Source organism: Mycolicibacterium iranicum (assembly GCF_014190915.1).
GTDB classification, from domain to species: Bacteria; Actinomycetota; Actinomycetes; order Mycobacteriales; family Mycobacteriaceae; genus Mycobacterium; species Mycobacterium iranicum_B.
The window spans coordinates 1-57,671 of record NZ_JACHVU010000006.1 but is presented as its reverse complement, the minus strand read 5'-3'; the positions used below and the strand labels follow the sequence as shown (position 1 = coordinate 57,671).

Annotated in this window: 53 protein-coding genes and 2 tRNA genes (1 of these 55 running past the window's edge); 38 read left to right on the top strand and 17 right to left on the bottom strand. The window is 69.3% G+C overall.

Annotated elements, in window-relative coordinates; translation table 11 throughout:
- Positions 1-900 carry the 3' portion of a ketol-acid reductoisomerase gene (gene ilvC / locus FHR72_RS14760; RefSeq protein WP_183469657.1) on the top strand. The gene continues 102 nt to the left of window position 1, outside the view, so 900 of the gene's 1,002 nt are visible here — the last part of the coding sequence; the start codon falls outside the window, past its left edge; the stop codon is at positions 898-900.
- Positions 901-1,000: 100 nt separating this feature from the next.
- Positions 1,001-1,624 carry a DUF3159 domain-containing protein gene (locus FHR72_RS14755; RefSeq protein WP_183469255.1) on the top strand — a complete coding sequence of 208 codons (624 nt, stop codon included), beginning with the start codon at positions 1,001-1,003 and terminating at the stop codon, positions 1,622-1,624.
- Between the two features lie 45 nt (positions 1,625-1,669).
- Here FHR72_RS14755 and FHR72_RS14750 read toward each other — a convergent pair whose 3' ends face one another.
- A complete protein-coding gene (locus FHR72_RS14750; RefSeq protein ID WP_183469253.1) occupies positions 1,670-3,100 on the bottom strand; it encodes a phytoene desaturase family protein in 1,431 nt (476 codons plus the stop codon).
- Between the two features lie 32 nt (positions 3,101-3,132).
- Here FHR72_RS14750 and serA point away from each other — a divergent pair, with 32 nt between their 5' ends.
- Genes serA through FHR72_RS14735 form a run of 3 tightly spaced genes read left to right on the top strand, consistent with a single transcriptional unit; the run spans position 3,133 to position 6,337 of the window.
- The gene (gene serA, locus FHR72_RS14745; protein ID WP_183469251.1) at positions 3,133-4,719 is read left to right on the top strand and encodes a phosphoglycerate dehydrogenase; all 1,587 of its coding nucleotides are present in this window, start codon (positions 3,133-3,135) and stop codon (positions 4,717-4,719) included.
- On the top strand, positions 4,716-5,726 hold the full coding sequence (locus tag FHR72_RS14740) for a 3-isopropylmalate dehydrogenase (protein WP_183469249.1): 1,011 nt from the start codon (positions 4,716-4,718) through the stop codon (positions 5,724-5,726). Before serA ends, FHR72_RS14740 begins: the two co-directional genes overlap by 4 nt.
- Before the next feature lie 56 nt (positions 5,727-5,782).
- Positions 5,783-6,337: a YrhK family protein gene (locus tag FHR72_RS14735; protein WP_311736144.1), complete on the top strand. Its 555-nt coding sequence runs from the start codon at positions 5,783-5,785 to the stop codon at positions 6,335-6,337.
- A gap of 30 nt (positions 6,338-6,367) precedes the next feature.
- On the opposite strand, the gene FHR72_RS14730 is transcribed toward FHR72_RS14735, so the two are convergent.
- Positions 6,368-7,591 (bottom strand): MFS transporter, encoded by a 1,224-nt coding sequence (locus FHR72_RS14730; RefSeq protein ID WP_183469247.1) that lies wholly within the window; start codon positions 7,589-7,591, stop codon positions 6,368-6,370.
- A 116-nt stretch (positions 7,592-7,707) separates the two neighbouring features.
- Between FHR72_RS14730 and FHR72_RS14725 the strand changes: the two genes are divergently transcribed.
- The 4 genes from FHR72_RS14725 to FHR72_RS14710 all read left to right on the top strand — a co-directional run bounded on the left by FHR72_RS14725 (position 7,708) and on the right by FHR72_RS14710 (position 10,303).
- Entirely contained in the window at positions 7,708-8,496 is a 789-nt protein-coding gene (locus FHR72_RS14725) for a fumarylacetoacetate hydrolase family protein (protein WP_183469245.1), read from the top strand.
- On the top strand, positions 8,493-9,977 hold the full coding sequence (gltX, locus tag FHR72_RS14720; protein WP_183469243.1) for a glutamate--tRNA ligase: 1,485 nt from the start codon (positions 8,493-8,495) through the stop codon (positions 9,975-9,977). The genes FHR72_RS14725 and gltX overlap by 4 nt, the downstream gene beginning before the upstream one ends.
- Before the next feature lie 117 nt (positions 9,978-10,094).
- A tRNA-Gln gene (locus tag FHR72_RS14715) sits at positions 10,095-10,169 on the top strand.
- A 61-nt stretch (positions 10,170-10,230) separates the two neighbouring features.
- A tRNA-Glu gene (locus tag FHR72_RS14710) sits at positions 10,231-10,303 on the top strand.
- Positions 10,304-10,398: 95 nt separating this feature from the next.
- Here FHR72_RS14710 and FHR72_RS14705 read toward each other — a convergent pair.
- The gene (locus tag FHR72_RS14705) at positions 10,399-11,100 is read right to left on the bottom strand and encodes an IclR family transcriptional regulator (protein ID WP_183469241.1); all 702 of its coding nucleotides are present in this window, start codon (positions 11,098-11,100) and stop codon (positions 10,399-10,401) included.
- Positions 11,101-11,138: 38 nt separating this feature from the next.
- Between FHR72_RS14705 and leuC the strand changes: the two genes are divergently transcribed.
- The 3 genes from leuC (at position 11,139) to FHR72_RS14690 (ending at position 14,058) form a co-directional block, all read left to right on the top strand.
- Positions 11,139-12,584: a 3-isopropylmalate dehydratase large subunit gene (gene leuC, locus FHR72_RS14700; protein ID WP_183469239.1), complete on the top strand. Its 1,446-nt coding sequence runs from the start codon at positions 11,139-11,141 to the stop codon at positions 12,582-12,584.
- Positions 12,585-12,603: 19 nt separating this feature from the next.
- A complete protein-coding gene (gene leuD / locus FHR72_RS14695; protein WP_183469237.1) occupies positions 12,604-13,197 on the top strand; it encodes a 3-isopropylmalate dehydratase small subunit in 594 nt (197 codons plus the stop codon).
- A 201-nt stretch (positions 13,198-13,398) separates the two neighbouring features.
- Positions 13,399-14,058: an HU family DNA-binding protein gene (locus FHR72_RS14690; protein ID WP_183469235.1), complete on the top strand. Its 660-nt coding sequence runs from the start codon at positions 13,399-13,401 to the stop codon at positions 14,056-14,058.
- Between the two features lie 113 nt (positions 14,059-14,171).
- On the opposite strand, the gene mutT1 is transcribed toward FHR72_RS14690, so the two are convergent.
- The 3 genes from mutT1 to cofC all read right to left on the bottom strand — a co-directional run bounded on the left by mutT1 (position 14,172) and on the right by cofC (position 18,073).
- Positions 14,172-15,074 carry an 8-oxo-(d)GTP phosphatase MutT1 gene (gene mutT1 / locus FHR72_RS14685; protein ID WP_183469233.1) on the bottom strand — a complete coding sequence of 301 codons (903 nt, stop codon included), beginning with the start codon at positions 15,072-15,074 and terminating at the stop codon, positions 14,172-14,174.
- Between the two features lie 106 nt (positions 15,075-15,180).
- A complete protein-coding gene (locus FHR72_RS14680) occupies positions 15,181-17,364 on the bottom strand; it encodes an RNA degradosome polyphosphate kinase (RefSeq protein WP_183469231.1) in 2,184 nt (727 codons plus the stop codon).
- A gap of 61 nt (positions 17,365-17,425) precedes the next feature.
- Positions 17,426-18,073, bottom strand: a complete 648-nt coding sequence (cofC, locus tag FHR72_RS14675) for a 2-phospho-L-lactate guanylyltransferase (RefSeq protein WP_183469229.1) — start codon at positions 18,071-18,073, stop codon at positions 17,426-17,428.
- A 53-nt stretch (positions 18,074-18,126) separates the two neighbouring features.
- Here cofC and FHR72_RS14670 point away from each other — a divergent pair, with 53 nt between their 5' ends.
- Genes FHR72_RS14670 through FHR72_RS14660 form a run of 3 tightly spaced genes read left to right on the top strand, consistent with a single transcriptional unit; the run spans position 18,127 to position 21,366 of the window.
- Positions 18,127-19,122, top strand: coding sequence for an NAD(P)H-dependent glycerol-3-phosphate dehydrogenase (locus FHR72_RS14670; protein ID WP_183469227.1), 996 nt, complete (start codon positions 18,127-18,129; stop codon positions 19,120-19,122).
- Positions 19,123-19,124: 2 nt separating this feature from the next.
- Positions 19,125-20,234: a cystathionine gamma-lyase gene (locus tag FHR72_RS14665; protein ID WP_183469225.1), complete on the top strand. Its 1,110-nt coding sequence runs from the start codon at positions 19,125-19,127 to the stop codon at positions 20,232-20,234.
- A gap of 28 nt (positions 20,235-20,262) precedes the next feature.
- Positions 20,263-21,366 carry a D-alanine--D-alanine ligase family protein gene (locus tag FHR72_RS14660; RefSeq protein ID WP_183469223.1) on the top strand — a complete coding sequence of 368 codons (1,104 nt, stop codon included), beginning with the start codon at positions 20,263-20,265 and terminating at the stop codon, positions 21,364-21,366.
- A gap of 6 nt (positions 21,367-21,372) precedes the next feature.
- Here the strand turns inward: FHR72_RS14660 and FHR72_RS14655 are convergent, their stop codons facing one another.
- A complete protein-coding gene (locus FHR72_RS14655) occupies positions 21,373-21,921 on the bottom strand; it encodes a DUF3515 domain-containing protein (protein WP_183469221.1) in 549 nt (182 codons plus the stop codon).
- Between the two features lie 10 nt (positions 21,922-21,931).
- Positions 21,932-22,174, bottom strand: coding sequence for an Lrp/AsnC ligand binding domain-containing protein (locus FHR72_RS14650; protein WP_183469219.1), 243 nt, complete (start codon positions 22,172-22,174; stop codon positions 21,932-21,934).
- Positions 22,175-22,278: 104 nt separating this feature from the next.
- On the opposite strand from FHR72_RS14650, the gene FHR72_RS14645 reads away from it, so the two are divergent.
- A complete protein-coding gene (locus tag FHR72_RS14645; RefSeq protein ID WP_183469217.1) occupies positions 22,279-23,244 on the top strand; it encodes a thiamine-phosphate kinase in 966 nt (321 codons plus the stop codon).
- A gap of 26 nt (positions 23,245-23,270) precedes the next feature.
- The gene (locus FHR72_RS14640) at positions 23,271-23,948 is read left to right on the top strand and encodes a uracil-DNA glycosylase (protein WP_183469215.1); all 678 of its coding nucleotides are present in this window, start codon (positions 23,271-23,273) and stop codon (positions 23,946-23,948) included.
- 20 nt (positions 23,949-23,968) lie between these two features.
- Here FHR72_RS14640 and rpmB read toward each other — a convergent pair whose 3' ends face one another.
- Positions 23,969-24,163 (bottom strand): 50S ribosomal protein L28, encoded by a 195-nt coding sequence (gene rpmB / locus FHR72_RS14635; RefSeq protein WP_183469213.1) that lies wholly within the window; start codon positions 24,161-24,163, stop codon positions 23,969-23,971.
- Between the two features lie 247 nt (positions 24,164-24,410).
- Here rpmB and FHR72_RS14630 point away from each other — a divergent pair, with 247 nt between their 5' ends.
- Genes FHR72_RS14630 through FHR72_RS14620 form a run of 3 tightly spaced genes read left to right on the top strand, consistent with a single transcriptional unit; the run spans position 24,411 to position 29,027 of the window.
- Positions 24,411-26,066: a fatty acid kinase ATP-binding subunit FakA gene (locus FHR72_RS14630; RefSeq protein WP_183469211.1), complete on the top strand. Its 1,656-nt coding sequence runs from the start codon at positions 24,411-24,413 to the stop codon at positions 26,064-26,066.
- A 1-nt stretch (position 26,067) separates the two neighbouring features.
- Complete coding sequence (gene recG, locus FHR72_RS14625) at positions 26,068-28,323, top strand: ATP-dependent DNA helicase RecG (protein ID WP_183469209.1); 2,256 nt, start codon at positions 26,068-26,070, stop codon at positions 28,321-28,323.
- Positions 28,320-29,027, top strand: coding sequence for an HNH endonuclease family protein (locus FHR72_RS14620; protein WP_183469207.1), 708 nt, complete (start codon positions 28,320-28,322; stop codon positions 29,025-29,027). The genes recG and FHR72_RS14620 overlap by 4 nt, the downstream gene beginning before the upstream one ends.
- Before the next feature lie 470 nt (positions 29,028-29,497).
- Here the strand turns inward: FHR72_RS14620 and FHR72_RS14615 are convergent, their stop codons facing one another.
- The 6 genes from FHR72_RS14615 to FHR72_RS14590 all read right to left on the bottom strand — a co-directional run bounded on the left by FHR72_RS14615 (position 29,498) and on the right by FHR72_RS14590 (position 34,471).
- Entirely contained in the window at positions 29,498-29,758 is a 261-nt protein-coding gene (locus FHR72_RS14615; protein ID WP_183469205.1) for a hypothetical protein, read from the bottom strand.
- Positions 29,759-29,788: 30 nt separating this feature from the next.
- On the bottom strand, positions 29,789-30,988 hold the full coding sequence (locus tag FHR72_RS14610) for a Dyp-type peroxidase (RefSeq protein ID WP_183469203.1): 1,200 nt from the start codon (positions 30,986-30,988) through the stop codon (positions 29,789-29,791).
- Positions 30,981-31,481 carry a copper chaperone PCu(A)C gene (locus FHR72_RS14605; RefSeq protein ID WP_396888449.1) on the bottom strand — a complete coding sequence of 167 codons (501 nt, stop codon included), beginning with the start codon at positions 31,479-31,481 and terminating at the stop codon, positions 30,981-30,983. Before FHR72_RS14605 ends, FHR72_RS14610 begins: the two co-directional genes overlap by 8 nt.
- On the bottom strand, positions 31,474-32,901 hold the full coding sequence (locus FHR72_RS14600; RefSeq protein WP_183469199.1) for a PepSY-associated TM helix domain-containing protein: 1,428 nt from the start codon (positions 32,899-32,901) through the stop codon (positions 31,474-31,476). The genes FHR72_RS14605 and FHR72_RS14600 overlap by 8 nt, the downstream gene beginning before the upstream one ends.
- A gap of 126 nt (positions 32,902-33,027) precedes the next feature.
- A complete protein-coding gene (locus FHR72_RS14595) occupies positions 33,028-33,567 on the bottom strand; it encodes a hypothetical protein (protein WP_183469197.1) in 540 nt (179 codons plus the stop codon).
- A 64-nt stretch (positions 33,568-33,631) separates the two neighbouring features.
- Positions 33,632-34,471 (bottom strand): aldo/keto reductase, encoded by an 840-nt coding sequence (locus tag FHR72_RS14590; protein WP_183469195.1) that lies wholly within the window; start codon positions 34,469-34,471, stop codon positions 33,632-33,634.
- 147 nt (positions 34,472-34,618) lie between these two features.
- Here FHR72_RS14590 and FHR72_RS14585 point away from each other — a divergent pair, with 147 nt between their 5' ends.
- The 14 genes from FHR72_RS14585 (at position 34,619) to smc (ending at position 50,241) form a co-directional block, all read left to right on the top strand.
- Positions 34,619-35,740 (top strand): alpha/beta hydrolase, encoded by a 1,122-nt coding sequence (locus tag FHR72_RS14585; protein WP_396888448.1) that lies wholly within the window; start codon positions 34,619-34,621, stop codon positions 35,738-35,740.
- A 32-nt stretch (positions 35,741-35,772) separates the two neighbouring features.
- On the top strand, positions 35,773-36,546 hold the full coding sequence (locus tag FHR72_RS14580; protein ID WP_183469193.1) for a DsbA family protein: 774 nt from the start codon (positions 35,773-35,775) through the stop codon (positions 36,544-36,546).
- The gene (locus tag FHR72_RS14575) at positions 36,543-37,178 is read left to right on the top strand and encodes a vitamin K epoxide reductase family protein (RefSeq protein WP_183469191.1); all 636 of its coding nucleotides are present in this window, start codon (positions 36,543-36,545) and stop codon (positions 37,176-37,178) included. Before FHR72_RS14580 ends, FHR72_RS14575 begins: the two co-directional genes overlap by 4 nt.
- Positions 37,179-37,266: 88 nt before the next feature.
- The gene (locus tag FHR72_RS14570) at positions 37,267-40,704 is read left to right on the top strand and encodes a pyruvate carboxylase (protein WP_183469189.1); all 3,438 of its coding nucleotides are present in this window, start codon (positions 37,267-37,269) and stop codon (positions 40,702-40,704) included.
- A complete protein-coding gene (rsmD, locus tag FHR72_RS14565; RefSeq protein ID WP_183469651.1) occupies positions 40,701-41,270 on the top strand; it encodes a 16S rRNA (guanine(966)-N(2))-methyltransferase RsmD in 570 nt (189 codons plus the stop codon). Before FHR72_RS14570 ends, rsmD begins: the two co-directional genes overlap by 4 nt.
- A gap of 154 nt (positions 41,271-41,424) precedes the next feature.
- Positions 41,425-41,907, top strand: a complete 483-nt coding sequence (coaD, locus tag FHR72_RS14560; RefSeq protein WP_183469187.1) for a pantetheine-phosphate adenylyltransferase — start codon at positions 41,425-41,427, stop codon at positions 41,905-41,907.
- 86 nt (positions 41,908-41,993) lie between these two features.
- Complete coding sequence (locus FHR72_RS14555; RefSeq protein WP_183469185.1) at positions 41,994-42,560, top strand: hemerythrin domain-containing protein; 567 nt, start codon at positions 41,994-41,996, stop codon at positions 42,558-42,560.
- Positions 42,561-42,672: 112 nt separating this feature from the next.
- Entirely contained in the window at positions 42,673-43,410 is a 738-nt protein-coding gene (gene sepIVA / locus FHR72_RS14550; protein ID WP_183469183.1) for a cell division protein SepIVA, read from the top strand.
- Between the two features lie 63 nt (positions 43,411-43,473).
- Positions 43,474-44,088: a YceD family protein gene (locus tag FHR72_RS14545; RefSeq protein WP_183469181.1), complete on the top strand. Its 615-nt coding sequence runs from the start codon at positions 43,474-43,476 to the stop codon at positions 44,086-44,088.
- Positions 44,085-44,777: a ribonuclease III gene (gene rnc / locus FHR72_RS14540; RefSeq protein ID WP_183469179.1), complete on the top strand. Its 693-nt coding sequence runs from the start codon at positions 44,085-44,087 to the stop codon at positions 44,775-44,777. The genes FHR72_RS14545 and rnc overlap by 4 nt, the downstream gene beginning before the upstream one ends.
- 5 nt (positions 44,778-44,782) lie before the next feature.
- Positions 44,783-45,631: a bifunctional DNA-formamidopyrimidine glycosylase/DNA-(apurinic or apyrimidinic site) lyase gene (gene mutM, locus FHR72_RS14535; RefSeq protein ID WP_183469177.1), complete on the top strand. Its 849-nt coding sequence runs from the start codon at positions 44,783-44,785 to the stop codon at positions 45,629-45,631.
- Between the two features lie 317 nt (positions 45,632-45,948).
- Positions 45,949-46,365, top strand: a complete 417-nt coding sequence (locus tag FHR72_RS14530; RefSeq protein WP_183469175.1) for an OsmC family protein — start codon at positions 45,949-45,951, stop codon at positions 46,363-46,365.
- The gene (locus FHR72_RS14525; protein WP_183469173.1) at positions 46,349-46,633 is read left to right on the top strand and encodes an acylphosphatase; all 285 of its coding nucleotides are present in this window, start codon (positions 46,349-46,351) and stop codon (positions 46,631-46,633) included. Before FHR72_RS14530 ends, FHR72_RS14525 begins: the two co-directional genes overlap by 17 nt.
- Before the next feature lie 26 nt (positions 46,634-46,659).
- On the top strand, positions 46,660-50,241 hold the full coding sequence (gene smc / locus FHR72_RS14520) for a chromosome segregation protein SMC (RefSeq protein WP_183469171.1): 3,582 nt from the start codon (positions 46,660-46,662) through the stop codon (positions 50,239-50,241).
- Between the two features lie 5 nt (positions 50,242-50,246).
- On the opposite strand, the gene fni is transcribed toward smc, so the two are convergent.
- Positions 50,247-51,275: a type 2 isopentenyl-diphosphate Delta-isomerase gene (gene fni, locus FHR72_RS14515; RefSeq protein WP_183469169.1), complete on the bottom strand. Its 1,029-nt coding sequence runs from the start codon at positions 51,273-51,275 to the stop codon at positions 50,247-50,249.
- A gap of 28 nt (positions 51,276-51,303) precedes the next feature.
- Between fni and ftsY the strand changes: the two genes are divergently transcribed.
- From ftsY to FHR72_RS14495, 4 genes are all read left to right on the top strand, one after another.
- Positions 51,304-52,776, top strand: coding sequence for a signal recognition particle-docking protein FtsY (ftsY, locus tag FHR72_RS14510; protein ID WP_183469167.1), 1,473 nt, complete (start codon positions 51,304-51,306; stop codon positions 52,774-52,776).
- Between the two features lie 198 nt (positions 52,777-52,974).
- Positions 52,975-54,327 carry an ammonium transporter gene (locus tag FHR72_RS14505; protein ID WP_183469165.1) on the top strand — a complete coding sequence of 451 codons (1,353 nt, stop codon included), beginning with the start codon at positions 52,975-52,977 and terminating at the stop codon, positions 54,325-54,327.
- 35 nt (positions 54,328-54,362) lie between these two features.
- Entirely contained in the window at positions 54,363-54,701 is a 339-nt protein-coding gene (locus FHR72_RS14500) for a P-II family nitrogen regulator (RefSeq protein WP_011779408.1), read from the top strand.
- 81 nt (positions 54,702-54,782) lie between these two features.
- The gene (locus FHR72_RS14495; RefSeq protein ID WP_183469163.1) at positions 54,783-57,254 is read left to right on the top strand and encodes a [protein-PII] uridylyltransferase; all 2,472 of its coding nucleotides are present in this window, start codon (positions 54,783-54,785) and stop codon (positions 57,252-57,254) included.
- Here FHR72_RS14495 and FHR72_RS14490 read toward each other — a convergent pair.
- A partial coding sequence (locus tag FHR72_RS14490) for an integrase core domain-containing protein (RefSeq protein WP_183469161.1) occupies positions 57,251-57,671 on the bottom strand: 421 nt, incomplete at its 5' end. The genes FHR72_RS14495 and FHR72_RS14490 overlap by 4 nt on opposite strands.

Sequence of the window (57,671 nt, the reverse complement as noted above, 5' to 3'; positions counted from 1 at the left end):
GATTCCGGCGTGCAGGTGAAGGTCGGCCTCAAGGAGGGCTCGAAGTCCCGCGAGAAGGTCACCGAGCAGGGCCTGGAGGTCGACACTCCCGCCGAGGTCGCCAAGTGGGCGGACGTGATCATGGTGCTCGCCCCCGACACCGCGCAGGCCGACATCTTCACCAACGACATCGAGCCCAACCTCAATGACGGGGACGCGCTGTTCTTCGGCCACGGTCTGAACATCCACTTCGGTCTGGTCAAGCCGCCGGCGAACGTCACCGTCGGCATGGTCGCCCCGAAGGGGCCGGGTCACCTGGTTCGCCGGCAGTTCGTCGACGGCAAGGGTGTGCCGTGCCTCGTCGCCGTCGAGCAGGACCCCAAGGGTGAGGGCCTGGCGCTGGTGCTGTCCTACGCCAAGGGCATCGGCGGCGCGCGCGCCGGCGTCATCAAGACCACCTTCAAGGACGAGACCGAGACCGACCTGTTCGGTGAGCAGGCCGTCCTGTGCGGTGGCACCGAGGAACTGGTCAAGACCGGTTTCGACGTGATGGTCGAGGCGGGCTACGCCCCCGAACTGGCCTACTTCGAGGTGCTGCACGAGCTCAAGCTGATCGTCGACCTGATGTACGAGGGCGGCATCGCGCGGATGAACTACTCGGTGTCCGACACCGCGGAGTTCGGCGGATACCTGTCCGGACCGCGGGTGATCGACGCCGACACAAAGAAGCGGATGCAGGACATCCTCAAGGACATCCAGGACGGCACCTTCGTCAAGCGCCTCGTTGCCAACGTCGAGGGTGGCAACAAGGAGCTCGAAGGCCTGCGCAAGCAGAATGCCGAGCACCCGATCGAGGTCACCGGCAAGAAGCTGCGCGACCTGATGAGCTGGGTCGACCGCCCCATCACCGAAACCGCGTAACACTTTCTACCCTTTGCGCCGAACTGGGATTCCCGGTCGTTGATCTGTTCCAGATCACGACCGGGAATCCCAGTTCGGCGTTTCGGTACCCTCGGTGCTCATGACGGGCACATCGACGCCGGCCGCCGCTCTGCTGGCCCGCGCAGGCGGAGTTCGCGGGCTCGTCTACACAGGCTTGCCGGTGACGCTGTTCGCCGCCCTCAACGCCGTCGCGGGGCTGACCCCGGCGCTGATCGCCGCGGTGTCGGCCGGTGCGGTCGTGCTGGCGTGGCAGCTGGTGCGCCGGGAGTCGACGCGGCCTGCGCTGTTCGGGTTCGCCGGGATCGCGGTCGGCGCCGGCTTCGCGCTCGTCACCGGTCAGGCCAAGGATTTCTACCTGCCCGGCATCTGGATGTATCTGGCCATGGCGGTGCTGTTCACCGGCAGCGTCGTGGTGGGCCGCCCCCTCATCGGCGTGGTGTGGGCCTGGATGACCGGCCGCGACGACACGTGGCGCCGGACCCGCAGGGTGCGGATGGCCTTTGACCTCGTGACGCTGATGATGGCGGTGGTTTCGGCCACCCGCTTCGCGGTGCAGTTCTACCTGTACGACACCGACCAGGAGGGCATGCTGGCGATCGCGCGGATCGCCATGGGCTGGCCGGTCTTCCTGGTGACGTCGACGTTCATCTACCTGGCGATCCGTACCGGGATGCGCACGCTCCCGCGCGGCCTTCCCGAGTGATTTCGGTGTCAATGGTCACTCTGACGTTGACCGATGACACCGAAATCACGGGGAGAGCGAGGGCACTTCCTCGATGCCGAACTCCCGGCGCAGCACGGTGCGCGCGGCGTAGTAGCCGGCCATCCCGTGGACGCCGCCGCCGGGGGGTGTCGCCGACGAGCACAGGTAGGCCTTCGGAATCGGCGTGGACCACGGATTCCACCGCAGGGTCGGACCGGTGAGCGCGCTGAACATGTTGTTGCCGCCGACGCCGATGTCACCGCCGACCAGGTTGGCGTTGTGGTCGGCCAGGCGGGCGGCCGGGACACTGCGCACCCCGGCCACCACGTCGCGGAAGCCGGGTGCGAAGCGTTCGAACACCTCGATGACGGCGTCGGCCATGTCGACGGTGGAGCCTGCGGGAACGTGCGCGTAGGTCCACAGCGGACGCCTGCCCTGGGCGTCGATCCGGCCCGGGTCCGCGAGGTGGGGCAACGCCGCGAGCACCATCGGCCACGGCGCATGCCTGCCCTGGGCGATCTCCTTCTCTGCCCGCGCCATCGTGGTCCGATCGCCGCCGAGGTGAAGCGTCGGTGCGTCGGCCAGACGCGGGTCGCGCCAGGGGATCTCGCCGGTGAGCACGAAGTCGACCTTCGCGACGCCCGGGCCGTAGCGGTACCGCTGCAGCCGTCGGGCGTAGCTCGCGGGCAGACGGTCGCCGTAGATGTCGAGCAGCGCGGTCGGCGCCGTGTCGTAGAGCACCACTCCCGAAGGCGGGCTGGTGACCTCCTCGCCGAGCACGAGTTCTCCGCCGTGGGCCCGCAGGTCGGCCAGCAGCGCGTCGGGAATCGCCTGCGAACCCCCGACCGGGATCGGCCACCCGACCGCGTGGCCCAGCGTCGAGAGCATCAGGCCCGCACCCGAGGCGACCAGCGACGGCATCTGCGAAATAGTATGTGCGGCAACGCCGGTGAACAGCGCGCGGGCGTCCTCGCCGATCAGGGTGCGCCACGCCGGGGTGCCCTGGGCCAGCAGTCGCGGGGCGACGCGCAGCGCGGCGGGGATGCTCGGCGGGATCGAGCGCTTGTCGCCCAGGATCAACCCGACCACGCCGTCGCAGTCGGCCGCCAGCGGTCCGAGCAGCCGACGCCACGAGGCGCCGTCGTCGAGTTCGGCGCAGGTGCGCTCGATGTCGCGGTAGCCGATCGCGGCGGGCCGGCCCGGCAGCGGGTTGCCGTAGGACACGTCGGGCACGATGAGCTGGACGCCGCGGGCCCGCAGGTCGAACTCGGCGAAGAACGGCGAGGCCAGCGCCAGCGGGTGGACCGCCGAGCAGATGTCGTGCGACACCCCGCCGAACTCGGGATCGGGCAGCGTGCGCGCACCGCCGCCCGGGGTGTCCTGCGTTTCGATGACCCGCACCGACACGCCTGCTCGTGCGCAGATCACAGCGGCGGCCAACCCGTTGGGCCCGCTCCCGACGACCGTCAATTCCACCCGGACATTAGAGCCCATTAGGCTGAGGCCTCGTGAGTCTTCCTGTTGTACTGATCGCCGACAAGCTGGCCCAATCGACGGTGGAGGCCCTGGGGGACCAGGTCGAGGTCCGCTGGGTGGACGGGCCCGACCGTGAGAAGCTGCTGGCCGCCGTGGTCGACGCCGATGCGCTGCTCGTACGGTCCGCGACCACGGTCGACGCCGAGGTCCTCGCCGCCGCGCCGAAACTGAAGATCGTGGCCAGGGCCGGTGTCGGCCTGGACAACGTCGACGTCGACGCCGCGACGGCCCGGGGCGTCCTGGTGGTCAACGCGCCGACGTCGAACATCCACAGCGCCGCCGAGCATGCCTTGGCGCTGCTGCTGTCGGCCGCCCGTCAGATCCCGGCCGCCGACGCCACGCTGCGCGAACACACCTGGAAGCGGTCGTCGTTCTCGGGCACGGAGATCTTCGGCAAGACGGTCGGCGTCGTCGGCCTCGGCCGCATCGGCCAGTTGGTGGCACAGCGCCTCGCCGCCTTCGGCGCCCACATCACCGCCTACGACCCGTATGTATCCCAGGCGCGGGCCGCTCAGCTCGGCATCGAGCTGCTGACCCTCGACGAGCTGCTCGGCCGCGCCGACTTCATCTCGGTGCACCTGCCCAAGACCAAGGAGACCACCGGGCTGATCGGCACGGAGGCGCTGGCCAAGATGAAGCCGGGCGTCATCATCGTCAACGCCGCGCGCGGTGGCCTGATCGACGAGGCCGCGCTCGCCGACGCGATCACCAGCGGCCACGTGCGGGGCGCCGGCCTGGACGTCTTCTCCACCGAGCCGTGCACCGACAGCCCGCTCTTCGAGTTGCCGCAGGTGGTGGTCACCCCGCATCTCGGCGCGTCCACCGCCGAGGCGCAGGACCGGGCCGGCACCGACGTCGCCGCCAGCGTGAAGCTCGCGCTGGCCGGGGAATTCGTGCCCGACGCCGTCAACGTCGGCGGAGGCACCGTCGGCGAGGAGGTCGCGCCGTGGCTGGACCTGGTGCGCAAGCTGGGTCTGCTCGCCGGGGCGCTGTCGGCCGAACTGCCCACGAAGCTGTGCGTCCAGGTGCGCGGTGAGCTCGCCTCCGAGGATGTCGGGGTGTTGCGCCTCTCGGCGCTGCGCGGCCTGTTCTCGGCCGTCATCGAAGACCAGGTGACCTTCGTCAACGCCCCGGCGCTGGCCGCCGAGCGCGGTGTCGAGGCCTCGATCGACGCGGAGAGCGAGAGCCCGAATCACCGCAGCGTGGTCGACGTCCGCGCGGTGGCCGCCGACGGCTCGACGGTCAACGTCTCGGGAACGCTGTCCGGTCCGCAGCTCGTCGAGAAGATCGTCCAGGTCAACGGGCGCAACCTCGATCTGCGTGCCGAGGGCGTGAACCTGATCATCAACTACGACGACCAGCCCGGTGCGCTCGGCAAGATCGGCACCCTGCTCGGGGGCGCGTCGGTGAACATCCTTGCCGCGCAGCTCAGCCAGGACGCCGACGGTCAGGGCGCGACGATCATGCTGCGGCTCGACCGCGAGGTACCCCAGGACGTGCTCGCCGCGATCGGCAGAGACGTCGCCGCTGTGACACTGGAAGTGGTTGATCTGACATGAGACTCGCGGTGGTGGCCGGCGACGGCATCGGACCCGAAGTCATCGGCGAAGCGCTCAAGGTGCTCGACGCCGTGATGCCCGGCGTGGAGAAGACCGAATACGACCTCGGTGCGCGGCTGTACCACAGGACGGGCGAGGTGCTGCCCGACTCGGTGCTCGACGAGCTCAAGGGCCACGACGCGATCCTGCTCGGTGCGATCGGCGACCCGTCGATGCCCAGCGGCGTCCTGGAGCGCGGCCTGCTGCTGCGCATCCGCTTCGAACTCGACCATCACATCAACCTGCGACCGGGCCGGCTGTACCCGGGCGTGCAGAGTCCGTTGGCCGGTAACCCCGAGATCGACTTCGTCGTGGTGCGCGAAGGCACCGAGGGCCCGTACACGGGTAACGGCGGCGCGATCCGCGTCGGCACGCCGCACGAGATCGCGACCGAGGTGAGCGTGAACACCGCCTACGGTGTGCGACGGGTGGTGCAGGACGCCTTCGGGCGAGCACAGCAGCGGCGCAAGCATCTGACGTTGGTGCACAAGAACAATGTGCTGACCAACGCCGGATCGCTGTGGTGGCGCACGGTGCAGACCGTGGCCGCCGAGTATCCCGAGGTCGAGGTCGCCTACCAGCACGTGGATGCGGCCACGATCCACATGGTCACCGACCCGGGTCGTTTCGACGTCATCGTCACCGACAACCTGTTCGGCGACATCATCACCGATCTCGCCGCCGCGGTCTGCGGCGGTATCGGTCTGGCCGCCAGCGGCAACATCGACGCCACGCTGGCCAACCCGTCGATGTTCGAGCCCGTGCACGGCAGCGCGCCGGACATCGCCGGGCAGGGCATCGCGGATCCGACGGCTGCGATCATGTCCGTGTCCCTGTTGCTGGCCCATATGGCCGAAGTCGATGCCGCGACCCGGGTGGACAAGGCGGTCGCCGAGCATCTGGCCACCCGCGGAACCGAGACGCTGTCCACCACGCAGGTGGCGGAACGGATTCTCGGGAAGCTGTAACCATCGCCGGGTTCGCCACTCTCGGCCGGCAGTGCCTGCTGTTCGCGGTCGGGTCGGTGTTCTTCGCGCTGGCCACCGCGCCCGGGGTGGCTCCCGCGCTGGGTGCCGGGCCTGCGAATGCGCTGTGCTTCGTCGGATCGTGGTTCTTCACCACCGCGGCGTGGATGCAGCTGTCGCTGTCGGATCGACGGCGCCACGGTGAATGGTGGGCGGCGGCAACGCAGTTCGCCGGCACTCTGCTGTTCAACGTCAGTACGGGCGCTGCGGTGTGGGCGCATGCCGTGGCCGAGGAGCGCCGCTACGTGTGGGCCCCTGATGCGACCGGATCGGCGTTGTTCCTCGTCAGCGGCGCACTGGCGATGGCGGCGATCGCGGCCGTGAGCGGGGTTCTGGAACTCCGGTCGAGGGACTGGCAGGCCGGAGCGGTGAACCTGGTCGGCTGTATCGCGTTCGGGGTGTCGGCGGTCGCGGCATTCGTCCGCGGGGGCGGGATCACCGTCGACGAGCCGCTGGCCAATCTGGGCACGTTTCTCGGTGCGCTATGCTTCCTGGTGGCGGCATTGATGGAAGTGCCGCGCCGGGGATCGCGGATGCGTTCCGGTGTCGGCTGACCGGAGCGCCGTCGCGGCGGTACGCCGATCTCACGATGTCCCTCGGCGATTCGATTCGACGCGCAGGGGCACCGCGGGTATCGCCAGGAGCGGGAACAGTGCGCAGACGGCGAACGCCGCCGGGAAACCGGCGATTGCGATCAACCCTCCGAACAGCGGCGGCATCACCCCCTGGGCGAACAGCTGGCTGGTGTTCTGGGTGCCCATCGCGCGCCCACTCCAGAAGGGCCCGGCGTACTCGGCGATCAACGTGAAGGCCAACCCGTTGTCGGACACCGTGATCACCGATGCCGCGATCATCACGGCGACGCTCGCCGGTGAGTCCAGCCAGTCGGACACCGCCAGCAGCGCCATCGCCGTCGCGGCGGCCACGGCGATGAGACGGATGGGCCGCAGCCGCGACGCGACCACGTCGCCGGTGCGTCGGACGAACGTGTCCGACCACCGTCCGGCGGCGATACGCCCTGCGGCGCCGAAGATCTGCGCGACCATCACGAGGATGCCCGCCGAGCCCGGTGACCATCCGCGGTCGGTGATCAGCCACACCAGGGTGAAGGTCCACACGACGACCTGCGGAACGACGAGCAGTACCGAGGTCAGGTGGATCCGCCACAGCATGGACGAGCCCCGGTACGGATTGGCCAGCGCGGTCTCGTCGGCTTCGGCGCGGGGCGGGCGTGGCGGGTCGACCACGGCGAGGACGCACAGCAGGGCCGACGCCGCGCACACGACGGCGGGGAACAGCAGCGCCGCTGCCACACTGTGGGATTCGGCCAGGCGTGGAATCACCAACGCCCCGAGGCCGACCCCCAGCGGCTGGGCCGTCTGACGGATCCCCATCACCAGGCCACGCTTCTCCGCGTCGAACCACCCGACCACCAGTCGTCCACTGGCGGTGTTGCTGCTCGCGGCCGCCATGCCGCCCAGGAACAGGAACACCCCGGTCGTCAGAAGCGAATCCGAGGCCGCCGCGGCGAACGCGGCGACCGCGGTCAGCGCCGAGCCGAGGGTCAGCACGGCGCGTTCGCCGACGCGATCCACCACATAACCCCAGGCGATCAGCGTGACCACCATCCCGAGGCTCGGCAGCGCCGACATCAGCCCGGCGCCGGCCAGGTCGAGGCCGCGCTCGTTGTGCAGGGTGGGGATCAGGAAGGCTACGCCGTTGATGAACACGTTGGCGCACAGCGTCGCCAGAAGACCGATGACCAGCATCGACCACCGCCGTGCCGCACTGATCTCGGTCCTGGGCATGCCGCCATCGTGGCACAGCCGTCCCACAGAGTGAATTTCAATCCCATTTTGTGAGACGCTGTCGCGGTCGCCGCCGCGGTCGAGGTCGGCGCCGCGGCGGGCACTAGGCTGACGTCATGCGTCTCGGTCGTATCGCCAGCCCCGACGGAGTGGCCTTCGTCTCCGTCGAGGGTCCCTCCGACAAACCGGACGAGGCGGTGGTCCGCGAGATCGCCGAGCACCCGTTCGGCACCCCGACGTTCACGGGCCGGCAGTGGCCCCTGGCCGATGTGAGGCTGCTCGCACCGATCCTGGCGAGCAAGGTCGTCTGCATGGGCAAGAACTACGCCGCGCACATCGAGGAGATGGGCGGCGGCACGTTCGAGGATCCGATCATCTTCCTCAAGCCCAACACCGCGATCATCGGTCCCGACATCCCGATCCAACTTCCCGCCGACGCTCATCCCGTGCATTTCGAAGGGGAGCTGGCCGCCGTCATCGGCCGACCCTGCAAGGACGTCCCCGCCTCCCGCGCCGCCGAGAACATCCTGGGCTACACGATCGCCAACGACGTGTCGGCGCGCGATCAACAGAAGAAGGACGGCCAGTGGATGCGGGCCAAGGGCCACGACACCTTCTGTCCGGTGGGGCCGTGGATCGTCACCGACGTCGACCCCACGGATCTCGAAATCCGCACGGAGGTCAACGGAGAGGTCAAGCAGCGCAGCCGGACATCGCTGATGATCCACGACATCGGCGCGATCATCGAGTGGATCTCGGCGGTGATGACGCTTCTGCCCGGTGACCTGATCCTGACCGGGACCCCGGAGGGGGTGGGCCCGCTCGAGCACGGCGACAGCGTGAGCATCAGCGTCGAGGGCATCGGCACACTGACCAATCCCGTTGTGCGAAAGGGACAGTCGTGAGCGATTCAGGTGTGCGCGTCAGGTTCTGTCCCTCGCCGACCGGCACGCCGCACGTCGGGTTGATCCGGACGGCGCTGTTCAACTGGGCCTATGCGCGACACACGGGCGGGTCGTTCGTCTTCCGGATCGAGGACACCGACGCCCAGCGCGACAGCGAGGAGAGCTACCTCGCGCTGCTCGACGCGCTGCGCTGGCTGGGGATGGACTGGGACGAGGGCCCCGAGATCGGCGGGCCCTACGGGCCCTACCGCCAGTCGCTGCGACGTGACATCTACCTCGACGTGATCGAGCGTCTCCTCGCCGCGGGGGAGGCCTACGAGGCGTTCTCGACCGCCGACGAAGTCGAAGCCCGCCATGTGGCCGCCGGCCGGAATCCCAAGCTCGGATACGACAACTACGACCGCGACCTCACCGAGGCCCAGCGCGAGGCGTTCCGTGCCGAAGGCCGCGCGCCGGTGGTGCGCCTGCGGATGCCGGACACCGACCTGACATGGGTCGACCTGGTTCGCGGCGAGACCACTTTCCCGGCCGGTTCGGTGCCCGATTTCGCGCTGACGCGGGGTACCGGAGATCCGTTGTACACCTTGGTCAATCCCGTCGACGACGCGTTGATGAAGATCACCCACGTGCTGCGCGGCGAAGACCTGCTGCCCTCCACGCCGCGGCAGCTCGCGCTCTACGCGGCGTTGATCCGCATCGGTGTGACGGATATGACACCGCAGTTCGCACACCTTCCCCCCGTGCTCGGTGAGGGCAACAAGAAGCTCTCCAAACGGGATCCCCAGTCGAATCTGTTCCTGCACCGCGAGCGCGGCTTCATCCCCGAGGGCCTGCTGAACTACCTCGCTCTCCTCGGTTGGTCGATCGCCGACGACCGCGACGTGTTCGGACTCGACGAGATGGTCGCGGCGTTCGACGTCGTCGACGTCAACTCCAATCCCGCGCGCTTCGACCAGAAGAAGGCCGACGCCCTCAACGCCGAGCACATCCGGCTGCTCGAGCCTGCGGAATTCACCCGGCGCCTTGCGGAGTACTTCGCCGTCCACGGTCACCGCACCGGTTTGGACGACGCGCGATTCGCCGAGGCCGCCGCCCTGGTGCAGACACGCATCGTCGTGCTCGGCGACGCGTGGGATCTGCTCAAGTTCCTCGACGACTCGGCGTTCACCCTCGACGAGAAGTCGGCGAACAAGGAGTTGAAGGCGGACGCGGTTCCGGTGCTGACGGCCGCGCTGGGCGCCCTGGAGGCGCTGTCGCCATGGGAGACCGCCCCGATCGAGGAGGCGCTCAAGGCGGCGCTCATCGACGGTCTGGAACTGAAGCCGCGAAAGGCATTCGGACCCGTGCGCGTCGCGGCGACCGGCTCGTCGGTGAGCCCGCCGCTGTTCGAATCGCTGGAACTCCTCGGCCGCGACCGCAGCCTGGAGCGGCTACGGGCCGGACGCGATCACGCCGCGGCGGCCGCGACGGTGGAGGCGTGAAAAACCGGCCTGAAATCTTTGGTAGTCTGCTCGTCGGCCCACGAGTTGTCGCGCAGCGGGACCACCGAGGCGCATAGGGTCGAAAAAGGCTTGTGACCAGCGGTTACAAGCTGCCAATGGGGTATGGTGTAATTGGCAACACAGCTGATTCTGGTTCAGCCATTCTAGGTTCGAGTCCTGGTACCCCAGCCAACGCCGGCGATTAGGTCAGCATTCTCTCCTGAGCTATGCTTTCCAACCGGCACATGTTCTAGCCCCCGTCGTCTAGCGGCCTAGGACGCCGCCCTCTCACGGCGGTAGCGTGGGTTCGAATCCCATCGGGGGTACACATCACACTCCGGGCCTCGACGAGGTCCGGAGTTTTTTCTGTCCGGAGTTTTTTCTGGTCGCCTCTCAGGCCGGGCGACGCGGGTGGCCGGCCTCAGAGCCGGCGCGTCAACGCGTCGGCCGCAGCGACGAGGTCGGCCGCCCAGCGCGCCCCGGGCCGTCTGCCCATCCGGTCGATCGGGCCCGACACCGACACGGCGGCGATCACTGCTCCACGGCCGTCGCGCACCGGTGCCGAGACGCTCGCCACGCCGGGCTCGCGCTCCGCGGCGCTCTGCGCCCATCCACGCTTGCGTACCTCGGCCAGTGTCCGGTCGGTGAATGCCGCGGCGGGCAGCACCGCCTGCTGGGTTCCGGGGTCGGCGTAGGCCAGCAGCACTTTGGCACCGGAGCCCGCGGTCATCGGCAGACGTGTTCCGATCGGGACGGTATCGCGAAGTCCGGCAGGTGGTTCCAGGGCCGCCACGCAGACCCGTGAGGTGCCCTCCCTGCGGTAGAGCTGGACGCTCTCGCCCGTGAGCTCCCGCAGCCGGGGCAGGACCACGGCGCCCGCGGACAGGAGCGGGTCCCGGACCTGCCCGGCGAGTTCGGTCAGTGCGGGCCCGAGGCGCCACTGACCGTCGTTGTCCCGGGCGAGCAGTCGGTGCGCCTCCAGCCCGACAGCGAGGCGGTGGGCCGTCGCGCGGGGGAGGCTGGTGCGCTCGCAGAGATCGGCGAGGCCGCACGGTGACTCGGCCACCGCGTGCAACACGGTGACCGCTTTGTCCAGAACGCCGATGCCGCTATCCTGTCTCACAAGGAGATATTAGCTTCCCAGATTGTGAGACAGTCAAGATGGCCAATGCGACTCAGCCCCGCACTCTCGCCGAGAAGGTCTGGAGCGACCACGTGGTCGTTCCCGGAGCCGGAGAGGGTGCCGCGCGCGAGCCGGATCTGATCTACATCGACCTCCACCTCGTCCACGAGGTCACCAGCCCACAGGCTTTCGACGGTCTGCGGCTGGCCGGACGCCCGGTGCGCAGGCCCGATCTGACGATCGCCACCGAGGACCACAACGTCCCCACCGTCGACATCGACAAGCCGATCGCGGACCCGGTCTCGCGCACCCAGGTGGAAACACTGCGCCGCAACTGCGAGGAATTCGGCATCAGGCTGCACCCGATGGGTGACGCCGAGCAGGGCATCGTCCACATCATCGGCCCGCAGCTGGGTCTGACGCAGCCCGGAACGACGGTCGTGTGCGGCGACAGCCACACGTCCACCCACGGCGCGTTCGGCGCGCTGGCAATGGGTATCGGCACGTCGGAGGTCGAGCACGTGCTCGCCACCCAGACCCTGCCGCTGCGGCCGTTCAAGACCATGGCGGTCAACGTCGACGGTGAGCTGCCGCCGGGCGTCAGCGCCAAGGACATCATCCTGGCCGTGATCGCCAAGATCGGCACCGGCGGCGGACAGGGGCACGTGATCGAATATCGCGGCAGCGCCATCGAATCGCTGTCGATGGAAGGCCGGATGACGGTCTGCAACATGAGCATCGAAGCGGGTGCGCGGGCAGGCATGGTCGCGCCCGACGAGACCACCTTCGAATTCCTGCGTGGACGTCCGCACGCGCCGCAGGGCGCCGACTGGGACGCGGCGGTCGCCGCGTGGCGCGAGCTACGCACCGACGAGGGCGCCCAATTCGACACCGAGGTCTACATCGACGCGTCGACGCTGAGCCCCTTCGTGACATGGGGGACCAACCCGGGGCAGGGTGTGGCCCTCGGCGACTCGGTGCCCGATCCCGAGATGATGTTCGACGAGGCCGAGCGGTCCGCCGCGGAGAAAGCACTGGCCTATATGGACCTTCGGGCCGGAACACCGATGCGAGAGATTCCCGTCGACACCGTCTTCGTGGGCTCGTGCACCAACGGCCGCATCGAGGATCTGCGGGTCGTCGCCGACGTGCTCCGCGGCCGGAAGGTCGCCGACAACGTCCGGATGCTGGTGGTGCCGGGCTCGATGCGGGTGCGCGCCCAGGCCGAAGCCGAGGGGCTGGGCGAGATCTTCTCTGCCGCAGGCGCAGAGTGGCGGCAGGCGGGCTGCTCGATGTGTCTTGGAATGAATCCAGACCAGCTGGCGCCGGGGGAGCGGTGTGCCTCGACGTCGAACCGCAATTTCGAGGGCAGGCAAGGCAAGGGTGGCCGAACGCATTTGGTCTCCCCGGCCGTCGCGGCCGCGACCGCAGTGCGCGGCACGCTCTCGTCGCCGGCCGATCTGGTCGCCGAACCGGTCCGCTGAAACCCGATAGGAGACTGAGATGGAAGCCTTCACGACCCACACCGGGATCGGTGTGCCGCTGCGCCGGTCGAATGTCGACACCGACCAGATCATCCCGGCGGTCTACCTGAAGCGAGTCACACGAACGGGATTCGAGGACGGCCTGTTCGCCGCCTGGCGCAACGACCCGTCGTTCATCCTGAATCTGGCCCCCTTCGACAAGGGTTCGGTGTTGGTCGCCGGCCCCGATTTCGGCACCGGCTCGTCGCGCGAGCATGCGGTCTGGGCGCTGATGGATTTCGGATTCCGTGTAGTGATCTCGCCCCGTTTCGCCGATATCTTCCGCGGCAACGCCGGCAAGGCCGGTCTACTGGCGGCCGAAGTTTCGCAAGATGATGTGGAATTGTTGTGGAAGTTGATCGAGCAGCATCCGGGTACGGAAATCACTGTCAATCTTCAAGATCGGTCGATCACCGCCGGAACGATGATGGTGCCGTTCAACATTGACGACTACACCGCGTGGCGGCTGCTCGAGGGACTCGACGATATAGGCCTTACGCTGCGCAAACTCGACGAAATCCAGGACTACGAGGACCGTCGCCCGGTGTGGAAACCACGCACGCTGCCCGCGTGATCCGCGGTTCGAAACGCTGAAATCCCGCGCCTTCAACCCCCTTTTCGGAGGCCGCCGCAGGAGGGTAAGGGGGCCAAGCGGATTGAAAAAAGTTCGCTGAGCTGGCCTGAAAATGCGCGTGGCTCTTGGAAATCAGCAGCAAATGGGTTTACCGTGTCCACTAGTCGGTCCAAAGAGGGCCACTGGTTTCGGAGGTTTTGCATGAACAAAGCAGAGCTCATCGACGTACTCACGGAGAAATTGGGCTCGGATCGTCGGCAAGCGACTGCGGCGGTGGAGAACGTCGTCGACACCATCGTCCGCGCGGTGCACAAGGGTGAGAGCGTCACCATCACCGGCTTCGGGGTGTTCGAGCAGCGTCGTCGCGCGGCACGAGTGGCCCGCAATCCGCGCACTGGCGAGACGGTGAAGGTCAAGCCGACCTCCGTGCCCGCGTTCCGTCCCGGCGCTCAGTTCAAGGCTGTTGTGTCTGGCGCGCAGAAGCTTCCGGCGGACGGTCCCGCGGTCAAGCGCGGCGTCGCGGCGGCGAGCACCGCCCGTAAGGCCGCCAAGAAGGCTCCGGCCAAGAAGGCGGCCCCGGCCAAGAAGGCGGCACCGGCGAAGAAGGCTCCGGCCAAGAAGGCGGCCACCAAGGCTGCTCCGGCCAAGAAGTCGGCACCGGCGAAGAAGGCTGCGCCCGCCAAGAAGGCGGCTCCGGCCAAGAAGGCTCCGGCCAAGAAGGCCGCCCCTGCCAAGAAGGCGGCTCCGGCCAAGAAGGCTCCGGCCAAGAAGGCCGCCACCAAGGCAGCTCCGGCCAAGAAGGCGGCTCCGGCCAAGAAGGCCCCCGCCAAGAAGGCGCCCGCCAAGCGCGGACGCAAGTAGTCCTTTCGCAACGGAAACGCCGCGGATCCCTTCGGGGTCCGCGGCGTCTTCGTGTCGTGGTCAGGCCGGGGCCGGCACCAGCCGCCTGTGCTGTTTTGTATTCAATTGCGGCGTCACTTCTTCGGAGGCAGCGCGCTGCTGAGATGGTCGGCGGCGATGAGTCGGCCGTCCGACAGCGACAGCACCCAGGTGCTGCCTTTGCGGTTGCGTGACTTGTCGGGACGTACACCGTCGCGGTCACACCACCATTCGATGAGTCCCGGAATCACCTTGCCCTGGGTGCAGATCACCGGTGTCCGCGCGCTCTGGGCGATCTGCAGGATGCGCTCGCGTGTCGCCTTGTGGTCGTCGGCGTAGGCCTCCTCGGTCAGCGCGGGCTCCGCGGCGATCGTCGCACCCAGCTCTTCGGCCAGCGGGTCCAGCGTCTGACGGCACCGAACCCTGTCGGCGGCGAAGAGTTCCCCGGCGCCGAATGCGAGCAGCTGGCCGACCAGTGACTCGGCCTGGGCGCGTCCGTGCTTGTCCAGAGGGCGTTTTCGATCATCGCCCCGGTACCGCTTCTTGTCGCCGGCAGTGCCGTGCCGCACGATCAGGACTGTCTTGGTGTCCGCGGGATGCTTGAGGAAGCGGCGGAGCACCTTGCGGTCGTGCGGGTAGGCCAACTCACCCATCGCCTGCGCGGGCGGCAACCACTTCAGTTCATCGACCTCGTCGTTGGGGGAGAACTCGCCGCCGACGGCCCGGCCCACCCAGTACCGCACCTTCTTCGTGCCGTGCTCCACCGGGTAGGACACGGTCGGCAGGCGACGGCCCAGATGCGCGCGAAAGCCGGTCTCCTCCTCGATCTCCCGGACCGCGGTGACCGGTTCGGTCTCACCCGGGTCCACCTTCCCCTTGGGCAGAGACCAGTCGTCGTAGCGGGGGCGATGGATGATCGCGACCTCCGGTGCGCCGGTACCGCCCTCAGGGCGCCACAGCACCGCTCCGGCGGCCAGGATCGGCGACTTCTTCACCACGGCTGCATCCGCTCTCTCTCCGTCGGCACCTCAACTCCTGCGTGCGACAGGGGCGAGGGGAAGGTTCGTCGGTTCCTGCCCGGCCCCGTGACGCGCCTCGTCGCGGTCAAGGATGCCGGTGGCGTTCCATCAGCGCCATCTGGTGGTCCCGGACGGTGTGCCCCTCCTGGGGGCGCGCCGTCCAGTGTCCGTCGGCGCCGAGTTCCCAACAGCGCGTGCTGGGGTCGGCGGCGGATTCGAAGATGTCGTTGAGCTGCCCGGTCAGCCGCGGATCCTTAACCTGCGCCATCACTTCCACGCGCCGGTCGAGATTACGATGCATCATGTCGGCGCTGCCGATCCAGTACTCGTCGATGGCGCGGAAATGAATGATCCGTGAATGCTCCAGGAACCGCCCGAGGATCGACCGCACGACGATGTTCTCCGAGAACCCCGGTTCACCGGGCCGAAGCGCGCAGATTCCGCGGACCACGACCTCCACCCGGACGCCCGCCTGGGACGCCCGGTAGAGCGCGTCGATGACCTGCTCGTCGACCAAAGCGTTGGCCTTCAGGCGGATCCGGCCGTCGGCGCCCTCGCGGGTGGCGGCGATCTCGCGCTCGATGCGCTCGATGATTCCCCGGCGCACGCCGTACGGCGCGACCAGCAGGTTGCGGTAGGACTCCTTGCGGGAGTATCCGGTCAGGGAGTTGAACAGATCGGTCAGGTCCGCGCCGATGTCGGGAGCAGCGGTCAGCAGACCGATGTCCTCGTAGAGTCGCGCCGTCTTGGGGTTGTAGTTGCCCGTGCCGATGTGGCAGTACCGCCGGATCGTCGAGCCCTCGCGGCGGACCACCAGACATGTCTTGCAATGTGTCTTCAGGCCGATGAGCCCGTAAACGACGTGGACGCCGGCCTGTTCGAGTGCGCGCGCCCACTTGATGTTCGCCTGTTCGTCGAACCTCGCCTTGATCTCGACGAGGGCGACGACCTGCTTGCCCGCTTCAGCGGCGTCGATCAGAGCGTTGACGATGGGCGAGTCACCCGAGGTCCGATACAGGGTCTGCTTGATCGCCAGGACGTTGGGATCCGCGGCCGCCTGCTCGATGAACCGCTGCACCGTCGTGGAGAACGAATCATAGGGATGGTGCACCAGCACGTCACCGTCGCGCAGCGCGGAGAAGATGCTCTTGGGCGTCTCCCGCTCACCGAACGCCGACGGTGTCGCGGGAACGAACGGCCGGTCTTTCAGCAGCGGCCGGTCCACGCCGTAGACCTGCCACAGGGATGAGAGGTCCAGCAGCCCGGGGACTTCCACCACGTCGCCGGGGGCGACGTCGAGTTCGCGCAGCAGCAGCTCCAACATGCTCTCGGTCATGTCGTCGGAGACCTCGAGTCGTACCGGCGAGCCGAACCGGCGGCGGGCCAGCTCGCGTTCCAGGGCCTGCAGCAGGTCCTCGTCGCGGTCCTCCTCGACCTCGAAGTCGGCGTTGCGGGTGATCCGGAAGGCGTGGTGTTCCACCACTTCCAGGCCGGGGAACAGCACCGGCAGGAATGCGGCGATGAGCTCCTCCATGGGGAGGAAGCGGACGACCCCCGGCGAGCCGTCGCGCGCCGACAGCTCGACGAAGCGGTCGACGTTGTCGGGCACCTTGATTCGCGCGAAGTGCTGTCCGCCGTCGTCGGGGTGCTTGACGGTGATGGCCAGGTTGAGGCTCAGGCCGCTCACGAACGGGAAGGGGTGTGCCGGGTCGACGGCCAGCGGCGTCAAGACCGGGAACACCTGCTCGTGGAAATACGTCGACAGCCGCCCGCGTTCGGCTTCGTCGAGTTCGGCCCACGTGACGATCACGATGCCCTCTTCGGCCAGGGCGGGCCGCACCGAGTCGAGGAACACGTGCGCGTGCCTGCTCGCGATCTGCTGGGTGCGCTCGCTGATCCGGCGCAGCTGTTCGCGCGGGGAAAGGCCGTCCGCCGAGCGCACCGACAGGCCCATCTCGTCGCGCCGCTTCAGCCCGGCCACCCGCACCATGTAGAACTCGTCGAGGTTCGACGCGAAGATCGCGAGGAACTTCGCGCGCTCCAACAGCGGCAGAGACTGATCGGCGGCCAGGGCCAGCACGCGGGCGTTGAAGTCGAGCCAGCTCAGCTCGCGGTTGAGGTAGCGGTCCTCGGGAAGGGGGTTTTCCACAGCCGGGGAGGTCGCCGCCGGTGGCGCCTCGGGTGCCGAATCCGCGGGCCCCACGGTCGCCGGCGGAAGCGCCGACTCCGGGGGAACCGTCTGATCCTGTCGGGTCTGCGCTTCGGTCATGGTCTCGATGATTCCCTATCCGTCGTCGCTCATGCCACCGAGAGGACAACGCACCGAGAATTCATCCGGCACGGCTGATGGCCCGCGCTGTGGACGGCCCGACCCCCAGTGCGCGCGCGGCGGCGAGGTCGTCGGGGGTGTCGATGTCGGAACGCAATCCCGGCCAGTCGCCCGTCAACTCCGCTGCGCCGGAGTCACGGTGTCGTCGCGCCGAGTCCGCACCGAAACGCGGATCCAGGGCGACGCCGAAGGCGAAGAGCGCCGCGGTCCCGGTCCCGTGCCGGTCGGTGACGAAGCTGCGGGGGTGCGCCCGCGCATCCTCGATCGCCGCGGCGAGTTCTCCGGCTTTGAGGGCGGGCAGATCACCTTGCAGCACAACGACATTGGGGCTACTCCGGCGAGCCACCGCTTCGGCGGCGCGCAGCGCGTTGTTGAGAGGGTCCTGGTGCCCCTCGGGGGTCGGGTCCTGGAGTACGGTGGCGCCCAACCGGCCCACCGCGGCGGCCGCGACCTCGTCGGGGGTGACCACCAGCACCGACTGCAGCGCGGGCACCGCGAGTGCGGCGGTGATCGTGTCGACCAGCATGGACAGCACCACGTCTTCCCGGACGGTCCCCGAAAACACCGGCGCCAACCGCGTCTTGGCCGCGGTCAGCCGTTTGACCGCGATCACCAGTGCGATGTCGGCGTCCGGAGCGCTGTTCCTCATGCCGCACACGAGCGCCATCCTGCCAGCCGATTATTCCCGGCTACGCTGAAGCCGTGGTTATGGCGGCAGTGATGGGTGCGGGGGCGTGGGGGACGGCCCTGGCGAAGGTATTGGCCGACGCCGGCAACAGCGTCACCCTCTGGGCCCGCCGGCCCGAGCTCGCCGAGGAGATCAACCGCGCCCATCGCAATGCCGACTACCTCGACGCCGCGCTGCCGGAGTCCATCCGGGCGACCAGCGATCCCGCCGAAGCCCTCGCCGGTGCGTGCACCGTCCTGCTCGCCGTACCGTCGCAGACATTGAGGACGAACCTGGCGGGCTGGAAGGACCACCTCGGCGCCGACGCCTCGCTGGTGAGTCTGGCCAAAGGCATCGAGCTGGATTCGCTGATGCGGATGAGTCAGGTCATCGCCCAGGTCACCGGTGCCGACGCGGGCCGGATCGCGGTGGTCACCGGCCCCAACCTCGCCAGCGAGATCGGCGAGGAACAACCCGCGGCCACCGTCGTCGCCTGCAGCGACTCGGGCCGGGCCGTCGCGCTGCAGCGGGCGCTGGCCACCGGGTACTTCCGGCCCTATACGAACGCCGACGTGATCGGGGCCGAGGTGGGAGGCGCCTGCAAGAACGTGATCGCGCTCGCCAGCGGCATGGCTGCCGGTGTCGGTCTCGGCGAGAACACCGCCGCGGCGATCATCACGCGCGGCCTCGCCGAGATCATGCGGCTCGGAATCGCGTTGGGGGCCAAACCCGCGACGCTGGCCGGCCTCGCCGGGATCGGCGATCTGGTGGCGACCTGCACGTCGCCGCACTCACGGAACCGATCCTTCGGCGAACGTCTGGGCAAGGGCGGCGCCATGCAGGCCGCGCTGGATGCGACCGGCGGGCATGTCGCCGAGGGCGTGACCTCGTGCCAGTCCGTGCTCGCGCTGGCGTCGAGCTACGACGTGGAGATGCCGTTGACCGAGGCGGTGCACCGCGTCTGTCACAAAGGGCTGTCGGTCGACGACGCGGTCTCGCTTCTGCTCGGTCGTACGACCAAACCGGAGTGACGATGGCGGGCACCTACGGCGATTCCACCAGGAGCGTCAAAGCTGTTGCCTCCGATGGCGTTCCGGGTGAACCCGTCTCGCCTCCGCCGGTGCCGGCGTCGGCCTACCACCTCGCCGCCGACGAGAACGACGAACTCGACACCTACGGCCGTCGGTCCAACCCGACATGGCGCCGACTCGAATCGGCGTTGGCTGCGCTCGAAGGAGCCTCGGCCGCATTGACTTTCGCATCGGGGATGGCCGCTCTGACAGCAGTGCTGCGGGTGCTGGCCGAGCCGGGCCGCACCGTGGTGGTCCCGGCCGACGGGTACTACCAGGTGCGCGCCTATGCCGAGGAGTTCCTGGCGACCCGCGGCGTCACCGTGGTCGAGGCGACGTGCGCCGAGATGTGCGCGGCGGCGCGCGATGCCGACGTCGTGCTGGCCGAGACGCCGTCGAATCCCGGGCTGGACGTCGTGGACCTGCACCGGCTGGCGATGACGTGCCGGTCGCAGGGCACCACCCTGGTCGTCGACAACACGACCGCCACCCCGCTCGGCCAGCAGCCCCTGTCGCTGGGTGCCGACCTGGTGGTGGCCAGCGCCACCAAGGCCCTCGCGGGGCACAGTGACGTCCTGGCCGGCTATGTCGCGGGCAGCCATCCCGAGTTGATGGAGCGCATCGCACGGGAACGCCTGCACGCAGGTCCGATCCTCGGCGCGTTCGAAGCCTGGCTGGTGTTGCGCAGTCTCGGTAGCGCCGGCCTGCGGTTCGAGCGGCAATGCCAGAACGCGGCCGCGGTGGCCCTGCTGTTGCGTTCCCATCCCGCCGTGCGGTCCGTGCGCTATCCCGGGCTCCCCGAGGACCCCTCGCACGCGATCGCGTCGATGCAGATGCGGCGCTTCGGCGGAATCGTGTCCGTCGAGCTCGCCGACGCCGACGCCGTCCACTCGCTGGTCCGAAGTAGCGAGCTGCTGGTCGCCGCGACGAGCTTCGGTGGCATGCACACCTCGGTGGATCGGCGGGCCCGCTGGGGTGACCCGGTGGCCCCCGGGTTCGCGCGGATCTCCACAGGCATCGAGGACACCGACGACCTGATCGACGACCTGCGCGAGGCGCTGCGGGCGGTGTGAAGCGTGGGGGCGGTAGCCTCTGCAGGTTGTGAGTGCCCGCATCCGCGTCGCCGTTGTCTACGGCGGACGTAGCTCCGAACACGCGATCTCGTGTGTGTCGGCAGGCAGCATCCTGCGCAACCTCGATCCGCAGCGCTTCGAGGTGACCGCGGTCGGTATCACGCCCGCCGGCTCGTGGGTGCTGACCGACGGCCGTCCGGAGACGCTGGCCATCACCGACGGCAATCTGCCCGGCGTCTCCGAGTCCTCGGGCACCGAGCTGACGCTGGCCGCCGACCCGGCGCGGCGCGGTCAGCTGCTGTCCCTGGGCGAAGGCGCCGGCGACATGCTGGCCGCCGTCGACGTCGTCTTCCCCGTGCTGCACGGCCCCTACGGGGAGGACGGCACGATTCAGGGCCTGCTGGAACTGGCCGGTGTCCCGTATGTGGGTGCGGGGGTCTTGGCCAGCGCCGCGGGCATGGACAAGGAATTCACCAAGAAGCTCCTGATCGCCGCCGGGTTGCCCGTGGGGGATCACGTCGTGCTGCGCGCCCACGAGAGCACATTGGCACTGGAGGACAGGGAGCGTCTCGGGCTGCCGGTCTTCGTCAAGCCGGCCCGCGGGGGTTCGTCCATCGGCGTCAGCCGCGTCACCAGCTGGGACCTGCTCCCCGCAGCCGTCGACGAGGCCCGCCGGCACGACCCCAAGGTCATCATCGAGGCCGCCGTGCCCGGCCGCGAACTGGAGTGCGGCGTCCTGGAGTTCCCGGACGGCCACCTCGAGGCCAGCGCGCTGGGTGAGATCCGCGTGGCCGGGGTGCGCGGACGCGAAGACGGCTTCTACGACTTCGAGACGAAGTACCTCGACGACGGGGCCGAACTCGACGTGCCGGCCAAGGTCGACGATGCGGTGGCCGAGGCGGTCCGGGGTCTCGCGATCCAGGCGTTCGACGCGATCGACTGCCAGGGGCTGGCGCGCGTCGACTTCTTCCTCACCGACGACGGCCCGGTGATCAACGAGATCAACACGATGCCCGGGTTCACCACGATCTCGATGTATCCCCGCATGTGGGCGGCCAGCGGTATCGACTATCCGACGCTGCTCGCGACGATGGTCGAGACGGCCGTGGCCCGCGGCACCGGTCTGCGCTAGCGGCGGTCACCCCAGGGGCGCAGGATCCGGCGGGCGAGCCGGCAGGGTGTCGGCCAGCGTCGCCGACAGGCCCTGGATCGGGGTCGGCCCCGACTCCGGTGGCAGCGTCAGCGCGACATATACCGCGCGGTCCACGGCGAACCACGTACTCCGGTCGCCGCCGGCGGGATCCTCGACCCGGAACCACTGCACCGCATCCACCACCTGCAGGGGTGCCCCGACCGTGAACTCGGCCGGCCGATCGAGTCCACACCGGAGGATGAGGGCTTCGCCGCCGTCGACGCGCTGCCACGCCGCCGCGCCCGGTGGGGCCGGGTCCACCAGTGGGGCCCGTCGAAAGTCCCCGAGCTGCTCGGGCAGGCCGTCGAGCAGGGCGCGGCACTGAGGGCTGTCGGCCTGCGGTGCGGGGGCGGCGGTGACCGCCACGGGCTCCTGCCCGGGCGTGCGTTGATTGAGCGCGGCCACGGCCAGTACCCCGACGAGACCGCCGACGGCGACGACGAGTGCGGCGATGAGCACGGCGCGAGGCGGGCCGTCCCCGGTCTGGCTGTCCACAGGCAGAACTCTAGGGCTGCGCCCCACCGGCGATCGGACAGGTCAGCGTGCGTGTGATTCCGGAGACCTGCTGCACGCTGGGCACCACCGTCGCCGTGAGCTCGTCGGCGGTCCGCGCCCCGACGCGCGCCACGACGTCGTAGGGGCCGGTGACGTATTCCGACGACAACACCCCGGCGAGCCCGCTGAGCTGCTTGGCGATCACCTCGGCGCGGCCGACCTCGGTCTGGATGAGAACAAAAGCCTCGACCACGCCGAAATCCCTCCGTCTGGCTGCATAGACTCCACGCCGCAGGGACCAAACGTACCGCAGGTGGGCCGGGCGTTCAGGCTACGAAGTCGACTGGAGGAGCGGACATGACGGCCGAGGACGCCGAGGTGACCCTGTCCGGGCTGGGCGAGTTCGCCGTCATCGACCGGCTGGTGACCGGGCGTCGCCAACCCTCGTTCGTCGCCGTCGGCCCCGGTGACGACGCCGCGGTCGTCGGCGCCGCTGACGGCAGGACCGTGGTGTGCACCGACATGCTGATCGAGAACCGGCACTTTCGGCTGGATTGGTCGTCCCCGCACGACGTCGGCCGAAAAGCCATCGCGCAGAACGCTGCTGACATCGAAGCGATGGGGGCGCGGGCAACGGCGTTCGTCGTGGGCTTCGGCGCGCCGGGGGACACCGTCGGCGCCAGGGCGGTCGAACTCGCCGACGGCATGTGGCACGAGGCGGGCTTGATGGGCGCCGGCATCGTGGGCGGCGACATGGTCGCGGCGCCGCAGTGGGTCGTCTCCGTGGCCGCGCTCGGTGACCTCGGCGGGCGGGCGCCGGTGCGCAGGGACGGTGCGCTGCCGGGCGACGTGGTCGCCGTCGCGGGCGACCTGGGTCGCTCGCAGGCGGGATATCTGCTGTGGCACAACGACGTCGGCGGGTTCGACGATCTCCGCACACGGCACCTGGTGCCCGAACCACCGTACGGTCAGGGGATGGTTGCCGCGGACTCCGGTGCCACCGCGATGACCGACGTCTCCGATGGGCTGCTCGCCGACCTCGGTCACATCGCCACGGCGTCGGGGGTGCGCATCGACGTGTCGACGGCGGGTCTGCGTCCCGACCTCGACGCTCTGGCCGCGGCGGCCGCCGCGCTGGGTGCCGACCCGCTGGTGTGGGTCCTCGGCGGCGGGGAGGACCACGCACTCGTGGCGTCGTTCCCCGGTGCGGTGCCGCCGGCGTGGCGCGTCATCGGCACCGTCGCGCAGGCCGGTGACCAGGCACCGCGGGTGACGGTCGACGGCACGCCGTGGCAGGGCAGCCCGGGGTGGCAGTCGTTCTGACCGCGCGCCCGCTAAGTTGGCCTCTCGTGACAGCACGCCCTCTTCACGGATTGATCGACCACGGCTGGGCTGCGGCCCTGGCCCCCGTCGAAGACCAGGTGACGCAGATGGGTGAGTTCCTGCGCACGGAACTCTCCGAAGGTCACCGATATCTGCCGGCGGGACCGAATGTGTTGCGCGCGTTCACGTTTCCGATGGAGAACGTGCGGGTGCTGATCGTCGGGCAGGATCCTTATCCGACACCGGGACATGCGGTCGGGCTGAGTTTCTCGGTGGCGCCCGACGTCCGGCCGCTGCCGCGCAGCCTGGACAACATCTTCAAGGAGTACCGCGAGGATCTGGGATTCCCGGCGCCGTCCACGGGCGACCTGACGCCGTGGTGCGAGCAGGGTGTGATGCTGCTGAACCGGGTTCTGACAGTGCGCCCGGGAACACCGGCGTCCCACCGCGGCAAGGGGTGGGAAGCGGTCACCGAGTGTGCGATCCGTGCGCTGGTGGCGCGCAGGAAGCCGATGGTGGCGGTGCTGTGGGGCAGGGATGCATCGACGCTGAAACCCATGCTCGACGACACGGCGGTGATCGAGTCAGCCCATCCGTCGCCGCTCTCGGCGTCGCGGGGGTTCTTCGGGTCGAGACCGTTCAGCCGCGCCAACGAGCTGTTGGCGCAACGTGGGGCCGAGCCGATCGACTGGCGTCTGCCCTAGCGGGCGCGCCCCGTCTCAGATCAGCCGCGCGAGACCTTGCCGGCCTTGAGGCACGAGGTGCAGACGTTGACGCGGTGCTTGTTGCCACCGGGGGTCGACGTGGCCCGCACCGACTGGATGTTCGGATTCCACCGACGGCTGGTCCGGCGATGGGAGTGCGACACCGACTTGCCGAAGCCGGGGCCCTTCCCGCAGATCTCGCACACGGCAGCCATAGTTCGAACTCCTCGAATCAGTACTTTGGGGTCTTCAGGTTCTACATCGGGTCTGGGCTTCCTGCCACCGCGGCGGCGGGCCGTCCCGACAACCCGATCAGAATACCGGCCACCTCCCTGATAACCAAAAACAACGATCACCCGAAGGCGGTGATCGCGGGTGTCCACAGGGCCCGTGCTGCGGTCTTCGGTGCTGTCCGTCCCACTGACTAGGCTGACGCCGACAGCGCCAGCACAGGGAGGTGGGATGTCGGCTCGGCGGCTCGATGCCTCCGCCCTTCGGCGTTGGGCACACACCGCGGTGGCCGCGCTGATCAGTCACACCGACGAGATCAACGAGCTCAACGTCTTCCCGGTCGCCGATGCGGACACGGGCACGAACATGCTGTTCACGATGCGTGCGGCCTGGGCCGCGGCGGACAACTGCGGCGCCGGCGACGACATCCCCGCCGTCGCCGCCGCGCTGGCCGACGGGGCGCTGCGCGGTGCCCGCGGCAACTCCGGGGTGATCCTGTCGCAGATCCTGCGGGCGGTGGCCGAGGTCACCGCGGCCGCCGCCGAGGAGCTCGACGGGGTGCTGTCCGACATCGACGGCGCGCTGCTCGCCGCGGCACTGCGCCACGCAGTCACACTCGCGGTCGCGTCGATGGGCGAGGCGGTGCCGGGAACCATCGTGTCGGTCCTGCACGACGCCGCCGCGGCCGCGGAGGACACGGTGTCCGAGCAGCGCGACGTGGACGCCGTCGTCGCCGCGAGTGCCGACGCCGCCGCCGCCGCGCTCGAGCGCACCCCGACCCAGCTCGACGTGCTCGCCGACGCCGGTGTCGTCGACGCCGGCGGCCGGGGCCTGCTGGTCCTGCTCGACGCGTTGACCGCGACCCTGACCGGCCACGTCGCCGCCCGCACCGTCTATCGCCCGGCACCGAGGGACGGCGGTGCCGCCGCGCCGTCCCTGCAGCCCTCCCCTCGGTTCGAGGTCATGTACCTGCTGAGCGGGTGCGAAGCACAGCACGTCGAGAGTCTGCGGGCCCGCCTCGACGACCTCGGTGACTCCGTCGCGATCGCCGCGTCCGGGTTCGGGGCCGCCGAGGACGGCGGCGCCGGTCACTACTCGGTCCACGTGCACGCCGACGACGCCGGGGCCGCCGTCGAGGCGGGCCTGTCCGTCGGCACGTTGAGCCGGATCCAGATCACCTCGCTGGCCGGCGGCGGGGACCGGCTGCCCGCCGGCAGCTGGAGCCGGGAACGGGCCGTGCTGGCGGTGGTGGACGGCGACGGCGCCGATCGTCTGTTCGCCGGCGAAGGCGCCGAGGTGCTGCGTCCCTCGCCCGATGTCCCGGTCAGCGCGCAGCAACTGCTGCATGCGCTGATCAACACCGGAGCCGCCCAGGTCATGGTGCTGCCCAACGGTTATGTCGCCGCCGAGGAGATCGTCGCGGGTTGCGCGGTGGCCTCGGACTGGGGGATCGACATGGTGCCGGTGCCCACCGGATCGATGGTGCAGGGTCTCGCTGCGCTGGCCGTTCACGATCCGGAGCGGCGGCTCGTCGACGACGGCTACACGATGGCCAGGGCCGCCGCCGCGGCACGCTTCGGATCGGTGCGGGTGGCCGCCGCGGAGGCGCTCACCTGGGCCGGTACCTGCAAACCGGGGGACGGGCTCGGCATCGCCGGCGACGAGGTGGTCGTGGTCGGCGACGACATCGTCTCGGCCGCAGCGGGTCTGATCGATCTGCTGCTGGCAGCCGGCGGCGAACTGGTGACGGTCCTGACCGGCGACGGCATCGGACCGGAGGTCGGCGCCGCGCTGACAGACCACGTGCACTCCAGCCACCCCGGCACCGAGATGGTCACGTTCCACACCGGCCACCGCGTCGACGCCCTGCTGATCGGGGTGGAGTGACATGGCGACACTCGATGACGGTCTGGATTTCGTGATCGGCAGGAAGGCCGCGGATCCCCTGGAGGAACACCTCGGCCTGCGCACGGTGGAAGATCTGCTGCGTTACTTCCCGCGCAAGTACAGCGACGCGATGACCACCCGCGGCGAGGGTGAGGAGCTCGACCTCGACGAGGGGGAGCACGTCACCTTCGTCGACGTGATCGCCAAGGCCGAGCGGAAATGGACCAACCGCCAGCCCAAGCGCGAGTTTCTCGTCGTCACGCTGCGGGACCGCCGCCCCAAGGTCACCGCCACCTTCTTCAACGCCAAGTGGCTCAAGCACACCCTCGTCGAGGGGACCAAGGTGCTGCTCTCGGGTGAGGTCGGCTACTTCCGCGGCACCATGCAACTCACGCACCCGGCGTTCATGGTGCTGGACTCGGCCTCGGGGAAGACCGTGGGGACCAAGTCGCTGACCTCGATCGCCGCTGGGTCCGACGCGACCGGCGACGAGCTGCTGGCCGAGTTCGAGAAGGATTTCTTCCCCATCTACCGGGCCACCGCCAAGGTGCAGACGTGGGACATCTACGCGTGCGTGCGCCAGGCGCTGGCCGTCCTCGACCCGGTTCCCGAGACTCTGCCCGAATGGTTTGTGCGCGAACACGATCTGATGTCCGAAGACGAGGCACTGCGCGCCGTGCACCTCGCCGAGAACGCCGCCGACCGCGCCCGGGCGATCGAGCGGCTGACCTACGACGAGGCGGCGGGGTTGCAGTGGGGTCTGGTCACCCGCCGGCACAGCGAGCTCAGCGGCGCGGGCCCCGCGGCGGCCGCCCGTGACGGCGGGCTGCGGGCGGCGATGACGGCGCAGCTGCCATTCGAACTCACCGCAGGCCAGCGCGACGTCCTGGACACCATCTCGGCCGAACTGGGGGCCACCCGGCCGATGAACCGCATGCTGCAGGGCGAGGTCGGTTCGGGAAAGACCGTGGTGTCACTGCTGGCGATGCTCCAGATGATCGATGCCGGCTACCAGTGTGCGCTGCTGGCTCCCACCGAAGTGCTTGCCGCGCAGCATGCGCTGTCCATCCGTGCGATGCTCGGACCTCTGGCGAGCGCCGGAGAGCTCGGTGGCGCCGAGAACGCCACCAGGGTGGCTCTGCTGACGGGTTCGATGACGGCGCAGCAGAAGCGCGACGTGCGCCGCGAGGTGGCCTCGGGTGAGGCCGGCATCGTCATCGGCACCCATGCCCTGCTCCAGGATGCGGTCGAGTTCGACAACCTCGGGATGGTGGTCGTCGACGAGCAGCACCGGTTCGGCGTCGAGCAGCGGGATCGGTTGCGCGCCAAGGCTCCTGAGGGCATCAGCCCACATCTGCTGGTGATGACCGCCACGCCGATACCGCGCACGGTCGCGCTCACCTTCTACGGCGACCTCGAGACCTCCACCCTGCGCGAGCTGCCTCGTGGGCGTCAGCCCATCACGACCAACACCATCTTCGTCAGGGACAAGCCGTCCTGGCTCGACCGGGCCTGGCAGCGCATCGCCGAGGAGGTCGCCACCGGTCGACAGGCCTATGTGGTGGCCTCCCGCATCGACGAGGACGACAAGCCGGCCGAGGGCGCGAAGAAAGCGAAGGCCGCTGCGAAGAAAGAGACCCACGAGGCGGGCCCTCCGCCGGTCACCGTCACCGAGCTGCTCGCGCGCCTCGCGCAGGGGCCCCTCAAAGGGCTTCGGCTGGGCCTCATGCACGGACGCCTGCCCGCCGAGGAGAAGGATGCCGTGATGGCGGCGTTCCGCGCCGGCGAGATCGACGTGCTCGTGTGCACGACGGTGATCGAGGTCGGGGTGGATGTCCCGAACGCGACCGTGATGGTCGTGATGGACGCCGATCGGTTCGGTATCAGCCAGCTGCATCAGCTCCGCGGGCGCATCGGCCGAGGCGAACACCCGAGCCTGTGCCTGCTGGCCACCCAGCTGCCCGAGACGTCGAAGGCCGGGAAGCGGTTGAGGGCGGTCGCCGCGACGCAGGACGGGTTCACGCTTGCCGACCTCGACCTGCAGGAGCGCAGCGAGGGCGATGTGCTGGGTTACCACCAGTCGGGCCGGGCGATCACACTGCGGTTCCTGTCGCTGGCCCACCATCTGGAGATCATCCTGGCGGCGAAGGAACTGTGCGAGGCGGTATTCGAGACCGATCCGTCCGACCGCGGGATGGCAGCCCTGTCGGCTCCGTTCATCGACACCGACAAAGTGCAGTTTCTGGACATGTCGTGAGCCGTTCCCACACCCTGTGGCTCGCCATTGCCGTGCTGCTCTCGGTGATCGTCGCCTACCAGGTGAGCGCGGCGTCCGAAGGCCCGTCGCGATTCGTCGCCGAAGCCGACATCCCGACGGTCGCCCCGGGTGTCGACGTGCTCGCCGGCATTGCCGAGGTGCCCGCCCGGATTCGCGGGAACGACTATCGCAGAGATGCTTTCGGTGAATCGTGGACCGACGAGACCTCGGCGCCCGGCGGTCACAACGGCTGCGACACCCGCAACGACATCCTGGACCGCGACCTCCTCGACAAGACCTATGTGGCGATCTCGCGGTGCCCGACCGCCGTGGCGACCGGCGTTCTGCTCGACCCGTACACGAATGCCACGGTCGCGTTCACCCGCGGCAATCAGACGGGTGCGGCCGTGCAGATCGACCACCTGGTGCCGCTGGCCCTGGCGTGGGATCTGGGCGCGCGCAACTGGACCGAGGAGAGGCGGGTACGGTTCGCCAACGACCCGGCGAACCTGCTCGCGGTCGCCGGCGCGGCGAACCAGGACAAGGGTGACAAGCAGCCGTCGCTGTGGATGCCGGCCAACGGTGCGTTCCACTGCCAGTACGCGATGCAGTACATCGAGGTGCTCCGCGGCTACGCGCTGCCCGTCGACGCGCCCTCGGTGCCGGTGCTGCGCGCGGCGACGCAGACGTGCCCGGCAGCCTGACCTCGCCACGCTGCCGCCAAACGTGCTCAACAGCAACTCAATTGACGCACGCGGCTAATTGCAGGCCTCTTCGATTCGGCTCCGGGCGCGGGGTTGCCGTGCCACCATGAGGGCGCCGCACGGTCTGCGGTGGCCGGTGCGTCCTTCGGGGCGGTGCGTGAGGAGAACTGCATGACGACGTCGTTTCCGGGCTTCGGACGGTTGGGCTTCGGACGGATGATCGGGGGCGCGCTGGCGTGCGTCGCGGTGGCCGGAATCGCAGCGTTGACAGCGTCTGCGCCTGCCGGGGCGGCGCCCGACCCCGGAGCGCCCACCGGTCCCGGTGATCCCCGATGCGTGTCGATGCCCACCGACCCCGTCTGCCAGGGCGGGCCCTACGCCGCGCCCCCGGCGGCGCCGGGCCCTCCCACCGGGCCGCTCGATCCCTCCTGCATGACGAATCCGGCTGACGCCGCCTGTGTGGGAAGTCCCTACCTGCCGCCGCCCCCGCCCCCACCCGCGGCACCGCCCCCGCCGGCCGCGCCACCCCCGCCGCCGATCGCGCCCCCGATCGCACCGCCGCCGATTGCACCGCCACCTATCGCACCGCCGCCTGTGATCGCTCCGCCGCCGATGATCGCTCCGCCGGCGATCACCCCACCGACGATTCCGATGCCGACGATCAGTGCGCCGACCATCTCGGTGCCGTCGGTCTCACCGACGATGTCGGGCGGCGCGGGGATGCCCGCCACGATGTAGGACGACAGCCCGGCGCGGTCAGCTCACTGGAGGAGTTGCCGACCCAGATAGCCTCCCTCCGGAACGCCGGGCAGGACGGCGAACACCGCCGACCCGACGGTCGTGATCCACGGGTTGAGCGCATCGGCCTCGGCGAGGCGGCGCTGCACCGGCACGAACTGCAACGACGGATCCCGTTGATACGCAGCGAAGATCAGCCCGGCGTCGGTGGTTCCGTCTCGCGGTGGGTCGTCGTAGTTGTACGCCCGGCGCAGGAACCGCTCACTCTCCGCGCGGTGGCGTGCCAGTGCGACGTGAGAGTTCGGCGGAATGACCGGTATGCCGTTCTCCGCCGCGCCGAAGTCCGGTTCGTCGAACTCGTCTCGGCCGGTCAGCGGTGCCCCCGTGCTCAGGCGCCGGCCGACGGTCAGCTCCTTGCTCGCTCGGTCGAGTTCGTCCCAGGTGTCGAGCTCGGCGCGGATCCTGCGCAGCACCAGGACCGTGCCGCCTGCGAACCAACTCTGGTCGGACCCGTCGTCCCAGACGTGGCGGTCGACGTCGTCGGGCGTGCGCAGGTTGGCGGTACCATCGACCTGCCCCATCAGGTTGCGCATCGTCGCCCCGGAGGTGTCCGCGCCCCGGGCGGGACGAAAGCCGTTCTGCCGCCAGCGTTGTGTGGTCAGCGTGCGGACGTTCTTCAGCAGCACCCGAGCGGTGTGCGCGACCACGACGGGGTCGTCGGCGCAGATCTGCAGGAGAATCTCACCGCCGCACCACCGCTCGTCGAGCCGGTCGGTGCCGAACGGGGGCAGGTCCGCCGCCGACACCGGCCGGCGATCCGCGAGGCCGATGCGGTCGAAGGTGTGCGGGCCCAGTCCGACCGTCACGCTCAACCGTGCCGGCCGGTGGGCCAGCTCGGGTTCGGTGTCGGCGAGCGCGGGGTCGCCCTGGGTCAGGCGGGCCGCGTCGGCGCTCCACAACCTCAGCACCGACGTCAGGGCGTCTCGGGCCTCACGTCCGGTACCGGCCCTCAGGTCCAGTGCGACGAACAGCCCGTGTGCCTGGGGCGGGGTGTCGACGCCGGCCTGGTGCACGCCGTGGAACGGTTCGGTGTCCGAACCGAAACCCGCAGCGGGCGCTGCGGTTTCCCCTGCGACACAACCGGTCAGGGCTCCGGTGGCCGCCAGGGCGGCGCCCCCGGTGAGGAGGCGCCGCCGGTTGACGGCCCATCGGCGATCACCCATGACCGTGGGCGCCGGGGGAGTATTCCTCGTTGCCGCCGGCGAAATCTCGCACCTGCGCGACCACCGCAAGCGTCGACCCGTCCTCGAAGGTGACCGTCACCGAGACATCGGCCCCGGGCTTCAGCGGCCCCGTCAGGTCCATCAACATCAGGTGGTCGCCGCCGGGTTCGAGATCGTGCGCTCCGCCCGCCGGGACGGTGATCCCGCCCGCCTTGGGCCGCATCGTCGGGATGCCGTTCGCCCCTGCGGCGACCTCGTGCACCTCCACCGTCGCCGCAGCGGGTGACCGGCCGCCGACGAGCCGCGCCTCGCGGCTACCTGTGTTGGTGAGGGTTCCGAACACGGCCGTCATCCCCGTGTCCGCCGCACCGGCCCACGCATCGTCGAGGGTCACCGCCGACGCCATCGGCGCGGCGGCCCCCGGTCCCGCCGACGCGCAGCCCGTCAGTAGTGAAGCGATCAGAAGAACTGTGTAGCAGAGTTTTTCAGACACTGTCGGACACCTTCCGACGCTTGATCGCCGCGAGCACCACATCCACGCCGGCGAACAGCAGCAGTGTCACCCCCAGCGCCGGCAGGAACCAGCCGACGACAGCGGTGAGGGCGAGGACAGCGGCGGCGGCGACGGGGGACAGGCGTCGGAGCCCGCCGCGGACCGGCGGTCTGCCGACCGCCCAATGGCTACCCCTGGTGGGTCTGCGCTGCCACCACATCCGGTACCCGCGCCCGATGACCGTCAGCAGACCGACCGCGATGCCGAGCAGGAGCAGCTGGTTGAGAAGCCCGAACAGGAATCCCATGTGCGCCCGGATCCCCCAGTCGGCGAGCTTGGCGATGACCGAATAGTCCTGCCAGTAGTCGATGCGGCCGGTCATGGTGGGGCCGTCCGGATCGATGACGGCCGCGTTCGTCGTCCACCGGTACGGCTCGTCGATCTCGCTCACCGTGACGCCGTCTCCGTGCCCGGTGGGCAGGGTGACCTCGACGGGGGCGTGTACCCCTGCGGCGGACGCCGCGGTCAGCACCGCCTCGAAGTTCACCGCCGCCGGGTCCATCGCATGCTGGTGGTCCGTCGCAGCACCGTGCGACGCGTGCTCGCCACCGGCGGGCAGGGCCGTATCGAGCTGCGGGCGCTCCCAGTCGAGCGCGGAGCGGATGTCGGTGACATGCGCCCCCGCGTAGGTCGACCAGGTGATGCCGGTCGCGGACAGGAACAGCAGTCCTGCCAGCAGCCACACCCCGGTTGCGCCATGCCAATTGAGCGTCCGCGAGCGACCGGTGACCTCGTCGCCCACTGTCAGCACCCTGGACTTGCGGCCGCGGCGGCGGTCGCCTGCGGCTTTGACCACCCACAGATACAGCCCGCCGAGCGCGATCACCCACAGCCAGGACGCGGCGACCTCGCTGTAGATCCGCCCGGGCTCGCCGAGGTTCAGGTGGCGGTGCAGGCCGTCCAGCCACGTGCTCACCGGCAGATAACCCAGCCAGGTGACTTCGTCACCCAGAACGCGGCCCGTGTGCGGGTCGACGAACACCGCGCGCAGCAGCTCTTCGTCGAGGGCGGGGTCGGCGAGGTAGACGCGGGTGGACCGGCCGGCCTCGGGTGCGGGCCGGACACCCGTCACGGCCAGCCCGGGATGGGACGCCTGAGCGGCGTTGATCTGTTCGCCCAGCGGCAGCACCCGATCGGCGGCGTCGACGGTCAAGACATCCCGGTAGACGACATTCTCGATGGTCGGTGCGAGCGCGTACAGGCCGCCGGTGACTGCGGCGACGATCAGGAACGGCCCGACGAGGACGCCGGCGTAGAAGTGCAGGCGGACGACGAAGGCACGCCAGCGGTGCTTCGGGATCGCCTGAGTCGGAGGGGTTTCGGACAGGGACGGTTCGACGGTTTCGTCGGGAATGGTCATGCGGGAAGAGGCTCTCTCGGTCGAGACGACGCGGGGTCGCCGCCCGCGCACTGAGGCGCGACGGCGGGGCACGCGCCGCAGCGAGGCGTGCGGCGCGGAGTGGGGTGCGAGGAGAGGAGAAGACCGTCAGGCGGTCGCGAAACCCCTCGGCGGTGCCCGCATGCCTCGCCCGGTGACCAGAACAGGCCGGGCGACAACGACTTTCGTGGCGCGTCGCCGGATTCGCGGCGCCGGCCGGGCTGCCCGGCGGGTGAACAGTTGCAGCCAGCACAGCACCGACGCGCAGACGACGTAGAGATATTCCGCCGCAGAGATGGCGCCGCCGAGAACGATCGCGGCCGCGACGTGTGCGGCGATCATCGCCGGGCCCGGCGCGAGGTCCACGCCGTGATGGTGGTGGCCGGCGACCGTGAGCGCGGCGTGGCCGGCGAACTGTGCCACGCCGAGTGCGGCGGCGGTCGCGGCCCATGCGGTGCGCCGGCCTGTGAGGCGCAGGCTGCCGATCAGCGCGCCGACGGTGGCGCACAGCAGCAGAGTCAGGACGAGGGCGGTCCCGGTGGGAAGGCCGCCACCGCCGGCGGCGTGGGCACCGGTGGTCGTCGCAGCCGAAGACACCCCGACCAGGGCGCCGCGCACCCCGCGGGCACGCGCCTTCGGCGTACGCATGGGCGAACCCTACCGCTCGGCTACTACATCACCTAGTAGTCGGTGCCGACCGGCGGCCGAATCGTCAGGAACCGGTGTAGGTCTCGGGGTCCGGGCGGAACCGGGTGCCCTCGTCGAGCCCGCTCAGCGTCGCCATCTGCTCGTCGGTGAGCTCGAAGTCGAACACCTCGATGTTCGAGGCGATCCGCTCGGGAGAGGAGGAGCGGGAAACCACGCTGTTGCCCAGCTGCAGGTTCCAGCGGATCAGCACCTGGGCGGGCGTCCGGCCGTGCGCCTCGGCCACCGTGGTCACCGCGGGGTTGGACAGCAGGTTGCCCACGCCCAGGGGGCTGTAGGCCTGGGTGGCGATCCCTTGCTCGGCGTTGACCGCACGCAGCTCGGCCTGGTTCAGCAGGGGATGCAGCTCGATCTGGTTGACCGCCGGCGTGAAGTAGGACAGGCCGATGATGTCGTCGAGGTGCTGGGCGTGGAAATTCGCCACCCCGATCGAGCGGGCGAGCCCGATCTCCTTATCCTTCATCAGGCCGCCCCAGCTGTCGACGTACTGGCCGCCGTTGCCGACGGGCCAGTGGATCAGGTAGAGGTCCACGTAGTCCATGCCGAGCCGCTCGAGGCTGGCCCGCAGGGCATCCTGGGAGGACTGGAAGCCGAGATCCTCGACAGCGAGCTTGGTCGTGATGAACAGTTCGTCCCTGGGCACGCCCGACGCGGCCACGGCGCGGCCGACCGCGGCCTCGTTGCCGTAGGCAGCCGCCGTGTCGATCAGCCGGTAGCCGGATTTCAGCGCGGCCAGGACGGCCTGTTCGGTCTCCGCTTCCGACAACTCACCCACACCGAGGCCGATCACCGGCATGGTGTTGTCGTCGTTCAGCGTGACGGTGGGGATCGATGCCGCCGACGTCATGTCACCTTCTTCTCTGAAGTGGATTGCTGGCGCCGACTATATTGCCGCCAGTCATGTCTTCCTCATACCGGCCTACCATGCGCCCGGGCGTGCGCCACGCCGTAGGCTGGCGCCGATTTCGGCCGAGACCACGTTAAGGAGCGCGCCGTGACGCACATCGCCGCAGATCGACCCGCGAATGCCGCGGCACACCAGTCCCGCCGCAAGGCCACGCTGGCCGAGAAGGTCGCCAACCGGGTGGCCGGTGTCACCCTGCGAGGGCTTCCTCACATTCCCGAGCCCCTCAAGCGGTTGATGCTGGGTCGGCGAACGATCACCCTGGACGGCAACACTCTGGACACCACACTTCAGCTGATGCTGGCCGGCCAGCACGCACTCGGCCTGGACGGTCTGGTCGGCGGAGACGACGTCGTCACCGCGCGCGAGCAGCTCGAAACCCTCGCCGTCAGCTTCAAGCAGCACATCCCGGTGTCGTCGGTGACCGACCTGACGGTGACCGGCGGCAGCGGCCCCATCAAGGCCCGTCACTACGCCCCCGACGCCCCCGACGCCGCGCTGCTGGTCTTCTTCCACGGCGGAGGACACGCGATGGGCAGCATCGACACCCACGACGATCTGTGCCGCGAGATGTGCAGCCAGGCGCGTATCCACGTGCTGTCGGTCGATTACCGCCTGGCCCCCGAGCACAAGGCGCCCGCCGGCTTCGAGGACGCCTACGCGTCCTACCTGTGGGCTCTCGAGCACGCCGCCGAACTGGGCGCCGACCCGGCCCGCGTCGCGGTCGGCGGCGACAGCGCGGGCGGTAATCTGACCGCCCTCGTGTCGCTGCGGGCCCGCGACGAGAAGGTCCAGCTACCCGCGCTGCAGCTGCTGATCTACCCGGGGATCGACGCCGACGCTCAGACCCGGTCCCTGACGCTGTTCGCCAACGGGTTCTTCCTCACCAGGCACGACATCGACTGGTTCAAGGCGACCCACCTGGCCGGGACGGGGATCCTGACCACCGACCCGCGTGTCTCGCCGTTGCAGCACGGCGACCTGTCGGGCCTGCCGCCCGCGCTGCTCGTCACCGCCGGCTTCGACCCCCTGCGCGACGAGGGCAGGCAGTACGCCGAGGCGCTGCGCGCCGCCGGGACGCCCGTCGACTACCGGGAGTACGGGACAGTCGTGCACGGCTTCGCGAACTTCTTCCCGCTCGGCGGCGACAGCGCGACCGCGACAGCGGACTTCATCTCCGCCCTGCGCGCGCATCTGACCCGCGGCGGCTAACCGCGGGTCACGACGCCGGTACTCTGTGTCCCGTGGCCACCAAACCCAAGAAGAACGCGCGGTACGACCTGAAGGCAGCGGACCGTAAGCGCAACCTGCTCGTCCAGATCGGTCTGACCGCCGTCGTCGTCATCTTCGCGGTGACCCTGGTGCTCTACATCGTGTTGTCCGCCGACGACAAGCCCACCGCCGGTGAGGCCCGCGCCATCCGCGTCGAGTCGTCGAGCGTGATCAAGAAGGAAGGCACCGACGAGCCCAAGGCGGTGCTCAGCATGTACGAGGACTTCCTGTGCCCGCACTGCGGCGACTTCGAGCAGCAGTTCGGGCCCACGATCTCCAAGCTCGTCGATGCCGGCGCCATCGCCGCGGACTACTACATGGTCGCCATCCTCGACCGTCCGCAGAACCAGAACTACCCGGCCCGCGCCGGTGCTGCGGCCTACTGTGTCGCCGACGAGTCCACCGACGCATTCCGCCGATTCCACGGCGCCCTGTACGCACAGCAGCCCGGTGAGACCGGCTCGGCCTTCCCGGACAACGCCCGGCTCGTCGAGATCGCCCGCCAGGCCGGCGCCAGCGGCGCCGTCCCCGAGTGCATCAACAACGGCACCTACGTCGACCTCGTCGGCGGTCTGGCCGGCGCCACCGGCATCAAGTCGACGCCGACCGTGCGCATCAACGGCGAGGACTACCAGTACAGCACCCCCGAAGCGCTGGTCGCCAAGATCAAGGAGATCGTCGGCGACGTGCCCGGCCTGGAAGCCGCTCCGCCCGCTCCCGCACCGCAGCCGGTTCCCGCGTCATGACGGTCACCGCGACCAGCTCGGTCGAACACACCGATCCGTCGGGCGACGAGCCGACGCCGGTCGCGGTGCCGCGCAGCAGCGGCCTCTGGGTCCTCATCGCGGGTGTCGTCGGGCTGGCCGCGGCACTCACGCTGACGGTTGAGAAGATCGAGCTGCTGATCAATCCGGATTACATCCCGTCGTGCAGCATCAACCCGGTCCTGTCATGTGGCTCGGTGATGATCACCCCGCAGGCGTCGCTGTTCGGTTTCCCGAACCCCCTGATCGGCATCGTGGCGTTCACGGTCGTCGTGGTGAGTGGGGTTCTCGCGCTGGCCAGGGTGAACCTGCCGCGCTGGTACTGGGCGGGGCTGGCGGCCGGGTCACTGCTGGGCACGGTGTTCGTGCACTGGCTGATCTTCCAGAGCCTGTACCGCATCGGGGCCCTGTGCCCGTACTGCATGGTGGTGTGGGCCGTGACGATCCCGCTGCTGGTGGTCACCGCGTCGATCGCCGTGCAGCCACAGCGCAGCGGCAACGCCGTCCTGCGGGCCCTGCACACCTGGCGCTGGTCGCTGGTCACACTGTGGTTCACCGGCGTGCTGCTGCTGATCCTGGAACGGTTCTGGAACTACTGGTCGACGCTGATCTGACCGGCGCCGGTCTGGGGCCGCCTGGCGGGTTCTGATCACACCCCGCAGTCGGGGTCTGTGAGATTGACCTGCAAGGTTAAGGTGAACCGTGGCTGGTCAGATAACCAAGGTCCTCGTCGCCAACCGTGGTGAGATCGCGATCCGCGCGTTCCGCGCCGCCTACGAAATGGGCATCGCGACGGTCGCCGTCTATCCGCACGAGGACCGCAATTCCCTGCATCGACTGAAGGCCGACGAGTCCTATCAGATCGGCGATGTCGGGCACCCCGTGCGGGCCTACCTGTCCGTCGACGAGATCATGCGGGTGGCCCTGGCGGCCGGTGCCGATGCGGTGTACCCCGGCTACGGGTTCCTGTCGGAGAATCCCGAACTCGCGGCCGCGTGCGCGCAGGCCGGCATCACCTTCGTCGGACCCAGCGCCGGCGTCCTGGAACTGACCGGCAACAAGGCCCGCGCGATCGCCGCGGCGCGGTCCGCAGGCCTGCCGGTGCTCGCGTCGTCGGAGCCGTCGGCCTCGGTGGAGGACCTGGTCGCGGCCTCCGAATCGATGGAGTTCCCCCTCTTCGTCAAAGCGGTGTCCGGTGGCGGCGGCCGCGGCATGCGCCGGGTCGCCGAGCCCGAGGCGCTCGCCGAGGCGATCGAGGCGGCCAGCCGCGAGGCCGAATCGGCCTTCGGCGACCCCACGGTCTACCTGGAGCAGGCTGTCCTCAACCCGCGCCACATCGAGGTGCAGATCCTGGCGGACTCGGACGGCAACGTGATGCACCTCTTCGAGCGCGACTGCAGTGTGCAGCGGCGCCACCAGAAGGTCATCGAACTGGCGCCCGCCCCGAACCTGTCCGAGGAGCTCCGTCAGAAGATCTGCGCCGACGCCGTCGCGTTCGCGCGCGAGATCGACTACACGTGCGCCGGCACGGTCGAGTTCCTCCTCGACGAGCGCGGCCACCACGTTTTCATCGAGTGCAATCCCCGCATCCAGGTGGAGCACACCGTCACCGAGGAGATCACCGACGTCGACCTGGTCGCCAGCCAGCTGCGCATCGCCTCCGGGCAGACGCTGGCCCAGCTCGGCCTCAGCCAGGACGACCTGGTGATCCGCGGTGCGGCGATGCAGTGCCGGATCACCACCGAGGACCCCGCCAACGGTTTCCGCCCCGACACCGGGCGCATCACGGCGTACCGCTCGCCCGGCGGCGCCGGCATCCGGCTCGACGGCGGTGCGGTGCTGGGCGCCGAGATCGGTGCGCACTTCGACTCGATGCTGGTCAAACTCACCTGTCGCGGCAGGGATTTCGCGACCGCGGTGGCCCGCGCACACCGGGCGCTCGCGGAGTTCCGCGTGCGCGGGGTGTCGACGAACATCCCGTTCCTGCAGGCGGTCATCGACGACGCGGACTTCCGCGCGGGACGGGTCAACACGTCGTTCATCGACGACCGGCCGGGGCTGCTCACCTCGCACACACCGGCCGACCGCGGCACGAAGATCCTCAACTACCTGGCCGACGTCACGGTCAACCAGCCGCACGGCCCGCGGCCGTCGTCGGTCTACCCGCAGGACAAGCTGCCCGAGATCGACCTGGACTCGATGCCGCCGCGGGGCAGCAAACACCTGCTGACCGAGGTGGGGCCCGAGGCGTTCGCGCGTTGGATGCGTGAGTCGAAGTCGGTCGGCGTCACCGACACCACGTTCCGGGATGCCCATCAGTCGTTGCTGGCCACCAGGATTCGCTCCTCGGGGCTGCTGATGGTCGCGCCCTACATCGCGCGGATGACGCCCCAGCTGCTGTCGATCGAATGCTGGGGCGGGGCGACCTACGACGTCGCACTGCGCTTCCTCAAGGAAGACCCGTGGGAGCGGCTGGCCGCGTTGCGCGAGGCCGTGCCGAACATCTGTCTGCAGATGCTGCTGCGGGGGCGCAACACCGTCGGGTACACGCCCTATCCGGAGTCCGTCACGCATGCCTTCGTGCAGGAGGCCACCGCAACCGGCATCGACATCTACCGTATCTTCGACGCCCTGAACAACGTCGACTCGATGCGACCGGCCATCGACGCGGTCCGCGAGACCGGCACGTCGGTGGCAGAAGTCGCGATGTCCTACACGGGCGACCTCTCCGACCCGGGGGAGAACCTCTACACGCTGGACTACTACCTCAAGCTCGCCGAGCAGATCGTCGACGCCGGCGCGCACGTGCTGGGCATCAAGGACATGGCCGGACTGCTGCGACCGCAGGCGGCCGCCGCGCTCGTCGGCGCGCTGCGCAGCCGGTTCGACCTGCCGGTGCACGTCCACACCCACGACACCCCGGGTGGGCAGCTGGCCACGTACCTGGCCGCCTGGCAGGCCGGGGCCAGTGCGGTCGACGGCGCCTCGTCGCCGCTGGCAGGAACCACCAGTCAGCCGGCGCTGAGCTCGATCGTGGCGGCCACCGCGCACACCGAGTTCGACACCGGCCTCTCACTGGCGGCGGTGTGCGATCTCGAGCCCTTCTGGGAGGCGCTGCGAAAGGTGTACGCGCCGTTCGACGTTGCCGCGGCAGGCCCGACGACTCCGACGGGCCGGGTCTACCACCACGAGATCCCCGGCGGCCAGCTGTCGAATCTGCGTCAGCAGGCAATCGCGCTGGGGCTCGGTGACCGCTTCGAGCAGATCGAAGCCAGCTACGCCGCCTCGGACCGGATCCTGGGCCGGCTGGTGAAGGTGACGCCGTCATCCAAGGTGGTCGGCGATCTCGCGCTGGCGTTGGTCGGGGCCGGCGTGTCCGCCGACGAGTTCGCCTCTGATCCGGAACGTTTCGACATTCCGGACTCGGTCATCGGTTTCCTGCGCGGCGAGCTGGGCGACCCGCCCGGTGGCTGGCCGGAGCCGCTGCGCTCCAAGGCGCTCGCCGGTCGCGCCGAGGCCAAACCGCAGGCCGAGGTGTCCGCCGAGGACACCGAGGCATTGCGAGAGGCGGGGCCCGCGCGGCAGGCCACGTTGAACCGGCTGCTCTTCCCCGGCCCGACGAAGGAGTTCGAGGCGCACCGCGAACAGTACGGCGACACGTCGAGCCTGTCGGCCAACCAGTTCTTCTACGGTCTGCGCCACGGCGACGAACACCGCGTCACCCTCGAGCGCGGCGTCGAACTCCTGATCGGCCTGGAGGCGATCTCGGACCCCGACGAGCGCGGCATGCGCACCGTGATGTGCATCCTGAACGGACAACTGCGGCCCGTGGTCGTGCGCGATCGCAGTGTGGCCAGCGACGTCCCCGCCGCGGAGAAAGCCGACCGCACCAATCCCGATCACGTGGCCGCACCGTTCGCCGGCGTCGTCACCGTCACGGTCGGCGAGGGCGACGCGGTGGAGGCGGGCCAGACGATCGCGACGATCGAGGCGATGAAGATGGAGGCGGCGATCACCGCTCCGAAGGGCGGAACCGTGGGCCGCGTGGCGGTCTCGGCCACCGCCCAGGTGGAAGGCGGGGACCTGCTGGTGGTGATCGGTTCGGCGGGCGGAAGCAAAACGGACGGGGAGTCGACCTGACCCGGATCGTCGCCGGGTCCTACGGCGGTCGCAGAATCGCTGTGCCGCAGCAGAAGTCGGGGCGCGGCACCCGGCCCACCACCGACCGTGTCCGCGAGGCCCTGTTCAACCTGCTGGCGGCGCGGCTGGACTTCGCCGGCATAGACGTGCTCGACCTGTACGCAGGGTCGGGCGCCCTCGGGCTGGAGGCGCTGTCCCGGGGCGCGAGATCGGCGCTGTTCGTGGAGTCCGACGCGCGAGCGGCCGCAGTGATCGAGCAGAACATCATCGCTCTGGGCGCACGCGGTGCCACGGTGCGCCGCGCACCCGTGGCGTCGGTGCTCGACGCCGGTGCGTCGAGGCCGGTCGACCTCGTTCTCGCCGACCCTCCCTACGAGGTGAGCGACACCCAGGTGGGCGAGGTGGTCGCATCGCTGACCTCCGGCGGATGGACCGCGCCGGGCACGATCGCGGTGGTGGAACGACCCGCGTCCGGGCCCGAGATCCCGTGGCCGCCGGTCTGGACGCCGTGGAAATCGCGCCGCTACGGGGACACCCGGCTGGAGATGGCAGCCCTCGGCGGGTGACCGACAGCAGCCACGCACACTGAAAGCGTCCCCGCCGCAGTCTTTTTCGCGCCGAAAGCGTCTGCTGTCACCGTCGCGGCGGCTCCCCTCGGCGCGGTGATCCGTCCTCGCGGCCTGCGGTGACGTCACCTGCCGCCTGCTACCGTCACGTGCCATGAGCGGAGCCGTGTGCCCGGGGTCCTTCGATCCGGTGACCCTCGGTCACATCGACATCTTCGAGCGGGCGGCGGCGCAGTTCGACGAGCTCGTCATCGCCGTCATGGTCAATCCGAACAAGAAGGGCATGTTCACGCTGGACGAGCGGATCGCCCTGATCCAGGAGTCCACGGGTCATCTGCCGAACGTGCGTGTCGAATCGGGGCGGGGTCTCATCGTGGACTTCGTCAAGGACCGGGGCCTGACCGCCATCGTCAAGGGGCTGCGCACGGGCACCGATTTCGAGTACGAGCTGCAGATGGCCCAGATGAACAAGCACGTCGCCGGGGTCGACACGTTCTTCGTCGCGACGACACCGCGCTACTCGTTCGTGTCGTCCTCGCTGGCCAAGGAGGTGGCGACGCTCGGCGGCGATGTCACCGACCTCCTGCCGGCGCCGGTCAACGCGCGACTGCAGGCCAAGCTGGCCGAGCGCGCTTGAGCCCGCCCGCCGTGGGTATGTGAAGGACGCCTGCGTACAGCCCGTATGCGCAGGCATCCCACACACTGCCCGACGGAGGTACCGCTGTGCCCGAGACATTCGTGCAATCCACCGACGACGTCGTCGCTTTCCTCAAAGATCAGCACAACCTGATCAGGGACATGTTCGACGACGTGATCCACGCCACCGAGCCGAAGGCTCGCGAGAAGGCCTTTACCGACCTGCGGCAGCTGCTCGCCGTACACGAGACCGCCGAGGAGATGGTCGTGCACCCGCGGGTGCGCAGGGAGGTCGACGAAGGCGACGACATCGCCGATTCGCTGCTACACGAGGAGCACGTCTCCAAAGAGCAGCTGGTGGCCCTGGAGAACATGGACATCGCCTCGGACGAGTTCGTCGCCGAGCTGACCAAGTTCCGCGACGTCGTGCTGGCACACGCCGAGCACGAGGAGATCGAGGAGTTCACCAAGCTCACGCAGGAGCTCGACGCCGACGATCTGAAGCGGATGGCCGGTGCGGTACAGGCCGCCGAGGCCATCGCGCCCACCCGTCCGCATCCCGGTGTGGAGTCGGCGACGCTGAACTTCGCGGTCGGTCCGTTCGCGTCGATGCTGGATCGCGCACGCGACGTCATCGGATCCGCCCTGCGGTGATCGCGGCCGGCGGCCCGGTGTGACGGAATGCGACACACCGGGTCGCTAGCCGAGTCACAGGCGTATCACCAGGCACACTGGTCACTAACAACTACGCCTGGAGGGTGTCGCCGTGTACCGAGTGTTCGAAGCTCTCGATGAGTTGGGTGCGATCGTCGAAGAGGCCCGCGGTGTCCCCATGACGGCAGGCTGTGTGGTGCCGCGCGGCGACGTGCTGGAGCTGATCGACGACATCAAGGATGCGATCCCGGGCGAGCTCGATGACGCCCAGGACGTCCTGGACGCCCGCGATTCAATGCTGCGGGAAGCCAAGGACCATGCCGAGTCGACCGTGTCCACGGCCAACGCCGAGGCCGACTCGATGGTCAACCACGCCAGGGCCGAGGCGGACCGGCTGCTCGCCGACGCCAAGTCGCAGGCCGATCGCATGGTCGCCGAGGCGCGGCAACACAGCGAACGCATGGTGACCGAGGCCCGCGACGAGGCCGCCCGCCTCGCCGCGACGGCCAAGCGGGAGTACGAGGCCAGCACGGGGCGTGCGAAATCCGAAGCCGACCGCCTGCTCGAAAGCGGCAACCTGGCCTACGAGAAGGCCGTCCAGGAAGGCATCAAGGAGCAGCAGCGGCTGGTCTCGCAGACCGAGGTCGTTGCGACCGCGACCGCGGAGGCCACCCGGATGATCGACTCGGCGCACGCCGAGGCCGACCGGCTGCGCGGAGAATGCGACATCTACGTCGACAGCAAACTGGCCGAGTTCGAGGACTTCCTGAACGGAACATTGCGGTCCGTCGGGCGCGGACGCCATCAGCTGCGCACCTCGGCCGGCACGCACGACTACGCGGCGCGGTAACCCTGCGATCCTCACACGGGCACGCCGTCGGAACCGCTGCTGAGCTCACCGTACGATACGGACATGGCGACGCACGTTAACGCTGCGGCGCACCGGGGTTCACGGTCGCCGCTGGTGATCGACATCTCGCGGCTGGGGCGACGCCCCGGCTCGATGATCACCGTCGAGGAGACGGTGCCCAGCCCCGCGCGCATCGGGGTGGAGCTGATCGCCATCGCCGAAGGTGCCCCCATGGAGCTGACTCTGCAGCTGCAGTCGGTGTCCGAAGGTGTGCTGGTCACCGGCACGGTGTCGGCGCCGACGTCCGGCGAATGCGCGCGATGCCTGACACCGGTCACCGGTGAGGTCGAGATCGATCTCACCGAGCTGTTCGCCTACCCGGACAGCACCACCGACGAGACCACCGAGGCCGACGAGATCCCGCGCGTCGGTCGTGCCGGCGGCAGCGACGTCGTCGACCTCGAACAGTCGGTGATCGACGCAGTCGGCCTCGCGCTGCCGTTCTCGCCCGTCTGCACACCCGACTGCGCGGGCCTGTGTACCGAGTGCGGGGTGCGTCTGGCCGACGCCGAGCCGGGGCATCACCACGAGAAGATCGACCCGCGCTGGGCCAAGCTGGCAGACCTGCGCGAGCAGACCACCGAGGGCCGCGAGCAACGAGCCGGGGACGAGTCGTGACGGTAGACCGCGGGCTTCTGCTGGAAGCCCTCGGCATCGACCTGCCCGGCGAGCTGCTCACCATCGCTCTGACGCACCGCAGCTATTCCTACGAGAACGGCGGCGTGCCGACCAACGAACGTCTGGAGTTCCTCGGCGATTCGGTGCTCGGGCTCACGATCACCGAAGAGCTCTATCACCGCCACCCCGACCGCTCCGAGGGCGATCTGGCCAAGCTGCGCGCCAGCATCGTCAACACCCAGGCTCTGGCCGATGTGGGTCGCAACCTCACCGAGCACGGCCTGGGCGCCTATCTGCTGCTCGGCCGTGGCGAAGAGAACTCCGGGGGCGCCGACAAGTCCAGCATCCTCGCCGACGGTGTCGAATCACTGCTGGGCGCAATCTATCTGGAGCACGGCGCGACGGCGGCCCGCGAAGTGATCCTGCGTCTGTTCGCCTCCCTGCTCGACACCGCCCCCACGCTGGGCGCCGGTCTGGACTGGAAGAGCAGCCTGCAGGAGTTGACGGCCTCGCTGGGGCTGGGCGCACCGACATACATCGTCACCTCGACCGGCCCGGACCACGACAAAGAGTTCACCGCCGTCGTCGTGGTGGGTGAGAAGGAGTACGGCCGGGGTGTCGGCAGGACCAAGAAAGAGGCCGAACTCAAGGCCGCCGCGGCGGCATGGCACGCCCTCAAGAGTGACTGAGCGCGATGCCTGAGCTTCCCGAGGTCGAGGTCGTCAGGCGCGGACTGGCCGAGCACGTCACCGGCAAGACCATCACGGCCGTCAGGGTCCACCACCCCCGCGCGGTACGGCGGCACGAAGCCGGGCCCGCAGACCTGACGGCGCGGTTGCTGGACACCACCATCACCGGCACGGGCCGGCGCGGCAAGTACCTGTGGCTGACCCTCGGCGACCAGTCCGCGCTCGTGGTGCACCTGGGCATGAGCGGGCAGATGTTGCTCGGGGAGGTCCCCAATGCCAACCACCTGCGCATCGCCGCACTGCTGGAGGATGGCACCACGCTGAGTTTCGTCGACCAGCGAACATTCGGTGGATGGATGCTCGCCGACCTGGTCACTGTCGACGGCACCGACGTCCCCGCACCCGTCGCCCACATCGCCCGCGATCCGCTGGACCCGTTGTTCGACCGCGACGGCGTGATCACGGTGTTGCGGCGCAAGCACTCTGAGATCAAACGTCAGCTGCTGGACCAGACCGTGGTGTCGGGTATCGGCAACATCTACGCCGACGAATCCCTGTGGCGCGCCAAGATCAACGGCGCGCGGCTGGCGTCGGGGGTGTCGAAGGCCAAGCTGGCCGAACTGCTCGACGCCGCGGCCGCCGTGATGACCGACGCGCTGGGCCAGGGCGGTACGTCCTTCGATTCGCTCTATGTCAATGTCAACGGCGAGTCCGGCTACTTCGACCGGTCGCTGGACGCCTACGGCCGCGAGGGTGAGCCCTGCCGGCGATGCGGGGCGATCATGCGACGGGACAAGTTCATGAACCGCTCGTCGTTCTACTGCCCCCGCTGCCAACCCCGCCCACGCGTCTGAGGTGCCCACGCGGCTGTCGCGGAGGTTCGCCTGTAGCGCCCCCGCGGCGGAGGCGTCCACGCGGTTGTCGCCGAACTGAGGTTCCGGGCTGTTGTGGGCGCCTTGATCACGACCGGGAATCTCAGTTCGGCGGAGGTGCCCACGCGGTTGTCGCCGAACTGAGGTTCCGGGCTGTTGTGGGCGGCTTGATCACGACCGGGAATCTCAGTTCGGCGGAGGTGCCCACGCGGTTGTCGCCGAACTGAGGTTCCAGGCTGTTGTGGGCGCCTTGATCACGACCGGGAATCTCAGTTCGGCGGAGGTTGTAGAAATAGGGCGTGACCGAACTGTGGGTTGAGCGCACCGGGGTGCGTCGCTATACGGGGCGCAGCACGCGCGGCGCCGAAGTGCTGATCGGCTCGGAGGACGTCGAGGGCGTCTTCACGCCGGGCGAGCTGATGAAGATCGCGCTGGCGGCGTGCAGCGGGCTGTCCAGCGACCAGCCACTGCGCCGACGGCTGGGAGACGACTACGAGACCACGATCCGGGTGTCCGGACTCGCCGACCGCGAGCAGGAGCGCTACCCGCTGCTCGCGGAGGTGCTGGAAGCAGACCTCTCGGCGTTGTCGGCCGACGACAAGGCCCGGCTGCTCACCGTCGTCGAACGTGCCATCGACCAGGTGTGCACGGTGGGGCGCACGTTAAAGGCTGGGGCGGAAGTGACATTTGAGGTGAAAGATGTTGGGGGAAACTGATACTCGGCTGGTGGCCTGGGTGCACGGCCAGGTGCAGGGCGTGGGTTTCCGCTGGTGGACGCGGTCGCGGGCCCTCGAGCTCGGCCTGACGGGCTACGCGGCGAACAAGCCCGACGGCCGGGTCCACGTCGTCGCGCAGGGCCCCCGCGACGCCTGCGAACGCCTGCTGGAGCTGCTCACGAGCGGAAACACGCCGGGGCAGGTCGACAACGTGATTCACGACTGGTCGGAAGCCGCCGACGCGTTCACGGGGTTCACCGAGCGCTGACCTCCGCGGCGGTAGGGTAACGCGTCATGCATCTGAAGAGTCTGACGCTGAAGGGCTTCAAGTCCTTCGCTTCGCCGACGACTCTGCGCTTCGAGCCGGGGATCACCTGCGTGGTCGGTCCCAACGGTTCGGGTAAGTCCAATGTCGTCGACGCGCTCACCTGGGTGATGGGCGAGCAGGGCGCCAAGACCCTGCGCGGCGGCAAGATGGAAGACGTCATCTTCGCCGGCACGTCGTCGCGTGCGCCGCTCGGTCGCGCCGAGGTGACCCTGACCATCGACAACTCCGACAACGCGCTGCCCATCGAGTACTCCGAGGTGTCGATCACCCGGCGCATGTTCCGCGACGGCGCGGGGGAGTACGAGATCAACGGCAGCCGTTGCCGTTTGGCGGATGTGCAGGAGCTGCTGAGCGACTCCGGCATCGGCCGGGAGATGCACGTGATCGTCGGGCAGGGCAAGCTGTCGGAGATCCTCGAATCGCGTCCGGAGGACCGGCGCGCCTTCATCGAGGAGGCCGCGGGTGTTCTGAAACACCGCAAGCGCAAGGAAAAGGCCGTCCGCAAGCTGGACTCGATGGCGGCCAACCTCGCGAGGCTCACCGATCTGACCACCGAGCTGCGCCGTCAGCTCAAGCCGCTGGGCCGCCAGGCCGAGATGGCCCGCCGCGCGCAGACCATCCAGGCCGACCTGCGTGACTCCCGCCTGCGGCTGGCCGCCGACGACCTCGTCTCCCGCAAGGCCGAGTTCGACGACACCAACCAAGCCGAGACCACGCTGCGCCGCGAACACGAGGACCTCAGCGAGCGCCTGGAGGCTCGGGCGCTGGAACTGGACGCGCACGAAAGCGCGGTCGAGGATCTCAGCGAGCGCGCCGACGCCGCCCAGCAGCGCTGGTTCCGGCTGTCGGCCCTGGCCGAACGCGTGGGGGCCACGGTGCGCATCGCCAGCGAGCGCGCCCAGCACCTCGACGCCGAACCCGACTTCTCGGTCGGACCCGACCCCGACGAGCTCGAAGCCCAAGCCGACGCCGTCGCCGAGCAGGAGCGGCAATTGCTCGACGAACTGGCCGAATCCCAGGCCAGACTGGAATCCGCACGTGCCGAACTGTCCGAGCGCGAACAGGTGGCTGCCGAGGCAGAGCGTGCCCACATGGCCGCAGCGCGCGCCGAGGCCGATCGCCGCGAAGGACTTGCCCGGCTGTCCGGCCAGGTCGACACCATGCGCACCCGGGTCGAATCCGTCGACGAGACGGTCGCGCGGCTCACCGCGACCATCGACGAGGCGGCCGCCCGCGCCCAGCAGACCCAGGCCGAGTTCGAAACCGTGCAGGGGCGCGTCGCCGAGCTCGACGAGGGCGAGGTCGGTCTCGACGAACACCACGACCGCTCGGTCGCAGCGCTGCGCCTGGCCGATGAACGGGTGTCCGAACTGCAGGCCGCCGAGCGCGCCGCCGAGCGCCAGGTGGCGTCGCTGCAGGCCCGGATCGATGCGCTGTCGGTGGGTCTGGACCGCAAGGACGGCGCAGCCTGGCTGCAGGAGAATCACGGCGGGACAGGGCTTTTCGGTTCCATCGCGAACCTGGTCAAGGTGCGGCCCGGACACGAGTCGGCTGTCGCGGCGGTGCTGGGCGCCGCGGCCGACGCGCTCGCCGCCGACGACGTCGACGCCGCGCGTGCGGCGGTCGCTGCACTGAAGGAGTCCGACGGCGGCAGGGCCGCGATCGTGCTGGGGGACTGGCCCGCTCAGCCTCAGGTGACGGGCTCGTTGCCCGCCGGGGCGTCGTGGGCTCTCGATCTGGTCGATCCCACGCCGCGGGTACGGGGCGCGGTATCGGCGATGCTGGCGGGCGTCGCGGTCGTGGACGATCTCGCCGCCGCGCTGGAACTCGTTGCTGCACAACCGCATCTGCGAGCCGTGACGGCCGACGGCGACCTCGTCGGATCCGGCTGGGTCAGCGGCGGATCCGACCGCAAACCCAGCACGCTGGAGATCCAGTCCGCCGTGGACCAGGCGCGCTCGGAGCTGGTCGACGCCGAACGCCGGACCGGCGAGCTGTCGGCGGCGCTCTCGGGAGCACTGGCCGAACAATCCGCCCGCCAGGACGCTGCCGAACACGCACTGGCGGCCCTCAACGAATCCGACGCCGCCATCTCCTCGATCTACGAGCAGCTGGGTCGTCTCGGCCAGGACGCCCGCGCCGCCGACGACGAGTGGCAGCGCCTGATCGCGCAGCGGGACGAGCTCGAGGCGGGCCGCAACCGCACCGTCGAGGAGCTCGCCGCACTCGAACTGCGACTGCACAATGCCCAGCAGGAACCCACGTTCGACGTCGAGGTGGTCGACCGCACGGAATCGACCGCCGCCGTCGAGGCCGCACGTTCGGCGGAGGTGGAAGCCCGGCTGGCTCTGCGGACCGCGGAGGAGCGCGCGAACGCCGTTCGTGGCCGCGCCGATTCGCTGCGCCGGTCAGCGGTCGCCGAGCGAGAGGCGCGGGCGCGCGCTCAGCGGGCCCGCGAGGCGCGTGTGCACGCCGCGGCGGTGGCGACCGCCGTCGCGGGAGCGGGAAGGCTGGTGGCTCAACGCCTCAGTGAGGCGGTGGCGGTGGCGTCGCAGGTACGCGACGAGGTCGCCGCCGAGCGCCAGGTGCGCGCGGGTGCCCTGACCAAGGCCCGAGAAGAGGTCAACGAGCTCACCGCGCGGATCACCGCCCTCACCGATGCGCTGCACCGCGACGAGGTGGCCAAGGCGCAGGCGGCGCTGCGCATCGAGCAGCTCGAACAGCAGGTCCTCGAGCAGTTCGGTATGGCGGTGGCCGACCTGGTCGCCGAATACGGTCCCGAGGTGCCGTTGCCGCCCTCGGAGCTGGAGGTCGCCGAATACGAGCAGGCGCGCGAGCGCGGCGAGCAGGTCACCGCACCCGCGCCGATGCCCTACGACCGGCCCACACAGGAGCGCCGGGCCAAACGTGCCGAGAAGGAGCTCAAGGAGCTCGGCCGCGTGAATCCCCTTGCCCTGGAGGAGTTCGCGGCCCTGGAGGAGCGCTACAACTTCCTGTCGACCCAGCTCGAGGACGTCAAGGCTGCGCGCAAGGACCTCCTCGACGTCATCGCCGATGTGGACACCCGGATCCTGCAGGTGTTCACCGAGGCCTACATGGATGTCGAACGCGAGTTCACCCAGGTTTTCTCGACCCTGTTCCCCGGCGGCGAGGGCCGGCTGCTGCTGACCGACCCCAGCGACATGCTCACCACGGGGATCGAGGTCGAGGCCCGCCCGCCCGGCAAGAAGATCAAGCGCCTCTCGCTGCTGTCGGGCGGGGAGAAGTCGCTGACAGCCGTCGCGATGCTCGTCGCGATCTTCCGCGCGCGGCCTTCACCGTTCTACGTGATGGATGAGGTCGAAGCGGCCCTCGACGACGTCAACCTGCGCCGGTTGATCAGCCTGTTCGAGCAACTGCGCGAACGGTCACAGCTCATCGTGATCACGCACCAGAAGCCGACGATGGAGGTCGCCGACGCACTGTACGGCGTCACGATGCGCGGCGACGGCATCACCACCGTCATCTCCCAGCGGATGCGGGGTCAGGAACTGGTCGCCAGTTCCTGACGGGGTCAGCCGGCCGCGGTCACGCCGCGCTCGCGCAGCGCGGTGAGATTCGCCGCACCGCACCCGTGCAGGCACACCAGCAGCTCGTCGATGAACCGCTGCAGCCAATCCACAACGGCAGCAGCGGATTCCACCGCCGGAGCGAGCAGAGGGCGGGCGATCGCCACCACCTCGGCCCCCATCGCCAGCGCCTTCGCGGCGTCCATCCCGGTGCGGATCCCCCCGGAGGCGACGAGCGGGACGTCCGGCAGCAGTCCCCGCACCTCGGTGAGCGCCTGCGCGGTGGGGATGCCCCACTCGGCGAGCGCGGGATAGCGCACCTCCCCGTAGCGGACGAACTGCTCGATGCGCGCCCACGACGTGCCGCCCGCCCCGGCCACGTCCACCGCGGCGATGGGACAGTCGTGCAGTTCGGCGGCCGCGGCCGCGCCGATGCCGTGGCCGACCTCCTTGAGCATCACCGGGTAACCGATCGTCCCGGCGACGTCCCGCAGCCGGGCCATCGAACCGGAGAAGTCGGTGTCGCCGTTGTGCTGCATCGCTTCCTGCAGCGGGTTGGTGTGCACCGCAAGCCCGTTCGCGCCGACCCGGTCGAGCGCTGCGGCCAGCCCGGGCACCATCGACGACTGCAACTGCGCCAAACCGATGTTGCCGATCAACAACACGTCCGGCGCCGACTCGCGGACGTCAAAGCTCGCTGCCGCGGCCGCGTCGTCGATCATGACCCGCTGCGAGCCCAGCATCATTCCGATACCGAGTTGCTGGGCTGCAACGGCCAGATTGCGGTTGATGATGCCCGAGAGCTCCGCACCGCCGGTCATGGCGCCGATGAGCACCGGGGCCTTCAGCGGTGATCCGAAGAACTCCGTTCCGAGATCGACGCTGTCGAGGTCGGTCTGGGTCAGCGCGTTGTAGGGGAGACGGTAGCGCTCGAAACCGGTGGTGAGCGTCTGGTAGTCGACGGGTTCGGTCAGGCACACATCGATGTGGCGCCGCTTGCGGTGGCGCAGCACAGCCCCGGGGTCAGGCGTCACCGGTTATGCCCCCTGAGACAATGGCACGGTGAGTGAAGGTCTCTGGATCGCCATCGCGGTCATCGCCGTTCTGCTCGTCGTCGCACTCGTCGTGGGGCTGGTGCGGTACCGCCGCAGGCAGATCAGCCTCAAGGCTCCGGACACTGCCACTCCTGTCGATCGCTCGGGCGGCTATACCGCCACGTCAAGCATCACATTCACCCAGTCGGCACCCCCCAGGGCCCCGGCGGCCCCACCGAAGACGCCCGAGCGTCCGCAGCGGCTGGACACCAGCGGCTTGCCTGCTGTCGGTGATGATGCCACCATCCCGCGGGACGCGCCCAAACGCCCCATCGCCGACGTCAGACTGCCCGAGCCGCCGGTGGTGGAGCGCGAGCCCGCCACCGAGCTCGACACCGCGCCCCCCGCCGCGCCCGCCACCGAGCCCGAGGCGCCCGTCGCACCGCCTGCCCCCCAGGACACGGCGCCCGCTCCCGACGTCGAGGCGCCCCAGGCGCCCACGGCTGCCCCTGAGCCCGCGACGGTTGCCGACCCCGTCGTCGACGACGCCGCTCCCGCGGCGCCCGACCTCGACTCCATCGCACCGGCCGAAGGGCGCCTCGACCGGCTGCGCGGGCGTCTGTCGAAGTCCCAGAACACCCTCGGCCGCAGCATGCTGGGGCTGCTCGGTGGCGGCGACCTGGACGAGGACTCGTGGGAAGAGGTGGAGGACACCCTGCTGATCGCCGACCTCGGACCGGTGGTCACCGAGTCGGTGGTGAGCTCGCTGCGGGTCAAGATGGCCAGCGCCCGGGTGCGCACCGAAGCCGATGCCCGTGCGGTGCTGCGCGAGGTGCTGATCGACGAACTCCAGCCTGACCTCGACCGGTCGATCCGGGCCCTGCCGCACGCCGACAAGCCGTCCGTCCTCCTCGTCGTGGGTGTCAACGGCACGGGCAAGACGACCACGGTCGGCAAGCTCGCCCGCGTCCTCGTCGCCGACGGACGCCGGGTCGTCCTCGGTGCGGCCGACACGTTCCGGGCCGCCGCGGCCGACCAGCTGCAGTCGTGGGCGTCGCGCGTCGGGGCCCAGGTGGTGCGCGGACCCGAGGGCGCCGATCCCGCCTCGGTGGCTTTCGACGCCGTCGACACCGGGATCGCGTCGGGCGCCGACGTCGTCGTGGTCGACACCGCCGGGCGGCTGCACACCAAGACCGGCCTGATGGACGAGCTGGGCAAGGTCAAGCGGGTCGTCGGCAAGCGGGCCGAAGTCGATGAGGTACTGCTGGTTCTCGACGCGACCATCGGGCAGAACAGCTTGCCGCAGGCCCGGGTGTTCGCCGAGGTCGTCAACATCACCGGGGTGGTCCTGACCAAGCTCGACGGGACGGCCAAGGGCGGCATCGTGTTCCGCGTGCAACAGGAACTCGGGGTGCCCGTGAAGCTGGTCGGGCTCGGTGAGGGCCCCGACGATCTGGCCCCGTTCGAGCCCGCCGCGTTCGTCGACGCATTGCTGGGCTGACACCGAATTCGACACCGAATTTCGCTGTCCGACCGCGTGATTTCTGCTGTCCGCCCCTGGTGAAACATGAGCGTAACGGCATAGACGTGTCCGTTCACGCGGGCGAAACACAACAGCATCACAGGTGAAACGCGGGCAAAAGAGTCTCTTCGGGAGGCCGATCCTGGTCGGCCGTCATCCCAAGGAGGTTCACACAAAGTGGTTTTAGCCTTGCCAGACGAAGCGTTCCTGCCGTTCGGGCCCGAGGGCCTGAGCGCCGGGGACACGGCGTGGGTGCTCACGTCCGCCGCGCTGGTGTTGTTCATGACACCGGGGCTGGCCTTCTTCTACGGGGGTCTGTCCCGTCAGAAGTCCGTCCTGAACATGATGATGATGTCGTTCGGCTCGATAGGTGTCGTCAGCGTCATCTACGTGCTGTGGGGCTACTCGATGTCCTTCGCCTCGGCGCACACGGGGGAGAGCGACTTCTTCGGTGTGTTCGACAACCCGTTCTCGCTCTTCGGCGTCAGTCAGCTGACCGAGGTCCGTGAGATCGACGGCGTGGAGACCTTCGTGTCGGGCGGTTTCGGAACCGTGCCCGCCATCGTCTGGGTGGCATTCCAGCTGACGTTCGCCGTGATCACCGTCGCGCTGATCAGCGGCGCGGTGGCCGAGCGGATGAAGTTCGGCACCTGGCTGCTCTTCGGCGGCATCTGGGTCACCCTGGTGTATTTCCCTCTGTCGCACATGGTTTGGGGTGGCGGTCTGCTGTCGGGTGCGGAGGACGGCATCGCCGCCAAGCTGTTCGGCGTCGACGACGAAGGCGCTGCCAACGTGTCGCCGATCGACTTCGCCGGCGGCACGGTCGTGCACATCAACGCCGGTATGGCAGCCCTGGTGCTGGCGCTGCTGCTGGGCAAGCGCACCGGATTCGGCAGAACCCCCTACCGTCCGCACAACATCCCGTTCGTGATGCTGGGCGCCGCCATCCTGTGGTTCGGCTGGTTCGGCTTCAACGTGGGCTCGGAGGGCGCGGCCGACATGCTCGCCGGTGCGGTGTGGGTCAACACCACGGCCGCCACCGCTGCGGCGATGCTGGCCTGGCTCGTGGTGGAACGCTTCCGCGACGGGCACGCCACCAGCGTCGGCGCCGCGTCGGGCATCGTCGCCGGCCTGGTCGCGATCACCCCGGCGTGCGGCTCGCTGAGCGCGATCGGCTCGCTGATCCTCGGCGCGGTGGCCGGTGCGCTCTCGGCGCTGGCGATCTCGCTGAAGTACAAGTTCGGCTACGACGACTCCCTCGACGTCGTCGGCGTGCACCTGGTCGCCGGACTGTGGGGCACGGTCGGCATCGGTTTCCTGGCCACCGAGACGGGTCTGTTCTACGGCGGAGGCATCGAGCAGCTGGTGGTGCAGATCGTGATCGCACTCGTGGCCCTCGTCTTCACCGGCGTCATGGCCGCCCTCATCGCATTCATCGTCAAGCCTTTGGGATGGCGGGTGTCCAAGGAGGATGAGGACACTGGTATCGATGAGACCGAACACGCCGAAACGGCTTACGAGCTCGCCTGACCGGCGACACTTTCCTCGGAAGGGATCATCTACACATGAAGCTGATTACTGCGATCGTCAAGCCGTTCACGCTGGAGGATGTCAAAACCGGTCTCGAACAGACGGGCATTCTCGGGATGACCGTCTCTGAGGTCCAGGGATACGGACGTCAGAAGGGGCACACCGAGGTCTACCGCGGTGCCGAGTACTCGGTGGACTTCGTCCCGAAGGTGCGTGTCGAGGTGGTCGTGGATGACGCGGCCGTCGACAAGGTGGTGGACGTGATCGTCCAGGCCGCGCGCACAGGCAAGATCGGCGACGGCAAGGTCTGGGTCAGCCCGGTCGAGACCGTCGTGCGGGTGCGTACCGGCGAGCGCGGGGCCGACGCCCTTTGATCCACATCGTCGAATGAGAAGTCGTCTCCCGGCAGTTGCGCCGTGTGAGTGCTGGATCGTCAAGTGCCGGGAGGACATCTCGTGAAGGATTCGAAGTCGCAGCCCGCCGCCGGCGCGTCCCGTTGGGAGCGTCCGGCGGCGGTCTCGTCCCGTCCGGCAAAGGATCTCGTCGCCGCCGCAGAACAGCTCCTGTCGGGGAGTGCCCGCCAGCTCGACTCGGCCGGTCTGCGCGATGCGCTGCTGGATCTACACGACTTCTGGCTCACCACAAAGGCAACCGAGATCGGCATCACCGCGACGAGCGGTTTCGCGATCGTGGCCACCGGCGGTCTGGGCCGGGGTGAGCTTCTGCCCTACTCGGACCTCGACCTGATGCTGTTGCACGACAACATGCCTGCCGATGCGGTGGGCGAGGTCGCCGAGCTCCTCTGGTACCCGTTGTGGGATGCCAACATTCGTCTGGACCACAGCGTCCGGACCGTGCCCGAGGCGCTGCGCGTCGCCGGCGAGGACATCTCGGCCGGGCTGGCGATGCTCGAGGCGCGTCACATCGCCGGCGATGCCGACCTGTCAGCCCTTCTCGTCGGGGGTGCGCGCCGGCAGTGGCGCACCGGAATCGCGCCACGTTTCGACGAACTGGTCGAACACACGAAGGCGCGGTGGCAGCGCAGCGGCCAGATCGCCCACCGCGCCGAGCCGGATCTCAAGTGCGGCAGGGGCGGGCTGCGGGACGTTCAGCTCCTCAATGCGCTGGCGATCGCCCAGCTGGCCGACGTGTACCCGAGTCGATCGCTGGCCTCGCCCACCGAAACCCTCGGCGAAGCCCACCTTTCGCTGCTGAACGTCCGCACCGAGCTGCACCGTGTCGCCGGTCGCGGCCGCGAACTCCTGCTGGCCCAGCACGCCGACGAGATCGGGGCGTCGCTGCGCATCGGCGACAGGTTCGACCTGGCCCGCATGCTGTCCGATGCGGCGCGGACAGTCAGTTACTACGTCGACGCCGGGATCCGGACGGCGTCCAACGCCCTGCCGCGCCGGGGAATCTCCGCGCTGCGCAGGCCGGTCCGGCGGCCCCTCGACGAAGGCGTCGTCGAGTTCGCGGGGGAGGTGATCCTGGCCCGCGATGCGCGGCCGGAACGCGACCCCGGGCTGATCCTGCGCGTCGCCGCCGCGTCGGCCACCACGGCCCTGCCGATCGCGGGTTCCACGCTGAGCAGACTTGTCGAGACCGCGCCCGAATTGCGCACCCCGTGGCCCAGACAGGCGCTCAAAGACCTCCTGGTGATGCTCGCCGCGGGCCCCTCGGCGGTCGGCACCATCGAGGCGCTCGACCGTACCGGTCTGTGGGGCAGGCTCTTTCCGGAGTGGGGCGCGGTTCGTGACCTGCCCCCACGCGACGTCGTGCACATCTGGACAGTGGACCGCCATCTCACCGAAACAGTGTCCCGGGCAAGCGCATTCACTACGCGGGTGTCACGGCCGGACCTGTTGCTGCTCGGTGCGCTCGTGCATGACATCGGCAAGGGTCGCGGCGGAGACCACAGCGTCATCGGCGCGGAACTGGCGCACCAGATCGGCAGCCGGCTCGGCATGTGGCCCTCCGACATCAGGGTGCTCTCCCAGGTGGTGCGCCACCATCTGCTGTTGCCGCACACCGCCACTCGTCGCGACCTGCAGGATCCCGCGACGATCGCCACCGTGGTCGAAGCCCTCGACGGCGACCTCGTGGTGCTGGAGCTGTTGCACGTGCTCGCCGAAGCGGACTCGTTGGCGACCGGCCCCGGTGTGTGGGGTGACTGGAAGGCCTCCCTGCTCGGTGAGCTGGTGAGGCGCTGTCGCCTGGTGATGGCCGGCGAACCCCTGCCGCATCCCGACCCCGTCGATCCGAGATTCCTGTCGCTGGCCGGTCAAGCGCGGGTGCACGTGGAGCTGACGCCGTCGGACACCGCGCACACCTTCGACGTCACGATGATCGCCCCCGACAGCCGGGGCCTGCTGTCCAAGGCCGCCGGCGTGCTCGCACTGAACTCGCTGCGGGTGCACTCGGCGTCGGTCAACGGCCACGACGGCTCGGCGATCAACACCTTCGTGGTGTCGCCCCGCTTCGGTTCACCACCGGCGGCCGAGCTGCTGCGCCAGCAGCTGATCCTGGCGATCAGCGGCGAGCTCGACGTCATGGCCGCCCTGGAGAAGAAAGACGCCGAAAGCACCACGACGGGGCGAGCGGGCGAGGTCAGGGCCGCCGTGCCGATCAACCCGCCGACGGCCCCGCCGCGGGTGCTGTGGCACGACGTGGCGCCCGGTCAGGCCGTGGCCGAAATCCGCGCGACGGACCGCGCCGGGCTGCTCGCCCTGCTGACCGGCGTGTTCGAACGCGCCGGCGCCGACATCGCCTGGGCGAAGGTCACCACGCTGGGATCGTCGGTGGTCGACGCATTCGGGGTCACGCTGGCCGCCGCGGACCCCGGGGCGCGCAGGGCGCTGGAGGCGGACCTGTTCGCGGTGCTGCCCGCCCCGCCTGCGCCCAAGCAGGTGCAGGACGAGGCCGGCTAGCTGTACTGCCCAGGCAGGTTGGTCAACCTTGTGATGGGTGGGACCTTCCCGATCGCTGAGTGTTGCCGGTGGTGATTGTAGGTATGCAACCAGGCCGGAAGCGCTGATCGCCGGGTGCGCTCGTTTGGGTAGAAGCGGGCGAAGGCCCATTCGGCAGCCATGCTGCGGTGGAAGCGTTCGATCTTGCCGTTGGTTTGCGGACGGTAGGGGCGTGTTCGGCGGTGCTTGATGCCCAGGTCCTGGCATGCGTGGCGCCATGCATGTGAGCGGTAGCAGCCGCCGTTGTCTGACAACACGGCTTCAACGGTGACCTCGCGCTCAGCGAACCAGGCGACCGCCCGGTGCAAGACGGCCACCGCGGTGGCGGCGGTTTCGTCATCGTGAATCTCGGCGTAGGCCACTCGCGAGTGGTCATCG

Bases quoted from the DNA above. Each gene is read 5' to 3' on its own strand.
- FHR72_RS14525 (WP_183469173.1), top strand. From the start codon at position 46,349: ATGTTGGGGGAAACTGATACTCGGCTGGTGGCCTGGGTGCACGGCCAG.
- FHR72_RS14545 (WP_183469181.1), top strand. From the start codon at position 43,474: ATGGCGACGCACGTTAACGCTGCGGCGCACCGGGGTTCACGGTCGCCG.
- FHR72_RS14730 (WP_183469247.1), bottom strand. From the start codon at position 7,591: ATGCCCAGGACCGAGATCAGTGCGGCACGGCGGTGGTCGATGCTGGTC.
- recG (WP_183469209.1), top strand. From the start codon at position 26,068: ATGGCGACACTCGATGACGGTCTGGATTTCGTGATCGGCAGGAAGGCC.
- FHR72_RS14590 (WP_183469195.1), bottom strand. From the start codon at position 34,471: ATGACGTCGGCGGCATCGATCCCCACCGTCACGCTGAACGACGACAAC.
- FHR72_RS14595 (WP_183469197.1), bottom strand. From the start codon at position 33,567: ATGCGTACGCCGAAGGCGCGTGCCCGCGGGGTGCGCGGCGCCCTGGTC.
- FHR72_RS14600 (WP_183469199.1), bottom strand. From the start codon at position 32,901: ATGACCATTCCCGACGAAACCGTCGAACCGTCCCTGTCCGAAACCCCT.
- leuD (WP_183469237.1), top strand. From the start codon at position 12,604: ATGGAAGCCTTCACGACCCACACCGGGATCGGTGTGCCGCTGCGCCGG.
- FHR72_RS14575 (WP_183469191.1), top strand. From the start codon at position 36,543: ATGACGGTCACCGCGACCAGCTCGGTCGAACACACCGATCCGTCGGGC.
- FHR72_RS14500 (WP_011779408.1), top strand. From the start codon at position 54,363: ATGAAGCTGATTACTGCGATCGTCAAGCCGTTCACGCTGGAGGATGTC.
- FHR72_RS14740 (WP_183469249.1), top strand. From the start codon at position 4,716: ATGAGACTCGCGGTGGTGGCCGGCGACGGCATCGGACCCGAAGTCATC.
- mutM (WP_183469177.1), top strand. From the start codon at position 44,783: ATGCCTGAGCTTCCCGAGGTCGAGGTCGTCAGGCGCGGACTGGCCGAG.
- coaD (WP_183469187.1), top strand. From the start codon at position 41,425: ATGAGCGGAGCCGTGTGCCCGGGGTCCTTCGATCCGGTGACCCTCGGT.
- FHR72_RS14690 (WP_183469235.1), top strand. From the start codon at position 13,399: ATGAACAAAGCAGAGCTCATCGACGTACTCACGGAGAAATTGGGCTCG.
- FHR72_RS14665 (WP_183469225.1), top strand. From the start codon at position 19,125: ATGGCGGGCACCTACGGCGATTCCACCAGGAGCGTCAAAGCTGTTGCC.
- FHR72_RS14725 (WP_183469245.1), top strand. From the start codon at position 7,708: ATGCGTCTCGGTCGTATCGCCAGCCCCGACGGAGTGGCCTTCGTCTCC.
- cofC (WP_183469229.1), bottom strand. From the start codon at position 18,073: ATGAGGAACAGCGCTCCGGACGCCGACATCGCACTGGTGATCGCGGTC.
- leuC (WP_183469239.1), top strand. From the start codon at position 11,139: ATGGCCAATGCGACTCAGCCCCGCACTCTCGCCGAGAAGGTCTGGAGC.
- FHR72_RS14755 (WP_183469255.1), top strand. From the start codon at position 1,001: ATGACGGGCACATCGACGCCGGCCGCCGCTCTGCTGGCCCGCGCAGGC.
- smc (WP_183469171.1), top strand. From the start codon at position 46,660: ATGCATCTGAAGAGTCTGACGCTGAAGGGCTTCAAGTCCTTCGCTTCG.
- FHR72_RS14645 (WP_183469217.1), top strand. From the start codon at position 22,279: ATGACGGCCGAGGACGCCGAGGTGACCCTGTCCGGGCTGGGCGAGTTC.
- FHR72_RS14680 (WP_183469231.1), bottom strand. From the start codon at position 17,364: ATGACCGAAGCGCAGACCCGACAGGATCAGACGGTTCCCCCGGAGTCG.
- FHR72_RS14630 (WP_183469211.1), top strand. From the start codon at position 24,411: ATGTCGGCTCGGCGGCTCGATGCCTCCGCCCTTCGGCGTTGGGCACAC.
- FHR72_RS14610 (WP_183469203.1), bottom strand. From the start codon at position 30,988: ATGGGTGATCGCCGATGGGCCGTCAACCGGCGGCGCCTCCTCACCGGG.
- rpmB (WP_183469213.1), bottom strand. From the start codon at position 24,163: ATGGCTGCCGTGTGCGAGATCTGCGGGAAGGGCCCCGGCTTCGGCAAG.